The sequence below is a fragment of the Prolixibacter denitrificans genome (assembly GCF_003014495.1).
Classification (GTDB): Bacteria; Bacteroidota; Bacteroidia; order Bacteroidales; family Prolixibacteraceae; genus Prolixibacter; species Prolixibacter denitrificans.
This window is the reverse complement of record NZ_PYGC01000009.1, coordinates 115343-163743: the sequence shown is the minus strand read 5'-3', so window position 1 is coordinate 163743 and position 48401 is coordinate 115343. Positions and strand designations below refer to the sequence as shown.

The 48401-nt window shown below is 45.5% G+C and carries 37 protein-coding genes and 1 rRNA gene; 25 read left to right on the top strand and 13 right to left on the bottom strand.

Annotation, left to right across the window (positions count from 1 at the left end; genetic code table 11):
• The 3 genes from rrf to CLV93_RS15940 all read left to right on the top strand — a co-directional run.
• Nucleotides 1-92: ribosomal RNA gene (gene rrf / locus CLV93_RS15950) — 5S ribosomal RNA — on the top strand; the annotation flags it as partial.
• Nucleotides 93-392: 300 nt separating this feature from the next.
• Nucleotides 393-2420: a putative porin gene (locus tag CLV93_RS15945; protein WP_106543205.1), complete on the top strand. Its 2028-nt coding sequence runs from the start codon at nt 393-395 to the stop codon at nt 2418-2420.
• A gap of 48 nt (nt 2421-2468) precedes the next feature.
• Complete coding sequence (locus tag CLV93_RS15940; RefSeq protein ID WP_106543204.1) at nt 2469-3911, top strand: MltF family protein; 1443 nt, start codon at nt 2469-2471, stop codon at nt 3909-3911.
• Here CLV93_RS15940 and CLV93_RS15935 read toward each other — a convergent pair.
• Genes CLV93_RS15935 through CLV93_RS15925 form a run of 3 tightly spaced genes read right to left on the bottom strand, consistent with a single transcriptional unit; the run spans nt 3898 to nt 6875 of the window.
• Nucleotides 3898-4539, bottom strand: coding sequence for an NUDIX hydrolase (locus CLV93_RS15935; RefSeq protein WP_106543203.1), 642 nt, complete (start codon nt 4537-4539; stop codon nt 3898-3900). The two genes, CLV93_RS15940 and CLV93_RS15935, sit on opposite strands and share 14 nt — an antisense overlap.
• A gap of 39 nt (nt 4540-4578) precedes the next feature.
• A complete protein-coding gene (locus tag CLV93_RS15930) occupies nt 4579-5844 on the bottom strand; it encodes an ABC transporter permease (protein WP_211297875.1) in 1266 nt (421 codons plus the stop codon).
• A 44-nt stretch (nt 5845-5888) separates the two neighbouring features.
• Nucleotides 5889-6875: a lysylphosphatidylglycerol synthase transmembrane domain-containing protein gene (locus CLV93_RS15925; RefSeq protein WP_211297874.1), complete on the bottom strand. Its 987-nt coding sequence runs from the start codon at nt 6873-6875 to the stop codon at nt 5889-5891.
• A gap of 162 nt (nt 6876-7037) precedes the next feature.
• Between CLV93_RS15925 and rsmA the strand changes: the two genes are divergently transcribed.
• Nucleotides 7038-7823, top strand: a complete 786-nt coding sequence (rsmA, locus tag CLV93_RS15920; protein ID WP_106543201.1) for a 16S rRNA (adenine(1518)-N(6)/adenine(1519)-N(6))-dimethyltransferase RsmA — start codon at nt 7038-7040, stop codon at nt 7821-7823.
• Here the strand turns inward: rsmA and CLV93_RS15915 are convergent.
• Complete coding sequence (locus CLV93_RS15915) at nt 7820-9070, bottom strand: ABC transporter permease (RefSeq protein WP_106543200.1); 1251 nt, start codon at nt 9068-9070, stop codon at nt 7820-7822. The two genes, rsmA and CLV93_RS15915, sit on opposite strands and share 4 nt — an antisense overlap.
• A gap of 159 nt (nt 9071-9229) precedes the next feature.
• Here CLV93_RS15915 and purH point away from each other — a divergent pair, with 159 nt between their 5' ends.
• The 7 genes from purH (at nt 9230) to CLV93_RS15880 (ending at nt 18077) form a co-directional block, all read left to right on the top strand.
• Nucleotides 9230-10753 (top strand): bifunctional phosphoribosylaminoimidazolecarboxamide formyltransferase/IMP cyclohydrolase, encoded by a 1524-nt coding sequence (gene purH, locus CLV93_RS15910; RefSeq protein ID WP_106543199.1) that lies wholly within the window; start codon nt 9230-9232, stop codon nt 10751-10753.
• Between the two features lie 32 nt (nt 10754-10785).
• The gene (locus tag CLV93_RS15905; RefSeq protein ID WP_106543198.1) at nt 10786-11808 is read left to right on the top strand and encodes a rod shape-determining protein; all 1023 of its coding nucleotides are present in this window, start codon (nt 10786-10788) and stop codon (nt 11806-11808) included.
• 55 nt (nt 11809-11863) lie between these two features.
• Nucleotides 11864-12697: a rod shape-determining protein MreC gene (gene mreC, locus CLV93_RS15900; protein WP_106543197.1), complete on the top strand. Its 834-nt coding sequence runs from the start codon at nt 11864-11866 to the stop codon at nt 12695-12697.
• Nucleotides 12687-13193 carry a rod shape-determining protein MreD gene (gene mreD, locus CLV93_RS15895; protein ID WP_106543196.1) on the top strand — a complete coding sequence of 169 codons (507 nt, stop codon included), beginning with the start codon at nt 12687-12689 and terminating at the stop codon, nt 13191-13193. Before mreC ends, mreD begins: the two co-directional genes overlap by 11 nt.
• Nucleotides 13194-13214: 21 nt before the next feature.
• Nucleotides 13215-15176, top strand: coding sequence for a penicillin-binding protein 2 (gene mrdA, locus CLV93_RS15890; protein ID WP_246187202.1), 1962 nt, complete (start codon nt 13215-13217; stop codon nt 15174-15176).
• Complete coding sequence (gene rodA / locus CLV93_RS15885) at nt 15173-16597, top strand: rod shape-determining protein RodA (RefSeq protein ID WP_106543194.1); 1425 nt, start codon at nt 15173-15175, stop codon at nt 16595-16597. Before mrdA ends, rodA begins: the two co-directional genes overlap by 4 nt.
• A gap of 181 nt (nt 16598-16778) precedes the next feature.
• Entirely contained in the window at nt 16779-18077 is a 1299-nt protein-coding gene (locus tag CLV93_RS15880; RefSeq protein ID WP_174821582.1) for a KamA family radical SAM protein, read from the top strand.
• Between the two features lie 6 nt (nt 18078-18083).
• Here the strand turns inward: CLV93_RS15880 and CLV93_RS15875 are convergent, their stop codons facing one another.
• Nucleotides 18084-18695 (bottom strand): acyl carrier protein phosphodiesterase, encoded by a 612-nt coding sequence (locus tag CLV93_RS15875; protein WP_106543193.1) that lies wholly within the window; start codon nt 18693-18695, stop codon nt 18084-18086.
• 162 nt (nt 18696-18857) lie between these two features.
• Between CLV93_RS15875 and CLV93_RS15870 the strand changes: the two genes are divergently transcribed.
• Together CLV93_RS15870 and CLV93_RS15865 are read left to right on the top strand one after the other, a co-directional pair.
• Nucleotides 18858-20207 (top strand): cyclic 2,3-diphosphoglycerate synthase, encoded by a 1350-nt coding sequence (locus CLV93_RS15870; protein WP_106543192.1) that lies wholly within the window; start codon nt 18858-18860, stop codon nt 20205-20207.
• 104 nt (nt 20208-20311) lie between these two features.
• Nucleotides 20312-21214, top strand: coding sequence for a carbohydrate kinase family protein (locus CLV93_RS15865; RefSeq protein WP_106543191.1), 903 nt, complete (start codon nt 20312-20314; stop codon nt 21212-21214).
• Nucleotides 21215-21229: 15 nt separating this feature from the next.
• Here the strand turns inward: CLV93_RS15865 and CLV93_RS15860 are convergent, their stop codons facing one another.
• Nucleotides 21230-22186, bottom strand: a complete 957-nt coding sequence (locus CLV93_RS15860) for a DMT family transporter (RefSeq protein WP_106543190.1) — start codon at nt 22184-22186, stop codon at nt 21230-21232.
• 668 nt (nt 22187-22854) lie between these two features.
• Here CLV93_RS15860 and CLV93_RS15855 point away from each other — a divergent pair.
• Both CLV93_RS15855 and CLV93_RS15850 read left to right on the top strand, forming a co-directional pair.
• Nucleotides 22855-23403 (top strand): DUF1697 domain-containing protein, encoded by a 549-nt coding sequence (locus CLV93_RS15855; protein WP_106543189.1) that lies wholly within the window; start codon nt 22855-22857, stop codon nt 23401-23403.
• Nucleotides 23404-23875: 472 nt separating this feature from the next.
• Nucleotides 23876-24451 (top strand): superoxide dismutase family protein, encoded by a 576-nt coding sequence (locus CLV93_RS15850; RefSeq protein WP_106543188.1) that lies wholly within the window; start codon nt 23876-23878, stop codon nt 24449-24451.
• Between the two features lie 291 nt (nt 24452-24742).
• Here CLV93_RS15850 and CLV93_RS15845 read toward each other — a convergent pair whose 3' ends face one another.
• The 3 genes from CLV93_RS15845 to lysS are packed head-to-tail and all read right to left on the bottom strand — an operon-like array spanning nt 24743 to nt 28846.
• Nucleotides 24743-26086 (bottom strand): glucose-6-phosphate isomerase, encoded by a 1344-nt coding sequence (locus CLV93_RS15845; protein ID WP_106543187.1) that lies wholly within the window; start codon nt 26084-26086, stop codon nt 24743-24745.
• A gap of 22 nt (nt 26087-26108) precedes the next feature.
• Nucleotides 26109-27113, bottom strand: coding sequence for an NAD(P)H-dependent glycerol-3-phosphate dehydrogenase (locus CLV93_RS15840; RefSeq protein WP_106543186.1), 1005 nt, complete (start codon nt 27111-27113; stop codon nt 26109-26111).
• An 11-nt stretch (nt 27114-27124) separates the two neighbouring features.
• Nucleotides 27125-28846 carry a lysine--tRNA ligase gene (gene lysS / locus CLV93_RS15835; RefSeq protein WP_106543185.1) on the bottom strand — a complete coding sequence of 574 codons (1722 nt, stop codon included), beginning with the start codon at nt 28844-28846 and terminating at the stop codon, nt 27125-27127.
• 315 nt (nt 28847-29161) lie between these two features.
• Here lysS and recJ point away from each other — a divergent pair, with 315 nt between their 5' ends.
• Complete coding sequence (recJ, locus tag CLV93_RS15830; protein ID WP_106543184.1) at nt 29162-30898, top strand: single-stranded-DNA-specific exonuclease RecJ; 1737 nt, start codon at nt 29162-29164, stop codon at nt 30896-30898.
• A 31-nt stretch (nt 30899-30929) separates the two neighbouring features.
• The gene (locus CLV93_RS15825; protein ID WP_106543183.1) at nt 30930-32204 is read left to right on the top strand and encodes a uracil-xanthine permease family protein; all 1275 of its coding nucleotides are present in this window, start codon (nt 30930-30932) and stop codon (nt 32202-32204) included.
• A 124-nt stretch (nt 32205-32328) separates the two neighbouring features.
• On the opposite strand, the gene CLV93_RS15820 is transcribed toward CLV93_RS15825, so the two are convergent.
• The 4 genes from CLV93_RS15820 to CLV93_RS15805 all read right to left on the bottom strand — a co-directional run bounded on the left by CLV93_RS15820 (nt 32329) and on the right by CLV93_RS15805 (nt 38093).
• The gene (locus CLV93_RS15820) at nt 32329-32784 is read right to left on the bottom strand and encodes a hypothetical protein (RefSeq protein WP_106543182.1); all 456 of its coding nucleotides are present in this window, start codon (nt 32782-32784) and stop codon (nt 32329-32331) included.
• A 244-nt stretch (nt 32785-33028) separates the two neighbouring features.
• Nucleotides 33029-33535, bottom strand: a complete 507-nt coding sequence (locus CLV93_RS15815; RefSeq protein ID WP_106543212.1) for a shikimate kinase — start codon at nt 33533-33535, stop codon at nt 33029-33031.
• Between the two features lie 22 nt (nt 33536-33557).
• Nucleotides 33558-36197 (bottom strand): DNA gyrase/topoisomerase IV subunit A, encoded by a 2640-nt coding sequence (locus tag CLV93_RS15810; RefSeq protein WP_106543181.1) that lies wholly within the window; start codon nt 36195-36197, stop codon nt 33558-33560.
• Between the two features lie 51 nt (nt 36198-36248).
• The gene (locus CLV93_RS15805) at nt 36249-38093 is read right to left on the bottom strand and encodes a DNA topoisomerase IV subunit B (protein ID WP_106543180.1); all 1845 of its coding nucleotides are present in this window, start codon (nt 38091-38093) and stop codon (nt 36249-36251) included.
• A 327-nt stretch (nt 38094-38420) separates the two neighbouring features.
• Between CLV93_RS15805 and CLV93_RS15800 the strand changes: the two genes are divergently transcribed.
• The 8 genes from CLV93_RS15800 to CLV93_RS20375 all read left to right on the top strand — a co-directional run bounded on the left by CLV93_RS15800 (nt 38421) and on the right by CLV93_RS20375 (nt 47950).
• Complete coding sequence (locus tag CLV93_RS15800; protein ID WP_106543179.1) at nt 38421-38747, top strand: TfoX/Sxy family protein; 327 nt, start codon at nt 38421-38423, stop codon at nt 38745-38747.
• Between the two features lie 231 nt (nt 38748-38978).
• On the top strand, nt 38979-39743 hold the full coding sequence (locus CLV93_RS15795) for a LytR/AlgR family response regulator transcription factor (protein ID WP_106543178.1): 765 nt from the start codon (nt 38979-38981) through the stop codon (nt 39741-39743).
• A 99-nt stretch (nt 39744-39842) separates the two neighbouring features.
• Nucleotides 39843-40994, top strand: a complete 1152-nt coding sequence (locus CLV93_RS15790; RefSeq protein ID WP_170108975.1) for a serine hydrolase domain-containing protein — start codon at nt 39843-39845, stop codon at nt 40992-40994.
• Nucleotides 40995-40997: 3 nt separating this feature from the next.
• On the top strand, nt 40998-41714 hold the full coding sequence (locus CLV93_RS15785) for a hypothetical protein (protein ID WP_146142040.1): 717 nt from the start codon (nt 40998-41000) through the stop codon (nt 41712-41714).
• 245 nt (nt 41715-41959) lie between these two features.
• Entirely contained in the window at nt 41960-42814 is an 855-nt protein-coding gene (locus tag CLV93_RS15780; RefSeq protein ID WP_170108974.1) for a metallophosphoesterase, read from the top strand.
• 458 nt (nt 42815-43272) lie between these two features.
• Nucleotides 43273-46551 carry a glycosyl hydrolase gene (locus tag CLV93_RS15775; RefSeq protein WP_106543174.1) on the top strand — a complete coding sequence of 1093 codons (3279 nt, stop codon included), beginning with the start codon at nt 43273-43275 and terminating at the stop codon, nt 46549-46551.
• A 495-nt stretch (nt 46552-47046) separates the two neighbouring features.
• Nucleotides 47047-47487 (top strand): hypothetical protein, encoded by a 441-nt coding sequence (locus CLV93_RS15770; protein WP_106543173.1) that lies wholly within the window; start codon nt 47047-47049, stop codon nt 47485-47487.
• 76 nt (nt 47488-47563) lie between these two features.
• The gene (locus tag CLV93_RS20375; protein WP_106543172.1) at nt 47564-47950 is read left to right on the top strand and encodes a hypothetical protein; all 387 of its coding nucleotides are present in this window, start codon (nt 47564-47566) and stop codon (nt 47948-47950) included.
• Nucleotides 47951-48401 lie beyond the last annotated feature (451 nt).

Sequence of the window (48401 nt, the reverse complement as noted above, 5' to 3'; positions counted from 1 at the left end):
GGGTTCCACCTCTTCCCATTCCGAACAGAGAAGTTAAGCCCGTCAGCGCCGATGGTACTGCAGAGATGTGGGAGAGTAGGTCGCCGCTTATTTTATCAAAAGCCCGGTTCCTTTATTGGAGTCGGGCTTTTTTATGTAAAAAGCATGATATCACTCTATACCTTCAGTTCATTATTAACAATAATTAATAAGCTGACGATAGCAGTTTATCTTTGTTAAAGAATAAACTACCAATGAGTTAGTAAGTGGTTGGTTTAACGATAGTTTAATAAATCGGCAAAAACTTATATTAACTGGCATTGCAGAGGATTTGATATGAAACAGACCATATAACATATGATAAAATGGTCGCGAAGTAAGGTCACGACGCCGAAATAGCTATCTTTGCGCAGATGAATTTTCAGAGACAAATAGGACTCTTGTTTATCCTGCTGGCGTTGGCCGGCACGGTGAAGGCTCAACGTGGTATGCCCGAGAATGTGGGCAAGCAACGTCTGTCTGCCAATCCACAAAAGAAGGACTCAAAGGACTCCATCGTTTCGATCATTCATGTATTTAATATGGTGGACGGCTTGTCGCGTCCGCAGCGCGTACAGCTTGATACAGCCCTAACGGATTTTCAGGAGTACAAGCCCTATTACGAGAATAATATTTCGGTGCAAAACCTGGGAAACTTTGGGACGGCTTACCAAAGCAATCAATTCTTTAACCGTAAGCAATATTCGGATTTTATTTTTCTGAACAATCACGGTGCCTATGGTATTTGGCCCAGGACGACCGATTACTACAATACCACTACTCCTTATACCCTATTGCAATACGGACAGTGGTTCAATAACCGGCCCAATGGCGAAACCTGGCTGGATGTTTTGCACACGCAAAATGTATCGCCCGAGTTTAATTTTGGGATTCATTACGGCTCGATTGGTTCGCAGGGGCAATACCTCAATGCGGAAGCCAAAGACAATAACCTGAGTCTGTTTTTGAGTTACAATGGCCCGAAGTATGACCTCTGGTTTACCGTCGGGCACAACAGTTTTAAGAATCAGGAAAGTGGTGGATTGCTTCGCCCAACGGATGTTAAGAATCCGGATTTGAAGCCGGAGAACATGCCGGTTTGGCTCGATGGCGCCAACTCGAAAATGCAGAATCTGTACGCGAGTTTATCGCACCAGTTTAAAGTAGGAAGCTGGAAGGAGGTGAAAGAGGAGAATGAGATGTATCAAAAATTCGTTCCCCGTGTGGCTTTCATGCATACCATCGATTTTGCTAACAGTCAACGCGCATTCACTGAAACGGACCCGAATCCGTATTTTGTGTTCAGTAATCCGGTGGATACAGTTTACTTTTACGGGAATGGACACCAGCCATTGATAAATTCAAAAGTGGGGACCACATCCGATTTGGCTACCAACGATAAAGCTGGTGAAACGCGGGTTACCAATACTTTTCGGATGAAAGTCCTGGAGTCGGCTGACCGGAAGTATTCCTTCGGAAAGCAGGCATTCATCGGGAACGATTTGATTAAAGTTTACTACCCGATGAAAGGTGCGAACGATACCGTCGGGTTGACACAGTCGCATAACATCACGAACACGTATATCGGTGGTGCATTGTACCGTACCGAAGGAAAGTTCTGGAGTTGGAATGCTTTTGGAAAATACTACATACAAGGATATAAATTTGGTGATTTTGACATCAGCGGTTATGTCGAAAAGCCCATTCGTACCAAGCGTGATACGTCGGTGCTTCACATTTACGGAAGAATGCAAAACGAGACGCCGGATTATTTCCTGCAGCATTACTTCTCGAATCACTATAAATGGGATAATAGTTTCGACAGAACCTACAACTTATCAGTGGGCGGATATTACGACAATCCACACTGGCATCTGACCACTGGTGCTGATTATCGTATCGTTAATAACTATATTTATTTTAACGAGAACGCTGTGCCCGAGCAAGCAAGCTCGGAGTTCTCTGTCATGCAGGCTTATCTGGCCAAGGAGTTTGTGGCAGGAGGACTACATTTTTATAACAAGTTTGTTTATCAATGGACTACTACTGATAAATATCTTCATCTACCGGAGATCATGTTCCGGAACCGTACTTATTATCAAACGCTGGTTTCGCAAGTTTTGCATGTGCAAATCGGGTTTGATTTTCATTACGAATCCAGTTATTATGCCGATAATTATAATCCGGCAACTGGAGTATTTTATGTTCAGAATACCGAAAAAATCGGTAACTACCCTTGGCTCGATGCCTTTATCAATCTTAAACTTAAGCGTACCCGGTTCTATTTGAAATATTCGAACCTGGGTGAAAAGTTTATGAACGGGGGCTATTTTAGAACCCCAACTTATCCCGAACAGATTGCAACTATGTGCTTTGGCGTAGCCTGGTCGTTCTACAACTAGACCGGCCGGCATTTGGCACGTTTGCAATTATTCCCTTACATTTAGCTTATGAGAACCAGAAGATACATATTTCTTCTCTTCACTGTTTTCTCTATACTGGTCATTTCATGTGAGCGGGCGACGGCTCCAACACGTGTCGAGGATGACCATTTCCCAAAACAAACGAACGAATTGGACAAAGTCCTGAAGGACGGGAAACTGAAAGCAGTTGTAGATTATAACTCCACAAACTATTTCGTCTACCGTGGTCGTCCTATGGGATTTCAGTATGAATTGCTGAAAGCCCTGGCCAAACACATGGGAGTAACACTGGAAATCAATGTACGGAATAACCTGAAGGAGACATTTAATGATTTGAATGCCGGCCGGGTTGACCTTGTGGCCAAAAACCTGACGATAACGAAAGAGCGCAATCAGATTGTTTCGTTTACTTACCCATTGGGACAAACCCGTCAGGTACTGGTGCAGCGGAAACCCAAGAACTGGCGTCAAATGACCGAAGAGGAGATCAATCAACATTTGATCCGTAATCAGCTCGACCTTGCCGGGAAGACAATTTATGTGCAGAAGAATACCGCTTACGCGGAAAGGATGCGCAGTCTGTCCGACGAGATTGGAGCTGAAATCCACTTAAAAGAAGACTCGGTTTACGGCGTGGAACAGTTGGTAGCGATGGTCGCCGAAGGAAAAATCGATTACACCGTTTGCGACGAGAACGTTGGAAAAGTCAACGAAGGCTACTACCCCAACCTCGATGTGAAAACTCCGGTCAGTTTTCCTCAGTACCTGGCTTGGGCAGTTCGTAAAGATTCGCCTTCGCTGAAGCAATACATCGATGAGTGGATTAAGAATTTCCGCAAGTCGGACCAGTACCGGAAACTGTACAATAAGTATTTTCGTAATCCGCGCACTGCTTCTATCGTGCAGAGCAATTATCACTCGCTCAATGGGAACCATCTTTCGCGCTACGATTCTATCATTAAGAAAGATAGTAAGGAAATTCACTGGGACTGGCGTTTGGTGGCTTCAATCATTTACCAGGAATCGCGCTTCGATCCCCATGCCGAATCGTGGGCAGGAGCCGTTGGCTTGATGCAGTTAATGCCCGAAACGGCCGATTGGTTCAATGTAAACGATCTGTTCGATCCGAAACAGAATATTTATGGCGGAACACAGATGCTCTCGTGGCTCGACAATTATTTTTCCGACGATATTCCAGATAAGACTGAACGGTTGAAATTCGTACTGGCTGCTTACAATGTTGGATTGGGACACGTGCTCGATGCCCGTCGTTTGGCCCGGAAATACGGAAAAGATCCGAATATTTGGGATGGTAATGTCGATTACTTCCTGCTGCACAAATCAGTGGCGAAGTATTACAAGGATCCGCTAGTGAAGTGGGGATATTGTCGCGGAGAAGAACCTTACAACTACGTGAAAGAGGTTTGGGACCGGTACCTGCATTACCGCAACTTGTTTAAGGCGTCCTGACAGGCATCTGTTTCAGAACTTCCCGGAATTCGGAGAAAATCATTGCGGTAGCACCCCAGATAATATGACCGTTGAAGTGGAAACAGGGAACTTCCCTGGCACCGTTTCGCGTTTCAATCTGCGTGGTTTGGATGGCATTCGGGGCCAGTAATTCGTTGACCGGAACTAAAATCAAATCATCCACTTCGGTGTGATTGATCTGAAAATCCGGCTTTGAGTCGCTCCAGCCAACTACCGGCGAGATAAAGAAGTTGCTGACCGGCACGTATAACGGGCTCAGTCTCCCCAAAATATCGATGTTGGAAGGAATCACGCCGACTTCTTCCTGCGATTCCCGCAAGGCGGTAGCAATCAAATCGGGGTCCTGTTCTTCCTGTCTTCCTCCCGGGAAAGAAATTTGGCCGGCATGATTTTTCATGGTTTCCGGCCGCCGAATGAAGCAGGTGTAAAGTTCCTTATTGTCGGGGAACAATGTCAGCAAAACACCGCTTTGATTGACAGACAAATCACTGGTAACCGGCTTTAGTTTTCGCCCGACGGGAAGCAGCAAGCGATGTGCTTTTTCTCCCGGAAGGGAATGCGAAAGCGCAAACCGGAGATAGGATTGTATTTGATAAAAGTCTGTCATAAATGACTCTGAATTTACAAATTTCCGTTTTATGTTTTATCAATCGAACCGGATGGCTTTGTCCGGGGTGATGCGGGAAATATACCATGAAGGAATCACCAGCATCGACACGGTAATTACCAGCGTTCCGACATTCAACAGAACAAAGTGAAGCAGCTTAAGGTTGATGGGAACGGTGTTGACGTAGTATGAAGTTGGATCGAGTTTGATGATACCAAACTGTGCCTGTAGGAAACAAATAAGCAAACCAATGATGTTGCCCCACAGCATACCTTTCCCGATAAGGAAAGTAGACAGGTAAAGAAACACTTTCCGCACACTCAGATTTTCAGTTCCCAGCGCTTTCAAAATACCAATCATGTTGGTGCGTTCCAGGATCAGAATCAGCAGGCCGGATACCATGTTGAATCCTGCGACCATTAAAATCAGAGCCAGAATAACCCAGACGTTCATATCGAGGAGGTTCAGCCAATCGAAAATCTGCGGATACTTAAATTTGATACTCACGGTTCGCAAAACCGGCAGGTTTTTCTGATCCTCGTATCGAAGTGTGAGGTTACGAACCTCCTGCGTCATGTGATCTATCTCGTCGTAATTATTCAGCGCAACTTCAAATCCGCTTACCTGGTTATTCGTCCAGTTATTCAAACGCTGAATGTGCTTGATGTCGGCAAGAATGAACAACTTGTCAAACTCTTCGAGATTGGTTTTGTATATCCCGGTTATTTTAAAACGACGCATGCGCGGAGCACTCGAAGCATCGTTCAGGAAATACATGAACAGCGGATCGCCCAACTTCAGTTTCAACAAGTCTGACAGCTGCTGCGAGATGATGACGTCGTCGGTACGAAGCGAATCATTCACATGAAAGATTTTGCCCTCGACCATGTTTTTGCGGAAAAAGCTCCAGTCAAAATCGGGGCCGACTCCTTTCAGCACAACTCCCTGAATTTCTTTTTTTGTTTTGATGATACCGGGTTTGGTGGCAAACATTTCCACGTGCCTGACATCGGGCATGCCCCGCAGCGAGTCGAGCCACGGTTGTTGTTTTGGAATGGGCTTGGTTTCGTATGACGAATTGGAATCGTAGTTCACTATCTGAATATCGGAACCGAAACCAATCACTTTCTTGCGAATTTGCGACTTGAAACCGGTGACGATTGCCACGGAGAGAATCATCACGATGAGTCCCAAGGCTATTCCGATAATGGCGAATGAAACAATGGAACGCGAAAATCGCTTTTTCCCCTCGCGGGTGGAAAAAATCCTACGTGCTATATAGAGTTCTGTGTTGATTCGGGACACCTTGGTAATGATTTTGCGTAAAGGTAGCGAAAAATTCTCCGGTGCTAAGCCCGGCGACGGTTAATGAATGGCAATGCCCAAAGGGAAATCAAACCGACGATAAGCATCATGGACGTTTGAGCCGCATGCACCAAAAAGGCGAAAATAACGCCGTTACTCTTCGCCACTCCGTAAAGGGCCAAACCTTCGATGGTCATCACGTGCCAGGCGCCAATTCCTCCCTGAACAGGGGCAACCATCCCGTAGCTTCCCAGCACAAAAACAGTCATGCCGGCCAGAATAGGTAAGCCGCTGGTGAATCCAAAAGCCTGGAAGGAAACGTAGCTCATCAGGAAATACATAGCCCAGATAAAGACCGTATGGAAAACAAACGCCAGCTTATTATCCATGGTTTTGAATGAGCGGAACCCTTCTCCAAAATTGCTGAGTACTTCGTTGAATTTTTTAGCTGCCGGCAGATGGCCGTATTTCTTTCGGAAGATAATGAGGGCTGCAATTCCGAAAATTACAGCTCCAATTAGTACCGGCGAAGTGAGAACAGCAAGCACTTTGTCTTCAACTTCCGGGTTGTGATGCAGGAAGAGCAACATCTTGTCGAACTGTGTAACAAACACAAACAAGGTAAGCAGCAGGAGCATGATGACGTCGACAAAGCGTTCGAGTACCACGGTACCCAGCAATTTCGACATGGAAATATTTTCGTACTTCGACAGGGCGCCGCAACGCGAAACTTCGCCCAAACGCGGAAGGGCCAAATTCATTAAGTAGCCAATCATTACGGCAAAAAAAGTGTTGAGTTTGCGGGGCTTTTTTCCTAAAGGTTTGATAAGGATGACCCAGCGCAAGGTGCGACTGATATGACTTAGCAGGCCAAGAAACAGTGAAAACCAAATCCAGCGATAATTGACGTCATTTTTCAACACCGATTTAATGCGGTCGATATCCTGACCACGGTAAACCAGCCAGAAGAGAAATATGCCTAATGCCAAAAAAATTAGTGCCTTGGCTATATCGAGTATTTTTTTCTTCAAAACGATTCGGGTTTTTGGATTGGTAAATTACCAGGGCAATCTACTATCGTCTTCGGGCGAAAGCCACTGAATTTTTGTACTTTTGGACTTCTTTTAAGTTGAGCAAATTTAGCTTTTTTCGGGAAACACAACACATTTAGTCTAAGTCTTGATAACTCGGATATGACAGTAAGGGCAAAGAAAAACCTGGGACAGCATTTTCTAACGGACAAAAATATTGCCCGCAAGATTGTGGAGAGCCTGCAGAAGAAGGATATTAAACAAGTGCTGGAAGTTGGGCCGGGTATGGGCGTGTTAACGCAATTTCTGCTGGAAGAGAAGGACTTGCAAACGTATGTAGTTGAGATTGACCGGGAATCGGTTGCTTATTTGCACGAGCATTTCCCTGAACTTGGGGACCGCGTAATTTCGGGTGATTTTCTGAAGATGAATTTGTCGGAACGCCTTTCCGAACCTTTTGCTTTGATTGGAAACTTCCCTTATAATATCTCGTCCCAGATTTTTTTCAGGGTACTGGAATACCGTAATCATATTCCCGAAGTGGTGGGAATGATCCAGAAAGAGGTCGCTGAGCGTATCGCGGCCGGACCTGGAAGTAAAACCTACGGAATTCTGAGTGTGCTGCTGCAGACCTGGTACGATATCGAGTATCTATTTACAGTACACGAACACGTTTTCTCACCGCCACCGAAAGTAAAATCGGCTGTTATCCGGTTAACCCGAAACAAGGTGGAATCGTTGGAATGCGACGAGAAATTGTTATTCACTATCGTGAAGCAATCCTTTAATCAACGACGCAAAACGTTGCGAAACAGTTTGAAGGGACTGGTTCCGGAAATCGACGAACTCGATCCTGTCTGGTTGAAAAAACGTCCGGAGCAATTGTCTGTTCAGGAGTTTATTGAGTTGACCCGTGAAATAGAAAAGGTACGTTCGTCCGGAAATTAAACCGTATTGATCGCTTCTACCGGGTCGAGGCCGGATGCTTTTCGTGCCGGTAACATCCCGGCTACTACTCCGATGGTGGCCGAAATAAAAATTCCGGTGAGAATGTTTCCCAGCGTTAGCGAGATCTGGAAGGACGAAACGAGACTGACGAAAACGGCCCCTCCATATACGATCAATAGACCAATTAATCCTCCCATAACCGAAAGTACGACCGATTCGAAAAGGAATTCCAGCATGATGAAGTAATTTTTTGCGCCGAGCGATTTCTGGATACCGATTATTTTAGTACGTTCTCTCACCGAAACGAACATGATGTTGGCAATGCCGAAACCTCCCACAAGGATGGCAAATCCTCCGATGATCCATCCTGCCAGGTTGAAAATCCGGAAGAAATTATCGAGCTGGCCCGAAATCAGGCTCACTTCGTTCAGTGCAAAATCATTCTCTTCGCTGGGTTTAAGTCGCCGGATCGAACGCATTACTCCTTCCAAATCATCGTGAAGCCGCTGTGCCGATACGCCGTCTTTCCCTTTTACAATAATGCTTTGCCCCATATCGCTGCGGATATCGACCAGGCGGGCCGCAAATTTGATAGGAATCAGCACCCGCTTGTCCATGCTGGTACCGAACATATCTTCTCCCATTTTGGTGAAGACGCCGATGATATAAATCTTATATCCTTGTATTTTGATGGTTTTCCCAACCGGGTCTTCATTTGGGAAAAGTTGTGATGCGACATCGGCTCCCAGCATGCCGAGGTTTCGGGCTGAATTCATCTCAATTTCAGAGAATGACCTTCCGCGTGCTACATCCAGCGACCAGATGTGAATTAGTCCCGGCGAGGTTCCCACGATTTCCACATTCTCGGCTCTACTCTTACCTACCTGTACAGTGCGCCGGTAAAAAACGTTGAAAGAAGCCTCGCGCGTGAGTTGAGAGCGCCGCATGATATCTTCGGCTTCCTGTAGTTTGGGAACCGGGCGGTTCATGTATTTCCACCAGGGATATTCCGTTTCCCCTTCCGGCGGTGCCCAGGGCCATTTCTGAATATAAATTACATTAGTACCCAACGACTCCATACTGTTGCGAATGGCCCGTTCCAGCGAATCAATCACAGTTAAAACCGATATGATACAGAAAATGCCGATCGTAATTCCCAAAAGCGAAAGAAATGTTCGCAATTTGTTTACGATTAAAGCATTGTATGCAAAACGGAAACTTTCGAGTATGAGTTTGAGTAGAAGCATAGCGTTTAATGGTTGTTTAAAGGTAGGAAAAATAAAAAAAAGGGACCTTGGCTCGCTTTTGTTTTTATGTTTATTGAAAATATTATAAATCAATTTATAAAAGGCCTGAAAACTTACGGCTTTTTATTAACTTTGCGGGTAAAAGTTAAATAATTATAAATGAGCGGCTTAAAGAAGATAAAATCAGCGTTGATTTCTGTTTATCACAAAGATAAACTGGATCTCATTGTTCAAAAACTGAATGAGCTGGGGGTAACGATCTATTCGACCGGGGGCACACAAAAGTTTATAAGTGAATTGAATGTGCCGGTATCAGCAGTTGAAGATTTAACCACGTATCCTTCCATTTTAGGCGGACGAGTAAAGACGCTTCACCCGAAGGTGTTTGGTGGAATCCTCGCTCGCAGGGAGAATGAAGGAGATAAGGAACAGCTGAAACAGTACGAGATTCCTGAAATCGATTTGGTAATTGTCGACCTTTACCCCTTTGAGGAAACGGTTGCCACAGGAGCTTCGGAAGCTGATATTATTGAGAAAATTGATATTGGTGGAATTGCGCTGATTAGGGGAGCCGCCAAGAATTTTAATGATGTACTGATTGTTTCCCACCGCGGTCAGTACGAAGCGTTGCAGGCTTTGCTAGATGAAAAAGGAGGCGAAACTTCGCTGGACGATAGGAAAGCTTTCGCCGGAGAAGCCTTTGCAACTTCTTCGCATTACGATACTGCTATTTATAATTATTTTGCTGGCGAATGGCCGGAAAGTTTCCGTGCCAGCCAGAATGAGTCGAAGTCGTTGCGCTACGGCGAAAACCCTCATCAGAAAGGTGTTTTCTTCGGCAAGTTTGACGAAATGTTCGAGCAACTTCACGGCAAGGAGATTTCATACAACAATTTGCTGGATATCGATGCAGCCGTCAGTTTGATTGACGAGTATGACGACACGACTTTTGCTATCCTGAAACACAACAACGCCTGCGGATGTGCCAGCCGCGAGAATCTTGTAGAAGCATGGAAAGATGCATTGGCCGGTGATCCGGTATCTGCTTTTGGTGGAATTTTAATTACCAACCGGGAAGTAGATGCAGCTACCGCTGCCGAAGCGAATAAGATTTTCTTTGAGGTAATTATTGCTCCTTCATATTCAGCGGAAGCACTCGAAGTTTTGGAGAGTAAGAAGAACCGTATCATCCTGATAAGGAAAGATGCGAAGACGTCGGATGTACAGTTCCGGAGTGTGCTGAATGGAGTGATTGTGCAGGAAAAAGACAGGAAGCAGGAAGTAGCCGAAGAGCTGAAGCCGGTAACCAAAAAAGTACCTACAGCAGAACAGGTGGAAGATTTATTGTTTGCAAATCGCTTGGTTAAACAATCAAAATCGAATACGATCGTTCTAGCTAAGGGAAAACAACTGCTGGCGAGTGGCGTTGGCGAAACTTCCCGGGTGGATGCACTGAAGCATGCCATTGAAAAAGCAAAATCGTTTGGTTTTGATTTGAAGGGCGCTGTGATGTCATCTGATGCGTTCTTTCCATTTGCCGATTCGGTAGAAATTGCACATAACGAGGGGATCGATTGTGTGATTCAGCCGGGGGGATCAATCCGGGATAAAGACTCCATCGAATTCTGCGATGCGCATGATATGGCGATGGTCGTAACCGGAATCCGGCATTTTAAACATTGAGAAGTATTAACAATAAATGAACTAAGACACGTATGGGCCTATTCTCGTTTCTTACCCAGGAAATTGCCATCGACCTTGGTACGGCCAATACCATCATTATTCATAATGATAAAATTGTTGTTGATGAACCATCGATCGTGACCATCGATATGAAAACCGAAAAAATGGTCGCCATCGGGGAGAAGGCAAGGCAGATGCAGGGGAAAACACACGCGAATCTGAAAACCATCCGTCCGTTGCGCGACGGGGTGATTGCTGATTTTAACGCGGCTGAACAGATGATCAGAGGGATGATTAAAATGATTCATCCGAAAAGCCGTTTGTTTTCACCGGCATTAAAAATGGTAGTTTGTATCCCGTCCGGCTCAACTGAGGTGGAGATCAGGGCAGTACGCGACTCGTCGGAGCATGCCGGCGGCCGCGAAGTTTATATGATTTACGAACCGATGGCGGCAGCTATTGGTATCGGCCTCGATGTAGAAGCACCCGAGGGAAATATGATTGTCGATATCGGTGGTGGTACTACCGAGATTGCTGTTATTTCGCTTGGTGGAATTGTGACCAACAAGTCCATCCGTATCGCGGGTGACGACCTGACCGGCGACATCATGGAATACATGCGCCACCAGCACAATATCAAGATTGGTGAGCGTACAGCGGAGGAGATTAAAATCAACGTAGGTGCTGCATTGTCTGAGTTAGAGGACGCACCATCGGATTTTATCATCCAGGGACCGAACCAAATGACGGCATTGCCTATCGAAGTTCCGGTATCTTATCAGGAAATCGCGCATTGCCTGGAAAAATCGATTTCGAAGATTGAAACAGCTATATTGAGTGCATTGGAGCAAACTCCGCCGGAGTTGTATGCCGATATCGTGAACCGCGGTATCTGGCTGGCAGGTGGTGGTGCATTGCTGCGCGGGCTCGACAAACGCCTGTCCGATAAGATTAATATTCCGTTCCACATTGCTGAAGACCCGTTGCGGGCTGTGGCCAGAGGAACCGGAATTGCACTGAAGAATGTGGACAAATTCTCATTCCTTCTTCGTTAACATGAAATAATATTAACGCAGACCAGGGAGGAGTATATTCCTCCCTTTTTTGCCTATGAGGAATTTACTACGTTTTCTGGCTAAGTACCACGCCGTATTTTTATTTGTATTTCTGGAAGTGTTGTCCATCACGATGATCGTGAAGTACAATAATTATCAGCGTGTGAAATTTTTGAATTCCAGTAATCAGTTAACCGGAAGCATTTATGACGGTTATTGGGGGATTGCGCAGTATTTTTCCTTGAAACAGCTCAATGACGAACTGGCTGAAGAAAATGCCAAGTTGCGCTCGGAGTTGATGCGCGAAGAGCTTTCGAAGATAGGGAACGATGCTCCGCAACAAGATTCACTGTATCAGCAAAACTTTTTCTTCCTCACTGCCAAGGTGATTAATAATTCTGTGAACCGGGTTCATAATTATATTTTACTGAATAAAGGCTCGCGGCATGGAATAAAACCCGATATGGGAGTGGTTTCCAGCAATGGTGTGGTAGGTGTGGTAACGAACGTGTCGAAAAATTACTGTACCGTTATTTCGCTCCTGAACAACCGGTTGAAGATTAGCGCAAAGATCAAGCGTAACAATTATTTTGGTTCGCTTACGTGGAATGGCGACGATTATCGCAAGGCCGAACTCGATGAAATTCCGTTTCATGTAGATGTGGCCAAAGGCGATACTATTGTAACCAGCGGTTATTCGGCCATCTTCCCGGAAGGATTGATGTTGGGAACCGTTTCTGATTATTCACTCCAGGGAGGTAGCAATTTTTACAAAATCACGGTAGACCTTTCGGTCGATTTCAAGAACCTGGTGTATGTAGATGTCATTCAGAACAAAACACGCGACGAAATACTGAAGCTCGAATCAACGGACGAAAATGATCAATGATATTCTGAAATACGGCATTATGTATGTTGTGCTGGTCCTGGTTCAGGTCCTGCTCATCAACAATGTGCAATTGGGGGGAATGTATTCTCCATTCATCTATATTCTTTTCATTCTATTGCTGCCGTTCGATACGCCCCGTTATCTGTTGCTGATACTCGGATTTTTACTGGGATTGACAATCGACATTTTCTCCAATACGCCGGGAATTCATGCCTCAGCTACGGTATTCACAGCTTTTTTACGGCCCGGAGTTTTGATGTTGATCTCTTCCAGGGACACGTATGAACCGGGAAGCGCACCGCGAATTAGTACATACGGTTTCGAGTGGTTCCTGAAGTACGCTGTTATCCTGGTGTTGGCGCACAACCTGTTTCTCTTTTTCGTGGAAGCATTTACCCTGCACGGGTTATTTCATACGTTGCTTAAAGCAATCATCAACGCCTTTTTATCGATAATTTTAATAGTTTTGAGCCAGTATCTGGTATTCCGGAAATAGCACGGTTCGAAATTAATAGTGGTGGATTCCAACGCAAAACGTACATATCTTATTGCAGCCATATTTTTAGTGGTAGCTGTGATGTATTTAATTCGCCTGTTTACGCTGCAGGTGGTTGATACATCGTACAAACTTTCAGCTACCAACAACGTGGTGCGCCGTATTGTGAATTACCCGGCGAGAGGATTGGTTTACGATAGGAAGGGGACACTGTTGGTGTACAATCAGGCTGCTTACGATGTGCTGGTTACACCTCGCGAATTGCAGCCTTTCGATACCCTGAATTTCTGCAATATTACCGGTGTAACGAAAGAAGAGCTGAAGGAGCAACTGCAAAAAGCAAAGGATTACTCTTACTTTAAACCTTCCGTAATCATCAAGCAGTTGTCGGCTCAGCGATATGCCATTCTGCAGGAACAGTTGTACAAATTTTCCGGTTTCTTCGTGCAAACACGTACGCTTCGGGAATATCCGCAGAAGATCGCATCGCACGTGCTGGGCTACGTTGGCGAAGTGAACCAGCAGATGATTAAAAAGGATCCGTATTACGAAACGGGTGATTATGCTGGTATTACCGGACTCGAAAAATCATACGAGAAGGAGCTTCGAGGTAAAAAGGGAGTCAACTACCTGATGGTGGATGTACACAACCGGATAAAAGGCTCTTTCCAGAACGGGCGTTATGATACAACCGCAGTGATTGGGGAGAATGTTGTGACTTCGCTGGACGCCGATTTGCAACGGTACGGCGAAAAGCTGATGCAGGGAAAAGCCGGAAGTATTGTAGCCATCGAACCTTCGACAGGTGAGGTGCTGACATTGGTCAGTTCGCCGACCTACGATCCCAATTTGTTGGTCGGTCGTGATCGGGGTGAACATTACCTGGCGCTGGCACGTGATACGTTGAACCCTTTGTTCAACCGCGCACTTATGGCGCAATATCCGCCGGGCTCGACTTTTAAAATGGTGAATGCCCTGATTGGACTGCAGGAAGGAGTCCTAACACCCTATACTCGTTATGCCTGTCATTATGGTTATACAGTTGGTAATTATCATATGGGGTGCCATCACGATACCGTTTTTACATTAAGTGGTTCTATTGCCGAATCCTGTAACGCATACTATGCCCAGGAGTTTCGCAGTATACTGGAGAATCCCAAATACCCGGATGTTCGACAGGCCTATGATACCTGGCGGAAATACGTAATGAGTTTTGGTTTTGGCCGTACGCTGGGAACCGATTTCCCAAATGAGCTGAAAGGATTTGTACCTTCTTCCAATTTTTATGAGAAGTACGTGTTTAAAGGGTCCCGTTGGCGGGCTTTGCCGATTATTTCGCTGGCCATTGGGCAGGGCGAGCTGGGAATTACTCCTTTGCAGCTGGCTAATTATGCGGCAACATTGGCAAACCGGGGCTATTATTATATTCCTCATATAGTAAAGAAAATTCAGAATGAAAATATTCCCACGCGGTTTACAGAGCGGCATTATACTGATATCGACACTACTCAGTTCCCGAAAATTATTGAAGGAATGGAGGAAGTGCTAAAGCCCGGTGGAACCGCGGCAATGTCCCGGATTCCAGGGATTACGATGTGTGGAAAAACCGGAACGGCACAGAACCCTCATGGGGCCGATCACTCGGTTTTCATGGCATTTGCTCCGGCTGATCATCCGAAGATTGCCATTTCTGTTTATGTAGAGAATGGAGTCTGGGGTGCCCGGTATGCTGCACCGATTGCCAGTTTGATGATTGAAAAATACCTGACGGATTCGATTTCTTCCGGAAGGAAATGGCTGGAGAAACGCATGATGGAAGCCAATTTGCTGGAACCGAAAAAGCCTAAAAAGAAGGCTCCGGCAGAAACGGAAACAACCGTCAGCAGCACGACAAATAAAACTCCCGAAAGGGATACGGTACCTCCTAAAGAGATAGCGGTAAAAAGAGATTCACTGGTTATACAAGAAGATACAATCAACTGATACGCAGGAATAACATATGGTATAATCTCGATTGGATCACGGTCCTACTTTACGTGATTTTGGTGTTCATGGGGTGGCTGAATATTTACGCCGCCGTGTACAACGAAGACCACCAGAGCATCATGGACATGACCCAACGCTATGGTAAACAGCTGATTTGGATCTTAATGGCTTCGTTTATTGCCATTACCGTGCTGATTATCGATAGTAAATTTTATGTGGCGTTTGCCTATGTTTTTTATGCTGTGGTTATTGTGCTGCTTGTTGCAGTCCTATTCTTCGGAAAGGAGGTGAACGGTGCGCGTGCCTGGTTCGAGATTGGTGGCTTTGCTTTGCAGCCCGCTGAACTCGGGAAGTTTGTTACGAACCTGGCGGTAGCCAAGTATATCAGTCAGTACAATTTCAAGATGCACCGGTTTAAATCGCTGGCGGTGTTGGGGATGTTAATCGGTATTCCCGCACTGCTGATTATCGCTCAGAACGATACCGGTTCGGCGTTGGTTTATGCCGTATTCATTCTGGTTTTCTACCGCGAAGGCTTGTCCGGGATGTTCCTGTTCTGGGGATTTGCTGCGGCGGTATTGTTTGTTCTCACACTCATTTGGAATGAAGTTCGTTTGGTCGGATTCCTCATATTTGCGTCGATACTGGCATATGGAATTGTTCGCCAAAAAATGAAGGAGGTCGTTAAGATAGTCGTCATTTTTGCGGCTATCCTGGGTGTTGTGTACTTGTTTAGTCACATGGTTCGTCCCGGATGGTCGACGGCTATGATTTTATATGTTGCAACAGGAATTTCGATTTTCATTTTCATTATTTACGGTATCCGGAAAAGAATTCAGCCAGTGTTTTGGGTCGTGTTGTTCTTTGTGAGCTCACTGGCACTCAGCCGTTCTGTTTCATTTGTGTATGAGGACGTGTTGGTTGCTCACCAGCGCGACCGGATTGATGAGGTACTGGGCATTCGTTCCGATCCGTTGGGCGTAGGTTACAATGTGAATCAATCGAAAATTGCCATTGGTTCGGGGGGCGTTACGGGAAAAGGTTTCCTGAAAGGAACCCAAACAAAGTTCAACTTTGTGCCCGAGCAGAGTACCGACTTTATCTTCTGTACGGTAGGCGAAGAGTGGGGCTTTCTTGGGACTTCGACAGTGATTATCCTATTCATGATATTGTTGATACGCTTGTTGTTCCTTGCCGAACGACAGCGCTCCCGGTTTAGTCGGGTATATGGATATGGTGTGGCCGGAATTCTATTTTTTCACTTCGCTATTAATATCGGTATGACTATCGGTCTGGTGCCGGTGATTGGTATTCCACTTCCGTTCTTCAGCTATGGCGGGTCATCGCTGTGGTCGTTCACATTCCTGTTGTTTATCTTTTTGCGCCTCGATGCTAGTCGCATGGAAATCCTTAGATAATAGCACGATAGCATTCCGATTTGATAAATAACCTTTATTTTACTACCTTTAGGAGCCAATAAAATGAAGCTTCCGCCTAACACGCTGTATGATAGGTAAATATATGCCTTCCTGAAAACGGCTTCATTATCCTTGTTTGGCATCAATTTTATTTTGGGGTTATTTTTAATTTTTCTAGGGTATGATGAAGTATCGTTCTTATTCTTTGTCCAATTTTCGTTCGATTCCGCAAATCGATCTACTTTCTGAGGAACAAAAATTTACTATCGAAGTGGTAGGCACAGTCTTGCCATTCAAGGTCAGTAACTATGTTATTGATGAGCTGATTGACTGGGACCATTTCGAGCATGATCCGTTTTTTATTCTCACCTTCCCGCAAAGGGGAATGTTATCAGACGAACATTTTAATGAAGTAGCTGATTTATTGCGATCAGATGCTGAAAAATCCGAAGTCAAACAGGTGGCTGACCGTATCCGTTTGCAGTTGAATCCCAATCCTGCCGGACAGGAACACAACGTGCCGGTTTTTAATGGGGAACGTTTGGCCGGTATTCAGCATAAGTACCGCGAAACCATGTTGTTTTTCCCCAGCCAGGGACAAACCTGTCATGCTTATTGCACATTCTGTTTCCGGTGGTCGCAGTTCGCCTTGCAGGATACAAAATTCGCCATGAAAGAAGCCGATTTGATGGTGAGGTATCTCAGGGCTCATCCCGAGATATCGGATGTGTTGTTTACCGGCGGCGATCCGGCAGTGATGAAAACCAAGTTTTTCAGGCATTACCTGGAAGCTATTATCGATGCAGATCTTCCCGGTGTTAAAACTATTCGAATCGGAACCAAAGCATTAACCTACTGGCCTTATCGTTTTACCACGGACGATGATGCGGACGAATTGATGGATTTATTCCGCAAGGTGATTGACAGTGGAATCAACCTCAGTATCATGGCTCATTTCAACCATCCGAGAGCGCTGGAAACAGAGGCTGTTCAGGATGCAATTGCTAATATTCTTTCTACCGGAGCTCAGATTCGCTCGCAGTCGCCGTTGATGAAGCACATCAACGATCATCCGTTTTTGTGGTCAAAAATGTGGCGCAAACAGGTCGATTTGGGTGTTATTCCATATTACATGTTTATTGCTCGCGATACCGGCGCACAGGATTATTTCGCGGTAACGCTGGACAATGCCTGGACGATTTTCCGCAAGGCTTATCAGCAGGTGAGTGGTGTATGTCGCACCGTTCGAGGTCCGAGTATGTCGAGCGAGCCGGGTAAAATACGCATTGTGGGCGTGTCGGAAATTAATGGTGAGAAAGTGTTCGTGTTAAACTTCATTCAGGGGCGGAACCCCGATTGGACCAACCGGCCGTTCTTCGCCAAATACGATCCGGATGCTATCTGGATAAATGATTTAAAACCGGCTTTCGATGAAGAAGAGTTTTTCTTCGAAGAGGAGTTGGTTTCAATGAGTGATTAAAAATATTCAGCCCCGCTTCAGTCGGGGCATTTTTATTTCTACGCCGGCCTCTTCTATTGCAAACTGAATGATTTCCGGAAAGAAACGGGCAAAGGCCTCGTCGAACTGTGCATATTCTTCCGTCAGTGTTTTCATCGCAAAAGGAGTTTCCTCAGGAAGCGAAGTACGGCGGCTTAAAATGCTCAGCGACTCCTCGATTCCTTTGAATTGGGCATATGATTCCAGGCGTTTATGCTGAATGAGAAACGGTGTAAATAGCTTGACGCGGGCAGGTAATATTCTGTAATTGGACATTAGGATGCCATGAAAACGGCGGGTGGCATTCTTCAACGAATGATTCGAATAGCGTTGCCAGTTGGCAGCTAGAAAATGGTCGAAGAAAATATCGGTCACTACCCCTGCATATTTCCGGTAACCCGGACGAAGCAGTTGGTTACAGGCCCGCACAGCTTCGTGGCGATCGGTGAATTCGTCGATTTTGCGGTGTAGCAAAATTCCTCTTTCCACTTCCGTAGGAAAATCACGGTGCTGCTTCCCTTTCACGTAGTCACCGATAAAATTTCCCAGCATCAATTCTTCCGACTCTCCCGATAAGTATATGTGCGCAAGATAGTTCATTCCATCCCTCCTAATCTGGCGGCAAAGTGCTATTTATTCCGGTAATATCCAAATCGGACGTTTTCATCCGTTGATGAGGTGAGAAAATTCATGTTCTGGACGTATTGTTTTGGTTAACTTAAAAGAATCGTTTAAACCTCTCACATCTAAATCATTTCAACTATGGCACGCCGTAATGTTCTTATCATCGGGGCTGCTGGCCGCGATTTTCACAACTTTAACACCTTTTTCAGGGACAATCCCGATTACCGGGTTGTTGCATTTACAGCCACCCAAATTCCCGACATCGACGGGAGAAAGTATCCGCCGGAACTGGCCGGAGCCAATCTTTATCCGGATGGCATTCCGGTTTACGAGCAAAACGATTTGGCGAAGCTGATTCGGGAGTTGGAAGTGCAGGATTGTTTCTTCTCGTATAGCGATGTAGCATACAAAAAAGTGATGAGTTTAGCTTCCGTTGTGCAGGCCGCCGGAGCCAACTTCATGTTGCTCGGTCCCGGGGAAACCATGCTGCGAAGTACCAAGCCGCTTATCTCGGTGACCGCTACCCGAACCGGATGTGGAAAAAGCCAGACTTCCCGGAAGGTGGTTGAACTGCTGACCCAAATGGGATTGAAAGTGGTGGCTATCCGGCACCCCATGCCTTACGGCGACCTGAACGCGCAAAAAGTGCAGCGATTTGCCGAGATCGCTGATTTGAAAAAACACAAATGTACCATCGAGGAGATGGAAGAATATGAACCGCACATTGTTCGCGGAAACGTGATTTACGCCGGCGTAGACTACGAAGCCATTCTGCGCGCCGCGGAAAATGACCCCAATGGTTGTGATGTCATTCTCTGGGATGGCGGGAACAACGATATGTCGTTCTACCATTCTGATTTGTCGATTGTGGTGGCCGACCCGCACCGCGCGGGAGCGGAAGGAAATTACTATCCGAGCGAAGTGAATGTACGCCTGGCCGATGTAGTTATCATTAACAAGATCGATACCTCGGAGCCCGAAAAAATTCAGGCCGTTCGTGATAACATTGCCCGCATTAACCCGAAAGCGGTGATTGTAGAGGGCGCTTCTCCCGTAAGGGTGGAAGATCCGGAATTGATTCGCGGTAAGCGAATTCTGGCTGTTGAAGACGGTCCAACCCTGACGCACGGAGAAATGAAAATCGGGGCAGCTATTGTGGCGGCTCAGAAATTAGGAGCGAGCGAAATTGTCGATCCACGTCCGTGGCTGGCTGGCAAGCTTGAAGAGACTTTCCGGATTTATCCGAACATCGGTACGTTGTTGCCGGCAATGGGTTACGGAGACGAGCAGGTGAAAGACCTGGAAAAAACCATCAACAAGGTCGATTGTGACGCGGTGATCGTGGGAACGCCGATCGATTTGCGCCGAGTGGTGAAAATTAAAAAACCGTCGACCCGGGTATATTACGATCTGGAAGAGATTGGGGAGCCCAAACTGACGGGTATACTGGATGAATTCGTTAAAAAACATCTTCCCGGAAGGGTATAAGAACAGGAAAGCGGCTTCGGTCGCTTTTTTTTATTTTATATAAACATTACCTTCACGTGAAACTTGATGGCAACGGTTGGTTGCTCCAAAATTTTACTTCGTACATGACATATAATATCATCGCATTTGGGGAGTTGTTATGGGATTTGTTGCCTGAAGGCAAGGCATTGGGAGGCGCTCCGGCGAACTTCATATTTCGGGTGAACCACTTTGGAAATAACGGTCGGCTGATTACCCGCCTGGGAAACGACGAGCTGGGTAAAGAGGCTATGGAACGCGTGAAGGAAATCGGCTTGCCGACAGGATATGTGCAGGTGGATGAAAACGTTCCGACCGGAACAGTGGATGTGTTTCTGGACAAACAGGGAATTCCCGATTTTACCATCAATACCGGTGTAGCGTTTGACGAGATTGAATTTACTTCCGACATAAAGGAACTGGCTTCCGAAGCGCACTGCATTTATTACGGAACGTTGGTTCAAAGAGGTGATAAATCCCGTGAATCGCTTTTCAAATTGATCGATGCGGCACCCAAGGCGTTGAAATTTTGCGATATCAATTTACGGAAAGACTGTTATACACCTGAAACTTTGCACGAATCGCTTCAACGAGCCGATGTGGTCAAGATCAATGATGACGAGATCATGGAACTCGGGAAAATTTTTACGCTCATTGGTACCGATCCTCGAAGTTATGGCGAGGATTTGATGATGCGTTACGATCTCGGTATCCTGTTGGTGACCATGGGCCCCAAAGGAGCTTTGTGTATCACGCAGGACGGCGAATTCTTTTACGATTCAGGGTACGAAGTGAAGGTGAAAGATACGGTGGGCTCCGGAGATGCCTTTTCGGCCGGATTTATCCACATTCTGCTCAAAACCGGAGATGTGCACCATGCGCTGAACTTCGGTAACGCATTGGGCGCTTTAGCTGCAACAACAGCCGGTGCGACGGTTCCTATCAGCGAATCGGAAGTGATGGCCTTTATGCGAAAATATTACGTTTGATTTAACGAAACGAAATCACCTTACGGTTGATATATTCTTCTGCCCGGAATTATTTTTCCGGGCTTTTTTATTCCGGTACTGTTCCGGCAACTTCGCTACAGCGATTATAATCACACCGGCAATGGAGAGCAAACCGCCAAAAATCTGGTAGCCCTGTGGCAGTTGTCCGAAGTAAATCAGCACGCCTCCCATTACGAACAATCCTTTCAATGCCTGAATAATGGACGAACGCGAAGCTTCGATGTGCTCAAAGCTCTTGTAGAGGAGAAGCACCGCCAGGAATGGCCCGAAGAAAGCGCCCAGTCCGGTATTTAGTAGCGCCCTTCCGGGAACATTCAATGAATCGCCCGAAACAAGAATCCAACCAATGGAAAACAGGAAGAGCCAGAAAGTGCGGTTGAAGTTGAGCAGCTCTGGCGGAAAGTCTTTCACCTTCACTTTCACCAGGATGGTGGTGGTCGACGCAAACAGCGCATTTAGCACCACGATTCCCGTACCCGGAATGAAAAAATCGGCAAGTTTGGCTGAGCCGGAATAGCTGGTGATAAAAGCTCCTACTAAAACAACCACAATGCCCACCGTTTCGAGCCGGGTAAAGCGTTCTTTTAGCAGCATGACCCCCATCAATGTCACAAAGAGCGGAAACAGGTTGCCCAGGAAACTCGTCACGGCCGGGTTTTCGATGACTTTAATGGACGCGAAAAACAGGGTGGTGGTGGCTATTTCCATGGCACCCAAAGTGGGTAATACCCATCGAGACTTTTTCGGGATATTTCGTAACACCGACAACTTGCCGCGAAAGAGCACAACCGACAGGTTCAGACTGAAAGCAATCAGGAACCAGTAAAACCAGAACTGCGACATGCTCATGTCGTTCATGGCTGCTTTGCTGAAGATGTACACGTTGCTGAACGAAATGGTGGCCAGCACCGTGTAAATGTAGCCGCGCGGGCGGTTAGCCTGTGTTGTCATACGGTTGGTATTTGGATGCAAAGATAGTCGTTTGGAAAAAAGTTTTAAGTGTTAAGTTTTAAGAAGAAGGACAGAGGTGAAGGAACTGAAAGTGCAGACTGAAATATGCTTCGTCATTTCGATACGGGCTTGTAGAGTCAGGACATGTCGTGACCCTACCCACCCATGGACATACTCTTTTCTTAAAACTTATTACCTAACACTTAACACTTAACACTTTTGGGAAAAACTTATCAACCACTTCATATTATGTGTAGTAGTGGCGAACGTTCGATTTTTAATGGTGAACGTGCAAAAATCTGTGGCGAATGACACACTGTACGAAAAAGTACACCCGGATGGACGCAGTTATGAACAATAAGCGGACGAGGCGTTTTAGGTTTCTTCTTTCTAATCGATTAATTTAGAGACTGTAGTTCAGTATGAATAATGATTGCTGAGATGTTACAACTGAGTGAGACAAGACAAAAACAAGCAATAAAGATTTTCCAGATAATCCTTTTTCGACCCGGGGCACGGGTAATTTAGATCAATACGCTTTTAATGGTTTAGAAGGAAAGCTCCGGTAACCTTACATTTTCCACCAAAGGTACCGGGGCTTCATTTTGTCTTTGAACCTTCCGTCTCTGTCAATGGTTTCATGAACCATAACCAACTCATCCTTATAAATGAACCAATACATCGCTATTCTTCGTGGCATCAACGTGGGCGGCAACCGGAAAATCAAGATGGCCGACCTGAAAGAGCTGTTTGCCGGTATGAGCTTCACGGAGATTTCAGCCTACATACAAAGCGGTAATGTCCTGTTTTCTTCCGCGAAAGAAGAGGATAGCGTAGCATTGGGTGATAAACTGGAGCAAGCCATTGCCGATACGTTTGGCTTCGCTGTGCCGGTGATTGTCCGCACCGTTGAAGAACTGCAACAAGCTATTGCTACCAACCCGTTTTACGCTTCGCCCGACTCCGATATCGAACGATTGCACCTCACCTTTCTGAAAACAGCACCGGCACCTGCTCAATTGGCTGTCATTAACCAAATCAACCACTTACCCGACAAATTCAACATCATCGGTAACCATGCATTTGTTTATTGCTCGGGTCGATACAGCGAATCAAAGCTCACCAACTCTTTCTTTGAAAAGAAGCTAAAAGTGCCGGCTACTACGCGAAACTGGAAAACGGTGCTGAAGCTGGTGGACCTTTCTTTGGGAAAATGAGAGGGGGAGAAATGGCGAATAGGCGATAGGGAGTGTCATTTTCGGATTAAACTGCCTTTTCAGGGCGAAGGTATTTTTGTGACGGACCCGAAATCCCAAGGCGTTGCCGTTGGGCTGAAGTAAGCTGTCTCTTCAAGACGAAAAGCACATGAAATATTTCGAGGTGAGATTCCAATGCTATGATTTTCGGGCTGCAGGCCCGGTTTAATTTAGCCCAACGGCAACGCCTTGGGGTTGAAAAGCAACAAATTTGTTATCGCCCTGAAAGGCAACTTACCACCGATTTTTCATGTTAATATTTGGTTATGAGGGAGAACTTCTTTATCGAAATTTGAACAAGATACCACTTTGGTTAGTTTTATGTAGTTAAAGACTAATAGGATAGAGGTATCCTGCCGGGCCGGCTAACCAGACAGCTAATCCGCCAAACGAATGAAACAAGATGAATGACTAACTTAAAAATGAAAGTGCTATGAGGAAGAGAATTTTTGCATGGAACGGTATGCTGGCAATTATTTTGTTGATTGTTACACAGTCTTGCGCTCCTAAATCAGGACAACAGAACAATACAGGAATGGAGAAATCAGCCACTCCGGAGGTAACGAAAGCGGTGTGCGTCCTTCAACCAACAGAGGGGAATCACGTCACCGGAACGGTTACCTTCACCAAAGTGGATGGCGGCGTTCAGGTGGTAGCCGACTTGGAAGGTCTGGCACCGGGGAAACACGGTTTCCATGTGCATCAGTATGGTGATATCTCGGCAGCGGATGGTACCTCGACCGGCGGACACTTTAATCCGGAAAATGTGAATCATGGTGGACCGGACGCGGATGTTCGTCACGTAGGTGATCTGGGGAATATTGTTGCCGCGGCCGATAGTACCGGTCATTATCAGCGGATAGACAAAATGGTGAAACTGAACGGACCACACTCTGTCATCGGCCGTGCCATCATCGTGCACGCCGGTGAGGATGACCTGACATCGCAACCAACGGGAGCTGCCGGCTCACGCGTGGCTGAAGGGGTGATTGGCATTGCCAAACCTTGATGGAATAAATTGATTGATTAGATAAAGAAAGGGATTTCACCTGATGGGTGGAGTCCCTTTTTTGTATTGAAAGGTTATCAATGCAGTGTTTCGTAGGGACACGACATGTCGTGTCTCTTGTATAAGTCCTTCAGTCCTTTTAACGGAAACATCCTGACAGGTTTCAAAAACCTGACAGGATTGGCATCGTGAGCCAAACCACCGACAGGGTTTTCAACCACTGTCGGGGTCAAACGAAAAAAGCTGCCCAAATGAGCAGCTTTTGTATTCTTGTTGCAACCTGTAAATGGCTTACAGGCGCGATTTGATTTGCTTGGTTTCCTCTTCGAAGCCGGGTTTTTCGAGCAGGGCGAACATGTTCTTTTTGTACGCTTCTACTCCGGGCTGATCGAATGGATTCACCTCGAGAGCATAACCGCTCATTCCGCAGGCAATCTCGAAGAAGTAAATCAACTGTCCGATGTTGTATTCGTCAAGTTTTGGAACTTCCACGCGGATGTTGGGAACACCACCGTCCATGTGTGCCAGGGCGGTTCCCAGTTCGGCCATTTTGTTTACCTCATCGACACGTTTGCCGGCCAGGTAATTCAGCTTGTCGAGGTTATCCTTGTCTTCCGGGATACGAACCTCATAATCGGGTGTATTGACAGAAATAACGGTTTCGAACAGGATACGTTCGCCTTCCTGGATGTACTGTCCCATGGAGTGCAGGTCGGAAGTGAAATCGACGCTGGCCGGGTAAATTCCTTTGCCCTCTTTTCCTTCACTTTCGCCGTACAGCTGTTTCCACCATTCTGAGAAGTAGTGCAGTTTTGGGGTGAAATTGACCAGGATTTCGATTTTCTTACCTGATTTATACAGGCTGTTACGAACAGCGGCGTACTGTGCTGCCAGGTTGTCTTCGAACGGAACGTTCACATCGCTGGCTTTTTCCATGTCGCGGGCACCCTGTACAAGCGCACGAACATCGAATCCGGCAACAGCAATCGGTACCAAACCCACCGGAGTCAGTACAGAGTAACGTCCACCGACATCATCAGGAATGACATAAGTTTTGTAACCTTCCGCGTCAGCGAGAGTACGCAGGGCACCTTTGCTTTCGTCGGTGATGGCAACAATACGCTGACGGGCTTCTTCTACGCCATATTTATCTTCAATATCCTGACGAAGCAGACGGAAAGCGAGAGCCGGCTCGGTAGTCGTTCCCGATTTGGAAATAACCGCCATCGCGTACTCTTTGCCTTTCAGCAGTTCGCGCAGTTCGTGCAGGTAATCTTCACCGATGTTCTGTCCGGCAAAGAGAATATGCGGTGCATCGCTTCCTTTCAGGTGAGCGAATGAATCAGACAATGCATCCACCACAGCTTTGGCGCCGAGGTAGGAGCCACCGATTCCGATGACCACAAAAATGTCGAGTTTCTTGCTTCTGAGGCGGGCTGCTGTTTCTTCCACATCACTTAAATGCTCTTCAGTGATAGCGTTTGGAAGGTTCACCCAACCCAAAAAATCGTTTCCTTTTCCGGTTTTTTCGTGGAGAGCTACATTGTTCTTTTCCATCGTTTCCTTCCACGCGAATACTTCGTCGCGGGAAACAAAGGAAAAGGCTTTCTCCATATCCAGCTTGATATTGTTCATGATAGCGAGATTAAAATATGATTTATCGAAGATGTTCTGTTAAAATCCTCAGTTCAATGGCCGGTGAGATGTTCTCGTAAAGTATATTGTAAACAGCGTCGGTGATGGGCATGTTCACGTTGTACCGGCTATTTATTTCCCGAATACACTTCGTAGCGAAGTAACCCTCTGCAATCATGTGCATTTCGAGCATGGCGGTACGTACTGTATAGCCTTTACCAATCATGGTTCCGAACGTCCGGTTACGGGAATATTGCGAATAACCGGTCACCAGCAGGTCGCCCAGGTAGGCGCTCGACTTAATGTCGCGGGTAATGGGATGCACCGTGTCGACAAACCGTTTGATTTCCTGGATGGCATTCGACATCAGCACAGCCTGGAAGTTATCGCCGTAGCGCAATCCATGCGAAATACCGGCCGCAATCGCCATGATATTTTTGAGAACGGAAGAATACTCGGTTCCCCAGATATCGTCGGAAATATGAGTCCGGATATAAGGACTTTCGAGAAGGAACGCAAACTGCCGGGCTCTTTTTACATCCGGACTGGCAATGGTGAGGTACGACAACAGTTCGCGCGCTACCTCTTCGGCGTGACACGGGCCGGCAATGACGCCCACCTGATCGTACTCCACATTGTAATATTCGTGAAAAAACTGTCCGACCACCAGGTTATCGTCGGGGACAATCCCTTTGATGGCAGATACCACAAACTTCTGACTGATATCGACGGTCAGGTTCTTCAGCGCATCTTTCAGGAAAGCTGAAGGAATAGCAAAGACCAGGATATCCGACTGCTCGGCAATTTCGTTGATGTCGGAATAAAAATGAATCCGGTTGACATCAAATTCCACCGCTTGCAAGTAGTTGGGATTATGGTGAAATCTCCGGAACAGATCAATGGTTTCTTCCTTGCGGAAATACCAGTTGAGTTCCGGCACATTATTCATAAACATCTTGGCAAGAGCTGTAGCCCAGCTCCCGCTTCCGATGATGGCAAGTCGTAATTTCTCGCTTATTTCAGACATTCAATGAAAGTCTAGTTTACCCACTGCTTGACCTCATCCGCCGAGGGATTGGTCAAACCCAGTTTGTTTTTCTTATTATACCCGCAGAGGTCGTTAAATAACTTACCGGGTTTAATCTCTTTGAGTTGCTCTACTTTGGTGAACCCCATTTTACGAATGACACCTACCCAATCGGTCGGGATACCCAGCTCTTCGAATTTACCGTCACTGTCGCCTTCCGATTTCTTCTCTGGTTTCATTTGCGGGAAGAGCAGTACATCCTGGATCGACAGGTTGTCGGTCATCAACATGGTAAGGCGGTCGATACCGATTCCCATTCCAGATGTAGGAGGCATGGCGTATTCGAGCGAGCGCACAAAGTCCATATCGATGTACATCGCTTCGTCATCTCCTTTTTCCGAAAGCTTGAGCTGTTCCTGGAAACGCTCCAGCTGATCAATCGGATCGTTCAGCTCGGAATAAGCGTTACACAACTCTTTGCCGTTCACCATGAGCTCAAAACGCTCGGTCAAATCCGGATTGTTGCGGTGCTTTTTACACAGCGGCGACATCTCTTTTGGATAATCGATGATGAAGGTTGGCTGAATGTAGTTGCCTTCGCACTTCTCGCCGAAAATCTCGTCGATGAGTTTGCCTTTTCCCATGGTCGGGTCAACCTCGATATCGAGGTCCTTGCAAACTCCGCGAAGTTGTTCTTCATCCATGCCGGAAATATCGATGCCGGTGTATTCCTGGATGGCATCATACATGGTAACCCGTTTGAACGGGCGTTTGAAATCAATTTCCTTATCGCCCAGTTGTACCTTGGTGGTGCCATGCAGGGCCAGCGCGACGCGTTCGATCATCTCCTCAGTGAAATCCATCATCCAGTGGTAGTCTTTGTAGGCTACATAGATTTCCATCACCGTGAATTCCGGATTGTGCGTTCGGTCCATTCCCTCGTTACGGAAGTCCTTGGCAAACTCGTACACACCATCAAAGCCGCCGACGATCAGTCTTTTCAGATAAAGCTCGTTAGCGATACGCAGATACAGCGGAATGTTCAACGCGTTGTGATGTGTGGTGAACGGACGGGCGGCTGCTCCACCCGGAATGGGTTGCAGAATCGGGGTTTCAACCTCGAGGTAGCCGCGTTCGTTAAACAGTTCGCGCATGGTGTTGATAATCTTCGTGCGGTTCACGAAAACATCCTTAACCTGCGGATTCACAATCAGGTCGACATATCGTTGGCGATAACGTTGTTCGGGATCGGTGAAAGCGTCGAATACTTTCCCGTCTTTTTCTTTTACCACCGGCAGCGGGCGAATGGATTTGCTCAACACAGTGAGCTCTTTCACATGAATGGATATTTCGCCCATTTGGGTGACAAACACGAAGCCTTTCACTCCGATGATGTCGCCGATATCGAGTAATTTCTTAAATACTTCGTTGTAAAGGGTCTTGTCTTCACCCGGACAGATTTCGTCGCGGTTGACATATATCTGGATGCGTCCGGTGCTATCCTGTAATCCGGCAAACGAGGCCTTACCCATGATTCGCCGACTCATGATGCGACCGGCAAAAGTCACGTCCTGAAAGTTTCCTTTTTCGGAATCGAACTGTTCCTTTATCTCTTTCGCGGTAGCATTGACGTTGTACATTTCGGCAGGATAGGGATTAATGCCCAATTCCCGTAGCCGATTCAGCGAATTTCGGCGGATAATTTCCTGTTCACTCAGCTCTATGTTACTCATTTTTAAACGTTATCCAGTTCTACGTTCGAGAAAATTACCTGCAAAGATAACAAAGAAATCTTATTTGTGTTTCGATGTTTGGTCGACAAAGCATTTTATAACCAAAGGATTATCTTTCTGTGGCCTTGAAAAAAGAGGCAATGGTCAGAGTGACGGGGAAATAACCACGCTGTGCCGGCAACTTTATTTTCTCCTTAATGTTTTGTTAACAAAACCTGACGAATGTTAGATTTTTGTTTTTGCTCCGTCCCGGCATTTTGTATCTTTGGGAGATTTATAAATTAAGCAGAAAAGCGAGTTAGGAGACCATAGGGTATGCAGAAAATATGGAACTTAAAACAGCCGGCCGACATGAATGAGGTGAAGCACTTATCGGCAGCCTTGAATGTTGACATGGCGATTGCAAACCTACTGGTTCAGCGCGACATCAAAACCTACCAGGATGCGCGCTCTTTTTTTCGTCCCCGGCTAACCGATTTACACGACCCGTTTTTGATGAAGGACATGGACAAGGCGGTGAAACGTCTGGTTGAGGCCATTCAAAGCGACGAAAAGGTGTTGGTGTACGGCGACTACGATGTGGACGGAACCACCTCCGTTGCGCTCATGTATTCCTTCCTGCAGAATAAGCTGACGAATGTGGATTACTACATTCCCGACCGGTACATGGAAGGTTATGGTATTTCGAAGCGGGGAATTGAATATGCCGCCGAGAATGAGTATTCGCTGGTAGTGGTGCTCGACTGCGGTATTAAGGCGATTGATAAGATTGCCCAGGCCAAAGAAATGGGCCTCGATTTTATCATCTGCGATCACCATAATCCCGACGACGAAATTCCGGATGCTGTAGCGGTACTCGATCCGAAACAACCGGATTGCAACTATCCTTACAAAGAGCTATCCGGGTGTGGTGTTGGATTCAAATTTCTGCAGGCTTTTTGTCGTGATCAGGGTATCCCCGAAGATGTAATTTATGAGCTGCTTGATTTAGTTGTGGTGAGTATTGCCTCGGATATCGTTCCGCTGACCGGTGAGAACCGCGTGCTGGCTTACTACGGTCTGCGCAAATTGAATTCCAATCCTTCGGTCGGCCTGAAGACCCTCATCAAATATGCGGGAATGCAAGGCGAGATTCGCGTGAATGACATTGTTTTCAGGATCGGCCCGCGATTGAATGCTTCGGGACGTATTGAGCATGGAAAGAAATCGGTGGCCATTTTGATGGCACAGGACGAAGAAGAGGCGGAAGCACTGGGCTCGGAAATCAATTCTTACAACGAAATACGCAAAACACTCGACCAAAATATTACCCAGGAAGCGCTGGAGATGATTCAGCAAAACGATGGCTGGGAAAAGCTAAATTCGACGGTGCTTTATAACCGCGACTGGCACAAAGGTGTCGTGGGAATTGTCGCGTCGAGGTTGACTGAGCACTATTACCGTCCGACGGTTATTCTGACCGAATCAAACGGGATGGCTACGGGATCGGCACGTTCGGTAGGAGAATTCGATCTCTATGAAGCTATTGGCGCCTGCTCTGATTTGCTGGAGTCTTACGGAGGGCACATGTATGCCGCCGGTATGTCGATGAAAATAGAAAATGTCCCGGAATTCCGTCGTCGCTTTGAAGAGATAGTGACGGAATCGGTAAAGAAGGTAAAACTGGTCCCGACGATTGACATTGATGCGAAGGTGAGCCTTTCGGATTTGAATCCGAAATTTCTTCGTGTACTGAACCAGTTTGAACCATTCGGTCCGCATAACATGATGCCGGTATTCCTTACGGAGGATGTGATGGATTACGGAACCAGCCGGTTGGTGGGGCGGGGAAGCGAGCACATCAAACTCGATTTGATTGAGGCGAATCGTTCGTCTTCTGTTTTCTCGGGAATCGCCTTTTCACAGGCGCATCATTACGAGATGATCAAACAGTCGCTGCCGTTCGATATCTGCTATTCGGTTACCGAAAATGAATACAGGGGAAAAGTGTATATGCAGTTGAATGTGCGGGATATGCGCTCCCGATTGTCGGAAAATAATGACAACGCTTAATCATATATTCTAAACACAAAACACCTGATCAATGACTTCAAACAATTTGCACCAGCAATTAACTGGCTGGAAAAGGACTGTACTGGGGATTCAGTTCCTTTTTGTCGCTTTTGGTGCCACTGTACTGGTTCCACTTCTCGTAGGAATTGACCCGGCTGTCGCGCTTTTTACTGCCGGAGTAGGTACCCTCATCTTTCACCTTATCACCCGGGGAGTCGTTCCTGTTTTTCTGGGGAGTAGCTTCGCTTTCATTGCGCCGATTATTGCCTCTTCCGAAATGTACGGCATGGCCGGAACACTTGGAGGATTGATGGCTGTCGGATTGGTTTACGCCGGTATGTCCGCGCTGATAAAACTGAGGGGAGTTCGCTTCATCGAGCGTCTGTTTCCTTCGGTAGTTGTCGGCCCGGTAATCATTGTTATCGGGCTTTCTCTTGCGCCAACGGCTATCAATATGATACAATCGCCAAGTGCTGAAATTCTGCAAACCACGTCTTTTGGCTTACGTTGGCTGGTCGCTGCAGTGGTCCTGGGAACGGCCATCCTGATTGTTACCTTTGGCAAGGGGATGATGAAACTGATTCCGATTTTTATCGGAATGGCAGTTGGTTATTTTCTCTCTGTTATGCTGGGGATTGTCGATTACTCCGCCGTACTGGCAGCCGATTGGTTTTCGTTGCCTGAATTTACCCGGCCCGAGTTTAGCTGGGGAGCCATATTGTTCATGATTCCGGTGGCCGTTGCACCTATCATTGAGCATGTGGGCGATATGTATGCCATTGGAGGAGTCGTAAACAAAAACTTCATCGAGAAACCCGGCTTGCACCGGACATTGCTGGGAGATGGTATCGCCACTTTCTTCGCCGGCGTTATGGGAGGACCGCCCAACACAACTTACTCAGAGGTAACGGGTGCGGTTTCGTTAACCAAAGTGGGTGATCCTAAGGTGCTGCGTATTGCCGCTATTACCGCGATCGTTTTCTCACTTGTAGGTAAAATTTCCAGATTCCTGAAAACCATTCCAGAGCCAGTTTTGGGGGGCATCATGCTGCTCTTGTTCGGAATGATTGCATCAGTGGGTATTAAAACCTTAATCGATTCGAAAACCAACATGAACATTACCCGTAACCAGGTGATCGTTTCGGTCGTGCTTACATTGGGCGTGGGCGGTGCGACCCTGCAGTGGGGTAGCTTCTCGCTGGCCGGAATTGGCCTGGCATCTGTGGTAGGTGTTGTGCTGAATCTGATTTTGCCCGGGCACTCACTTCGTGTTCAGGAGAGCAAAGAAGATGATATAGTTATATAAGCTTTCGCTGAAAGGCAAACAAATAAAAGGCTGCACCGACGGTGCAGCCTTTCTTATGAAAAAACTTTGCGTAATGTAATTTAACTAAACCTAACTATGAATTATTTGCGTTGGAAATTTCTTGTTATTTCATTCCCCAGTATTCGTTGGAAGTCATCCAGCTTTCGATAGCCAGATTGTCGTCTTTTTCCTGTTGTCCACCGGTCCAGTAGCTATCGGATGACATCCAGTTTTCGACGGTCAGCGGACTGTCTGAGAAATTAGCTTGTTCTTTTACGCCCCAGTAATTTTCGCTGCTCATCCAATCTTCTACCTCGAGTTGTTCATCTTGCTCACTTACTCTCCAGTAGTTATCGTTGCTCATCCAGTCTTCTACTTTCAATTCGTCGTCGTTCAGTTCTTCGTTGACCAAGACCGCCATCTTTTCAACTGTTGTACTGTTCATTGCGTTTACGGGTGAAAGCATGGCTACAAAGCCAGAGATTCCCTGAGCGTTGGCGATGTTCATTACACTTACTGTCAGAACTATCATGAAGGTTACCATGACCTTTTTTGCTGAGTTGTTTGCTTGTGTTTTCATGACGTTATCTCCTATTTTTTAATCTTTTTGTTTTTTGTCCGTTCGACCAGCTTATAACAGGAAATGTGCCAAAAAATGTATTGTGTTGTGGTATAGTTAGTTGTTGGGTGTGTTTTGGTTTTTATGAAGAGGGGGAGGTCAAAAAAATGAACGCTAAAGAACAACGTGTGTTCGATTTCGTACAATAAAAAAGGCTGCCCCGTTTGAGGCAACCTTTTATTTTGGATTCTTGATGTCAAGCTTGTTATTGTTTCTCGAGGAGCCGAAGCACATCATCTACTTCCAGATTGCGCTTATCCCGGATGATGAGTGAGGCTTTTTCGTAAAATGGCGCTCTTTTTTGCAGGTTCTCATCAATGAAGCGGGTGAGTTCCTCGCGTGATTTTCCTTTAATCAACGGGCGTTCATTTTTCGATTTCAGCAATCGTTCAACCAGAATCTCTGTTGGTGGAGCGATGTAGATCGTGGCACCTGTCCGGTTCATCAATTCCATGTTTTCGAAAAAGCAGGGAGCTCCACCACCAGTGGCTACCACCAGGTTTTCAAAATCGGCAATCTCCTCCAGAGCCTTTTTCTCACACAAACGAAAACCTTCTTCCCCTTCCTCGGCAAATATGGTGGGAATCGTCCGGAAGTTCCGCTCTTCAATGTATTTATCCAGATCGATAAAACAGAGATTCAGACGCTGAGCCAGTTTCCGACCCATGGTCGATTTTCCGCATCCCATATATCCGATCAGGTAAATTTTCACAGGCAAACTCCGGTTTTCCGTATTATTTGTCGAATGATATATCTAATTGGTTTTCGTCGTCTTCATCGTCATCCGGCCGGTTGATTTCCATCGGAACATCATCGTCATCTTCCGCTTCGTGTTCATCCTCATCCTTGATGACGGGTTCAATCTCTTTGATATTCGATACCGTGAAATTGGTCAGACGTTTTCCTTTTGCCTTGAACGATTTTACGCCAATGAATTCGGCTACTTCGATGATTTCGTCATCCCGTTCCTTACTGTCGCCGCCAAATTTTAATTCCAGCCGTGGGTACGTAACCCAGGTGATACTGACCAGCTTATTTTCCGGGTTATCACCAATAAAACGGCATTGCTTGTTGCTGCTGTCATCGATTTCGAACCGCTTCACATAGTAGTAATTCTGGTCGGCGTCCCAGTAAACCACCGAGGCTACTTTGCCTTCATGGTATTTTTCGATGGACAGAATATTGTTCTCGAAGTGATTGGTTAAATCGTAAGAATAAAGCTGGAAATAACCTTCTTTGGAAATTACCAGAATCTTGTCCTCTCCGCTGAATTCGCCCAGATATTTTCCGCGTCCGTCAGCATTCAAACGAAGTACATCGCTATCGAACCAGATTTTCCGTCCGCCCAGCGTTGAAGTGCCTTTTTCCTTCAGGCTGACCTTGTGAATGTCGTGCTTGGTGACCAGGTTACCCATGGCGCTCCGCCCTTTGATAGCCAGTTCGCCCATGTCGATTTCCAGCGTCAGCTTCTTCAAACGGGGCCTTGGCTTGAGCATTACTTTCAATACCTCCGCTTCGCCGTTTGGATTGGCGCTGAAATACAGGATTCGGGTGCCGGCTGTTCCTTTGGTCATGTTGTATTCTTTGTCGCGGGTCACCCCGGTAACGAAGAAACGTTTCATGTAGGTGTTGCCGGCCCGGCCATCGCGGTATACCAGGTTGTAAATGGTCCGTTTGTCGTTTTTCTTGAAAACGGCCAGGTGCAGGATATCTTTCCCGATGAATGCTTTTTCCGAAACACGGGTGATATAATAGCTACCGTCGCGGCGGAAGATAATGACATCATCGAGGTCGGAGCAGTCGCAAACATATTCTGCCTTTTTCAAGCCGGTTCCCAGGAAACCTTCTTCGCGGTCAATGTATAGCTTTTCGTTAGCAACGACCACTTTCGAGGCTTCGATATTTTCGAAGCTGCGGATTTCGGTCCGGCGCTCCCGTCCTTTTCCGTACTTGGTCTTCAGTCGCTTGAACCAGTCGACGGTGTAATCGACGATGTGTTCGATGTTGTTAACTACCTTGGCAATTTCTTCTTCGATGGAAAGCAGGTGATCGTTTGCCTTGTCGGAATTGAATTTCAGAATGCGGGCCATCCGGATTTCCATCAGCTTGAGGATATCGTCGCGTGTAATGTCCCTTTTGAGCTTCGGCTTCCACGGATCCAACCGTTTGTCGATGTGCTTCACGGCTACATCCATCGACGAAGCTTCCTCGAACTCTTTATCCTTGTAAATTCGTTCTTCGATGAAAATCTTTTCCAGCGAGGCAAAATGCCACTGCTCTTCCAGCTCGCCCTTCTTGATTTCGAGTTCCCGTTTCAACAACTCGAGGGTTGAGTTGGCCGAACGTTGCAGAATGTCAGTAACCGTCAGGAATTCCGGCTTGTCATCGTGGATGATGCAGGCATTCGGCGAGATGGAAATCTCACAATCGGTAAAGGCATACAGGGCATCGATGGTCTTATCGGAACTGATTCCGGAAGCCAGATGGACGAGAATTTCCACGCGATCGGCGGTGTTGTCGTCAATCTTCTTGATTTTAATCTTGCCCTTGTCGTTGGCTTTGATGATCGATTCGATGACCGATGTGGTCGTTTTCCCGTAAGGAATTTCGGTAATCACCAGGGTCCGGCTATCCTGTTTCTCAATCTTCGCCCGAATCCGGACAGCACCTCCGCGCAAGCCATCGTTGTAACGCGATGTGTCCATGTAGCCGCCCGATGGGAAATCGGGGTACAGCTCAAACTCTTTGCCGCGCAGGTAAGCAATGGAAGCATCGAGCAGTTCCACAAAGTTGTGGGGTAATATTTTCGAGGCGAGTCCCACGGCAATTCCTTCTACGCCCTGTGCCAGCAGCAAAGGGAATTTCACCGGAAGGGTAACGGGTTCGCGGTTACGACCGTCATATGACAATTGCCAGTTGGTGGTTTTGGGATTGAAAAGTACCTCGAGGGCGAATTTCGACAGGCGCGCCTCGATGTAACGCGGGGCAGCGGCGCCGTCGCCTGTGAGCGTGTTTCCCCAGTTTCCCTGGGTGTCAATCAACAAATCCTTTTGTCCGAGCTGTACCAGCGCATCACCAATCGAAGCATCACCGTGCGGGTGGTACATCATGGTTTGCCCGATGATGTTCGCTACCTTGTTGTAACGGCCGTCATCCATCTGGCGCATGGCATGCAAAATACGGCGCTGCACGGGTTTCAGCCCGTCATCGACGTACGGCACAGCCCTTTCCAAAATCACATACGAAGCATAATCGAGGAACCAGTTTTCGTACATCCCCGACAAATACTTGACATGGTGTATATCTTTTTTGGAATCTTTTGCGCTGTCATCTTCCGGCTCACCGGTTGGCAACTTATCTTCCTCTATACTCATCTATGGTCTAAATCGTTTAGGGTTGAATTAATTGTCCGTTTTGCTTCTACGTTAAACTTCTACTTCTATCTCGTCCTTTTCAACATAGAGGTTGTCGATGATGAACTCCTGTCGTTCGGGCGTGTTTTTCCCCATGTAGAAAGAAAGCATGTCGGAAATCGATTCGTGTTTGTTTAGTATCACCGGTTCAAGGCGAATGTCGTCGCCGATAAAGTTCTTGAACTCATCCGGCGAAATCTCACCTAAACCTTTGAAGCGGGTGATTTCCGCTGTATTTTTTAGCTTCTTAATCGCAGCTTCTCTCTCCTGGTCCGAGTAGCAATAATACGTAACTTTTTTATTCCGTACCCGGAAAAGGGGTGTTTGCAGAATATACAAGTGTCCTTTCTTAATCAACTCCGGGAAGAATTGCAGGAAGAAGGTAATCAGCAACAGCCGGATGTGCATTCCGTCCACGTCGGCATCTGTTGCGATGATGACCTTGTTGTAACGCAGTTCATCAATTCCCTCTTCAATATTCAGTGCTGCCTGCAGTAGGTTGAACTCCTCGTTTTCGTATACCACTTTTTTGGTTAACCCGAATGAGTTGAGAGGTTTTCCGCGTAAGCTGAAGACCGCCTGCGTATTCACATCGCGCGATTTGGTGATGGAACCACTGGCCGAATCACCCTCCGTAATGAAGATGGAGGTCTCGTTCTTCCGATCGTCGTTCGAGTTATAATGAATGCGACAGTCGCGCAGCTTCTTGTTATGGAGGCTCGCTTTCTTCGCCCGTTGCTTGGCCAGCTTCTTCACGCCCGAAATGGCTTTTCGCTCCCGCTCCGACTCCTGGATGCGGCGAAGCAATACCTCGGCTGTCTCTGAGTTTTTATGGAGATAATTGTCCAGCTCCTTCTGAACGAAATTCATGATAAAGTTCCGCACCGAAGGTCCGTTCGGGCCAATGTCTTTCGAACCCAGTTTGGTTTTCGTTTGCGATTCGAAAACCGGTTCCTCTACCTTGATGCTGATGGCTGCCACAATGGAGGCGCGTATATCGGAGGCGTCAAAATCTTTTTTGTAAAAATCACGAACGGTCTTCACGATGGATTCCCGGAAGGCAGCCAAATGCGTTCCGCCCTGCGTGGTATGTTGTCCGTTCACAAAAGAGTAATAATCTTCGCCGTACTGGTTTCCGTGCGTGATCGCCAGTTCGATGTCTTCATCCTTCAGGTGAATGATGGGATAAAGCGACGGCTGATCGAGGTTCTCCTCCAACAGGTCGAGCAATCCGTTTTTGGAAAGGTATTTCTCGCCATTGAAGTTAATGGTCAGGCCGGCATTGAGGAAGACGTAGTTCTTGAGCATGCTGATGACGAAGTCTTCAATGAAATGGAATTCCTTGAAGATAGTTCCGTCCGGCACAAAGCTCGTTAGTGTACCGTTGGGCTCGTCGGTCGAAGCGATGTCAATCTCTTCGACTAACTCTCCCTTTTCAAAAACAACCTGTTTTCCTTTTCCGTCGCGGAAAGCGCTGATGGTAAAGTTGGTTGCCAGCGCGTTTACTGCCTTGATACCGACTCCATTCAATCCGACCGATTTCTTGAATACTTTGGAGTCGTACTTGGCACCAGTGTTCATTTTGGAAGCCACTTCCACCAGTTTTCCCAACGGAATCCCGCGTCCGAAGTCTCGCACGGAAACAAGCTCGTCACTTACTTCCACGTCGATTTTCTTTCCAAAACCCATCATGAACTCATCGATGGAGTTATCGATGACTTCCTTCAAAAGCACATAAATCCCGTCATCGGGAGATGAGCCGTCGCCCAGCTTCCCGATATACATCCCTGGTCGTTTGCGGATGTGCTCTTTCCAGTCCAGTGTACGGATGGAATCTTCTGAATACGTTGGTGTCATTTTCGATCGATTTTGGACAAATATAACGAAATTAAGGTGCGATTAAGAAACTCCGATTCGCTTGAAATAAACAATCTGTGGTTAATAAACGGTTTATATCCGCTTTTTTTTATGATGATTTCAAACAGATATTCAGCCCGATAGGAATCGATTGGCAGGACTGTTAATATTATGTTTTAAGAGGATTCTTCTCCGGTTTGCCAGGGTGCGGTATCGGTAGGGTCAGGACATGTCCTGATCGGCTACGTTTTAATTAACGATAAAAAGCACTAATTTCAGTGGCGGGAAGGCAGGAAATCAGAAGTGAACACCTAACAATTCAACACGATGGCAACCAAACAGGAATTTGTGGATTTCGTCATTGACCAGATGGAGAAGGCCGGAGAAATAAAGGCCCGGAAAATGTTTGGCGAATACGGCATTTACGCCGATGGAAAATTCTTCGGCGTAATCTGCGATAATAAGCTATTCATCAAACCGACCAACGCAGGGCGCGAATTTATTGGCAATGTGGTGGAAGCTCCACCCTACGAGGGCGCAAAGCCGAGTTTCCTGATTGAAGATAAACTTGAGGACCGGGAATGGCTGAGCGAATTGGTTCGAGTCACGGTAAAGGAATTACCTATGCCCAAACCAAAAAAGAAGAAGAAATAGACTTATCACCTGAAATCAATTTTACCTCAATGTTTGCTGCAATAGTTGTAGTGTTATTCTAAGCACACAATACATTCTATTACGGGCAGATAATAGTTGTTGGTGTATGCTGGTTGAAGACATTCCCCGCTACACCTGTAGGATTGAATTTTGTTGCTGGAAATGAATTGCAGAAAATCATACTATTTTGATTGAAAAATTCAGATAATATTGATTTGACGATTTTTGGGGATGCTACTGAATAGAAACACGTTTAAAAAATTTTCGGCTGTCTTGCTGAGCTTGGTTTCAGGCTTCTCGGTTTTCTATTTTCTCTATTTCTTTGGTGCGTATGGCATTCAACAAGGAATGTCATATTCAGGGCATTCTCATCTTTTTAGGAGCATCAGTTTTGGGGTATTAACTTTCACTTACCTATTGGTTTTTGAATCCTGGGTGAAGCCAAAGCTGAAAATTAAAGGAATTAAGCGTTCCATTTTGTGGTATATGGCTTTGGTCTTGTTGGGTAACCAACTCATATTTCTTCTGTTTAACTTTTTCTGGAATTGGCAGGAATGGAATATCGAAGCCTGGGCACTGATACAAAAGGAATTTCCTTTGATAATGATATTCCCATTGTTTTTTTATCTGTCCATCATGGCAGTACTGAAGCAGAAGGTTCAGGAAGTTGATTATCTGTTATTTCAATCTGACAACGGGAAAGATCGATTGAAAATCAAACTGAAAGACTTTCTGTATGCCAGTTCTTCAGAGAATTATGTCTCGATTACATACATCTCAGGTCATCAGAACAGACAGCATCTCATCCGAAAAACCCTAAAAAACCTGGAAGGGGAGTTGAAAACACATCCAGAAATTGTCAGAATCCACAGAAGTTATTTGGTGAACAGAGCCCATGTTCAAAATATAAAACAAACCAAGGGGAAAGTTTTCATTGAAATTGGCACCGCCAGCTTACCAGTTTCAAAGAATTATCAAAACGACTTTCTCAACTGAAAATCATTTCGTCCCTCATCGCTGAATTTCGTCACAAACCCACTTTCTGATTGGTTAGTCGGGCATTTTTGCTTTGATATTTGCAAAAACGCTATGCCTATGAAAAAGACAAAGAATCGGTTGTTAGGGGTATTGATCTTATTCTTGTTAGCAGGATGTCTGCCTAAGGAAAACCGAACGACTCAGGACACTCATCTCCAGGTTGGAAAAATTGATTCACTGTTTACGAGTCGTTATCAGCAAGACCTCTTTCATGGGGGAGTTGTCATCAGTCATAATGGCAAGGTTATTTATGAAAACTACCTGGGAATTGCCGACAGGAGTTGGAATATTCCGGTTACAAAAGACGTGAAGTTTGATATTGCTTCCCTGAATAAATCAATGATATCGGCGTTGGTTTTAAAAGCGGTGGAAGAAGGAAAACTCAGTTTGAACGACAAACTGTTCGATTTACTGAAAGACTTTTCATACGAAGGGATTTTTGATCCTAAAATCACACTAAGCAACATGCTCAGTCACACTTCCGGGCTGCCCGATTATGACCAGATACCGGAAGAGTTGCGAAGGAATCAGTTCCGGAAGTTTAAGCGGATGAGATTTACCAATGAAGAATATGTCAATTTCATCAGTAAAATAAAGCCTGTCAATGAGCCGGGGAAGCAATTCTATTACAGCAATTTTGCCTACCATTTAGTGGCAATCATTCTGGAAGAAACCTATCATATGCCTTTTTCTCAAATCTTAAAAGAAAAACTGACGCGCCCACTGGGTTTGAAACATGCGGTTTCGGTAAGCAAAAACGATCAAATCATAAAGCATCTGGCGAAAGGGTATAACTATGATGAGAAAACCGGGAAATGGCTTCAGAACCCGTTTATCGATCTAAGTCTGGGGAGGAGAATATTTTCAACAGCTTCCGATTTAAACCGATGGGCCCAGGTAATGGATAATCCCGGTTATTTAAACAAGCATTCTCTGGAACTGATGAAAACCAATCACCTGGTGGGCATTTCAAAACACGTCAGCTATGGATACGGATGGGTAGTTGTCGACGCGGATAACAAAAGCGAAATGGGTAATCTGGGAATTGAAAAGCCTTACATTATTCATGGCGGAAGTACGGATGGTTACAGAGCAATGCTCATTAACATCAATCGCGGAGAATATGTCATCAGCTTTTTAAGTAACGTGGGAGACAGAACCGGGGAAATGGAATTGGCAAAACAAATTGTAAACCTATTAACAAAATAAACTATGAGACTTTCAATTCAATCACTAATGGCAATCATGCTATTGCTTTTCTCTTCAAATATTTATGCTCAGAAAAGCAAGATTACAGGTTTTTGGGCAATTGAAACGGTATCGGTCGGAAACCAAAATATGACCCCTGTAGCCAAATGGACCAAAATAAATGCGGACGGTTCCTTCCAATCGGGAAACGGATGGCTGCAAAATTCCCAGGGTAGCTGGAGTTATGATGCAGAAAACAAGATTTTCACAGCAGTTGACCCGTTAGGCATCAAAGATGAGTTCGGGGGTTTTACCGTGTCCTTCGACAATGAAAAGATGTACTGGCAAAGAGAGGAAGAAGGTATGCCGGTAAAGGTTACACTTAGCCCTATACAGAAACTCCCCATGGCTCCGGCGGATTATTTGGTTGGTCTTTGGGATTTGACAGAGATTACAAAAGATCATCAATCCATATTAAAAGAATTCGATAGTGGGAATAAGCACAGGCTATTCATCAGATGGGATAGAAGGTATATCAACTTCAGCCCGCAAGGCAAAAAGTTAACCGGATACTGGCATATGAACGCTCACAAACCGGAACTCACTTTTCTGCCCCATCAGGAAGGAGAAAAACCTGAAAGCTGGCGTATTGAAGTCAACAAGAACGAGCTCGTGATGACCGGTATTTCTGATAGTAACAGGGGTATTGAACGAAAATATATGAGAAGGAATGCATTTTGAAAATATCATACGGATTTCCAAATTATGTTCTTATCCGTTTGCTGAGGAGCAATACAATGCGGCAGACAACTCCGAATCGTATTTTTTTTAGTTTTTATTGGATTTTAACACTTTAACTTGCCGGAAACATCTATTTTCGCAGGCAGATTTTGCGTCGTACGGTGTTCAGGAAGAGTGAGGAAGCGCGTACCGCAATGGAATAAAATGAGAAGAGGAGAATGCTGGGTTCGGTTTTGTTATACCAAATGAGCTTTTTTGTAGCCGCTATTCCGGTGGCGTCCGTTCTGTACGGAGTAACCAAGGGAAAATTCAAGTACAAGGTTATACACGAAAAAATTCGTTTTAAGAATCTTCCGGAATCGTTTCGGGGATTGAAGATTGTCCAGATATCGGATATGCACCTGGGGAGTTTCCGCCGGAAATACGAGCAAATTACCAAGGCGGTTGAAATGATTAATGAGCAGGAGCCCGATCTGATTTTCTTCACCGGCGATTTGGTTAACAACTTTGCCGAAGAAACCGATGGCTGGGCACCTGTGCTGGCTAAAATGAAAGCCAAATACGGTAAATATTCCGTTTTGGGTAACCACGATTACGGCGACTACTCCGAATGGGAAACCCCCGCGGCCAAAGAGAAAAACCTGAACTCCATCAAGAATTTCCATAAGAAAATTGGTTTCCGGCTATTGCTGAACGAGTCCGAAAACCTGACCATCAATGACGAAGAAATCGCGTTGGTTGGTGTCGAAAACTGGGGCAAACCTCCATTCCCTCAGCATGGCGATCTGAACAAGGCGCTGGCGAACGTTGCTCCGGAACAGTTTAAGATGTTGTTGAGCCATGACCCGTCACACTGGGACGAAGAGGTGCTGACCGGCACCGATATCGACATCACTTTCGCGGGACATACCCACGGAATGCAGTTTGGCATCGAGCGGGCCGGCATCAAATGGAGCCCGATACAGTACAAGTATCCTCGCTGGGGCGGACTGTACCGTCACAATAAGCAATACCTGTATGTCAACCGCGGATTTGGCTACCACGGCTTCCCGGGTCGCATCGGCATGCCCCCCGAAATCACCGTGATAGAGCTGGCATAAACTCAAATCCCCTTTCCGGGAATAATCCCCATCTGCCGCATCAGGAAAGTGGCTACGTAAAAATCACAATACTTTTTGTGCGCCCCCTAAATCCCCCATCCGGGGGACTTTAAGCCGCTAACTTTATTTGACGCTCCGGCTCAACACCTCTCACCAATTTGGGGAGAGGCTGGGTGTGGGGCTAAAAATGCCCACCTTTTGATGAACGATAAAAACTGCTGAACGTATTTTTGCCACACGTCCTGAAACGGTGAGACTGTTTCTGTAGTTGGGACGACTAGCTTTATAAATAGTCACAAGTAATATAACCGTAAATCATTTTCGTATATATTAGCGTTGAATTGGTGAGTTGGTTGTACTTGATCAAAACTTTTGTTCTATTTACACCACCGGCGGGAATATCAAAGAGGTTTTCCATAGACCGTTTTTGATATCGCCTTTACCCAAAAATACTTCGTATGAAAAGAATTAAAATTTCCCTTCTTATTGCATCCATTTTGCTTATTTCCGGAAATCTCCCGGCTAAAAATATAAAGACAGAATCAAACCAGGACTCGCTTAAAAATCTTTCGTTAAGCGGACTATCCTTCAGAAGTATCGGACCGGCCATAACAGGAGGCCGTGTGGTAGCCCTCGCCGTAAATCCTTTCAATCATAGCGAATATTTTGTGGGGGCCGGTCATGGATCATTGTGGAAAACAACCAATAACGGAATCACTTTCACCCCGGTATTTGATCATCAAAAATCGTACGCAATAGGTGCTGTAACCATTGATCCGACGAATCCTAACACGATATGGGTTGGAACAGGCGAAAATAACAATCAGAATAATGTTATTTACGGCGATGGAGTTTATAAAAGTGAAGATGGCGGACAAAGCTGGAAAAACATGGGGCTTAAAAATTCCTATCACATCGGAGGAATTGTTGTTGACCCGAAAGATCCGAATACCGTCTATGTCGCTGCTTACGGATCGTTGAGAAAAGCAAATGATGAGCGGGGAATATTCAAAACTACGGACGGCGGAAAAACCTGGAAAAAGGTTTTGTTTATCAGTAAATATACCGGTTGCTATGAGATTCACATGGACCCCAGACATACCAATATTCTGTACGCCGTGGCACACCAGAGAATGAGAAAACTATTTACCGGGGTCTCCGGCGGACCGGAAAGCGGAATATACCGAAGTACCGACAGCGGAAAAACCTGGACGAAAATGACCGAGGGGCTTCCAACGGGGGATGTCGGAAGAATCGGAATCGCTATTTCTCCGGTAAATCCGGATGTCTTGTTTGCCATTGTTGAGGCCAAAAAAGGCGGAGGTGTATACCGAAGTACAGACCGCGGAATTAGCTGGGAAAAACGGAGTAGTTATGTTTCTTCTTATCCGTTCTATTTCCAGAAAATTTACTGCGATACCAAAAATGTCGATCGGGTCTATAGCATGGATGTATTTATGAAGGTAAGCATCGATGGAGGCAAAACATGGAATAATTTAGGCGAAGCTAAAAAGCACGTCGATAATCATGTGTTGTGGATTGATCCATCGAACAACAAACACCTGATTGACGGGTGTGACGGTGGTGTTTACGAAACGTATGATGAGGGGAAAAACTGGGGCTTCAAATCGAATATCCCAATCGCTGAAATCTATAAAGTAACAACCGATAACGCAAAGCCATTTTATAATGTCTACGCTGGCTCGCAGGACAACAACAGCTTTGGAGGTCCTTCCAGAACTATCAATTCCAGTGGCATTACCAACCGCGATTGGTTTTTTACAACCAGCGGTGATGGTTTTCAATCGCAGGTGGACTGGAAAGATCCGAACATCGTTTACGCAGAGTCGCAAAATGGCGGTCTGGTTCGGTATGATAAAAAAACGGGTGAACAATTATTCATTAAACCGTATGACTTTGCTGATACGGCCTATCGGTTCGACTGGGATGCTGCCTTATTAATTTCCAAATTCGATCATAAAAGATTGTATTTCGGGGCCAACAAATTATTCCGGACCAACGATATGGGAAGCACCTGGGATGTAATCAGTCCTGATTTGACCCGCGGTGTGCCGAATGAAATGCAAAACCTGATGGATCGGAGCTGGAGCGTTGACGAACTGGTCAGAAAGGGTTCGATGGGACAAATAAGTGCAATTGCCGAGTCACCAATCGATGAGAATCTGCTATTCACGGGTTCCGGTGACGGATTGATTTATTATACAACCGATGGAGGGAAAAACTGGAATAAATCTTCAACACCCGGATTGCCAAAATATGCAAGAATCTCTCAAATAATCGGGTCACACTTCGACAAAAACGTGGCTTACGCTGCCTGCGAAAATTTTCTTGATGGTGATTTCAAACCTTACCTTTTCAAAACAACGGATGGCGGAAAATCGTGGTTCCTGTTCAACGGAAATCTACCGGAAAAGGGAAGCACTTACACCATTGCAGAAGATGATAAGGACAAAAGTCTTCTTTTTGTTGGAACGCAATTTGGCGTCTTCTTTACAAATGACGGCGGACATGAATGGGTTCAGTTAAAAAACGGAATTCCTACCGAGTGTGTCAAGAGCCTTGTTTTACAGCGAAGAGAACACGATCTGGTGGTATCAACATTTGGTCGCGGAATTTACATTCTTGATAATTATACCCCGTTGAGAAAGTTAAGTCCTGAAACACTGAAAAAGAAAGCTTACATTTTCCCGATTAAGGATGCAAAAATGTTTGTTCAGGCAAATCCGCTTGGATTCAAAGGCGTAGGGTTTCAGGGAGCAAGCTTTTATAGCGCACCCAATCCGCCTGTTGGAGCAGTGTTTACCTATTATCTGAAAGATGATATCAAATCGCTGAAAGAGCAACGAAGAGACGAAGAAAAAGCCAAGCAGAAGAAAAACGAAGAGGTGAAATTTCCCACCTACGACAGGTTGCATGAAGAAAAGGAAGAACCAACAGCCTATTTGCTTTTTACCATCACCGATGAAAATGGAAACGTCATCCGGAAAATTAAGACGTCACCCAAAAAGGGAGTGAACCGGATTACCTGGAATTTCAGGTATAATCCATTTACACCTGTTTCAATAAAGCCGGTTGATACTTCTGTACCATGGTATTCGCCTGATGTAGGCTATATGGTTGTCCCCGGAAAATACAAAGTCTCGCTTTCAAAATTTGTCGATGGAAAATTTACTCAATTGGTACCACCGCAGGATTTTGTCTGTGAACCGCTAAATACTACCACGCTTGCTGCTGATGAAAGACTTGCTCTTGATCAATTCAATAAAAAAGTGGCTTCATTGACCCGGGCAATTTCCGGGGCAGATGCCTACCGAAAATCACTCGTTAATAAAATTGCCTATCTCGAAAAGGCCGTGATTGATGGAGCGAATGTTCCTGACAGCATTTACAACTCCATTTTATCCATTAAACAGGAGCTCGATGAGTTGAACGAAGAACTGAACGGAGACCGATTGAAAGCCGATTACGAAGGTGCTTCACCCACTTCCGTGAAAGAAAGAGTCGATTTAATTACCGGCGCACTGTGGACGACAACGGCAGCTCCAACGACCACATTTAAGCAGTCATACGATGCTGCCGCCAGTAAATTTGGAGACTTATTGACGAAACTAAAATCGATCGATAGTGAAATAAAATCGGTTGAATCAAAACTGGAAAAGTATGGTGCCCCATACACGCCCGGGAGATTCCCTGAATGGAACGAAGGTAGCAAGTAAAGACTATCAATGAAATAGATAAATTCAATTACCGTCTCTGGAATGATTCCCATCTCCTGCATCCGAACAGCTTGGATGCAGGAGATGAAATTGGATTTAATTGGAAGGTGTCCGAAAAGTACCAGGGCAAAATTTAAAATTGACAAATTGTAATTGGCGTTCCGTTTTTACCCCTCCCTCCGAAGTCTCGGAGCTCCCCTAAAGGGGCAGCTCCAAGTCCCCTTTAGGGGATTTAGGGGTGAATAACTTGTCGAGAATGCACCTGATTTCCCAACTTTTGATTAACGATAAAAAACGCTAATTTCATTGGCGTGAAGCTCTTCGTGGAAGAAACTTCGAAATTAAAACCCATTACTGCTTACTTCTTGATGCAACATAGTAGGTACACAATACATCCCCATATGCAGGTATAAGCACAAGTTGTATACCGATTAAGAAAAATAAGAACAATGCACATACACACTAGTTGTGTGTGATTTAAATCCCTGATAAAGAATGTACTTAGGAGAACCCAAAAAAGGATTAGAGTTTTACAAATTACTTAACGAGTCAGAAGAATTTACCTCAGAATTGGGGAGAGTTACATTAGCATCAGGTAAGCTCGAAGCCGAATTAATTATCCTCTTAAAGAACCATAATGTAAAAGGTAAATTCAATAGAGCGACATTAGGTTCATTAATTGATCTTGCTGAGACCAATCACATTCTGAGTAAAAATACGATAATGATACTCAAAGATATTTCCAGGCAGAGAAATTATATAACTCATAATATATATGCTCTTTTTGTTGATCTATTAGATGAAACGATTTTAGAGAAAAATAATCTTATGGATACAGATGTTCTTCTTTATATCGAAAGAGCGTGGCAGTTAACTGAAAATATTGACGGACTAGCAGACATCATTAGAAAAGAAAATAATAAACTAAAAAAGTAGAAACAACACACAACCGTTTGGAATAATAAGTATTGGGATAAAATATGGAGAAGAACAACAAGAAGAGACCTAGGTTATGAAAAAATTTGCTTCGCTATTAGCTTCTTTGGGGTTTGCAATTTGTCTTATGGGATTTTTATTACTTGAGGATTTGAATTCGTCGAACCCACTACTGTATGGAGGAATAATTCTTATAGGAATTATATCGCTTGTTTCCCTAATTATTTTGATAGTTAATTACAAGGTTGAGGGTGTGGAATTGTTTTCTAAGACTTTAGGTAAAATTTACATAGCAATAGTGTTGACGTTTGTAGTCTTTTATATAGCATTCAGCATTTATAAAGCAAGGACGGGGTATAAGACGAAAAAAGAGATTATGATTGAAAACTACAATAGATTAATTGAACAAAATATTAGATCTGAAAACAGTGACAGTACTATGGTAAGTGATACTATTAGATAATTGCGCTTACCAATATTTTGTATAACGCGGGGCTATGCTTTGATACGATGAATATGAACGCAAGTTGCTTTTCTGCCTATTGCTGGGCAATTAAAGTGTGGTGCTAAGTCTCGATATCATTTGGTACTTTTCCCCTATTCCACCTCCCGCATACCCAAACAACCATCCCTGCCAAGAAAACGACCATCCAATCCCGGCAATCAAGAAAACACGATAAACTTTGTAGTAACGAGAGTAAGTTAACTAACAAGAACGAGCAGAGGAATAATAAGAACGGGTAGCAATACAATAAGCACGTATGGAAATCATAGAAGAACGAAGGAAAATGTAAGATACACGGTAGGTTGAAAAAGATACGCGAGAAGTAAAGTCATAAAAATGAATAGCAGAACAGAAAGAAGTGTTTTATTTTTTTAATAAGCGGTAAATCGCCTAACTTGTGTAGGTTATT

Excerpts from the sequence above, each read along its gene's own strand:
- CLV93_RS15840 (WP_106543186.1), bottom strand. The coding sequence starts at position 27,113 with ATGTCTGAAATAAGCGAGAAATTACGACTTGCCATCATCGGAAGCGGG.
- CLV93_RS15825 (WP_106543183.1), top strand. The coding sequence starts at position 30,930 with ATGACTTCAAACAATTTGCACCAGCAATTAACTGGCTGGAAAAGGACT.
- CLV93_RS15865 (WP_106543191.1), top strand. The coding sequence starts at position 20,312 with ATGACATATAATATCATCGCATTTGGGGAGTTGTTATGGGATTTGTTG.
- CLV93_RS15820 (WP_106543182.1), bottom strand. The coding sequence starts at position 32,784 with ATGAAAACACAAGCAAACAACTCAGCAAAAAAGGTCATGGTAACCTTC.
- CLV93_RS15880 (WP_174821582.1), top strand. The coding sequence starts at position 16,779 with ATGATGAAGTATCGTTCTTATTCTTTGTCCAATTTTCGTTCGATTCCG.
- CLV93_RS15870 (WP_106543192.1), top strand. The coding sequence starts at position 18,858 with ATGGCACGCCGTAATGTTCTTATCATCGGGGCTGCTGGCCGCGATTTT.
- CLV93_RS15855 (WP_106543189.1), top strand. The coding sequence starts at position 22,855 with ATGAACCAATACATCGCTATTCTTCGTGGCATCAACGTGGGCGGCAAC.
- CLV93_RS15790 (WP_170108975.1), top strand. The coding sequence starts at position 39,843 with ATGAAAAAGACAAAGAATCGGTTGTTAGGGGTATTGATCTTATTCTTG.
- CLV93_RS15770 (WP_106543173.1), top strand. The coding sequence starts at position 47,047 with ATGTACTTAGGAGAACCCAAAAAAGGATTAGAGTTTTACAAATTACTT.
- purH (WP_106543199.1), top strand. The coding sequence starts at position 9,230 with ATGAGCGGCTTAAAGAAGATAAAATCAGCGTTGATTTCTGTTTATCAC.
- CLV93_RS15915 (WP_106543200.1), bottom strand. The coding sequence starts at position 9,070 with ATGCTTCTACTCAAACTCATACTCGAAAGTTTCCGTTTTGCATACAAT.
- CLV93_RS15935 (WP_106543203.1), bottom strand. The coding sequence starts at position 4,539 with ATGACAGACTTTTATCAAATACAATCCTATCTCCGGTTTGCGCTTTCG.
- CLV93_RS15860 (WP_106543190.1), bottom strand. The coding sequence starts at position 22,186 with ATGACAACACAGGCTAACCGCCCGCGCGGCTACATTTACACGGTGCTG.
- CLV93_RS15810 (WP_106543181.1), bottom strand. The coding sequence starts at position 36,197 with ATGAGTATAGAGGAAGATAAGTTGCCAACCGGTGAGCCGGAAGATGAC.
- mreC (WP_106543197.1), top strand. The coding sequence starts at position 11,864 with ATGAGGAATTTACTACGTTTTCTGGCTAAGTACCACGCCGTATTTTTA.
- CLV93_RS15850 (WP_106543188.1), top strand. The coding sequence starts at position 23,876 with ATGAGGAAGAGAATTTTTGCATGGAACGGTATGCTGGCAATTATTTTG.
- CLV93_RS15945 (WP_106543205.1), top strand. The coding sequence starts at position 393 with ATGAATTTTCAGAGACAAATAGGACTCTTGTTTATCCTGCTGGCGTTG.
- CLV93_RS15940 (WP_106543204.1), top strand. The coding sequence starts at position 2,469 with ATGAGAACCAGAAGATACATATTTCTTCTCTTCACTGTTTTCTCTATA.
- CLV93_RS15800 (WP_106543179.1), top strand. The coding sequence starts at position 38,421 with ATGGCAACCAAACAGGAATTTGTGGATTTCGTCATTGACCAGATGGAG.
- CLV93_RS15905 (WP_106543198.1), top strand. The coding sequence starts at position 10,786 with ATGGGCCTATTCTCGTTTCTTACCCAGGAAATTGCCATCGACCTTGGT.
- CLV93_RS15775 (WP_106543174.1), top strand. The coding sequence starts at position 43,273 with ATGAAAAGAATTAAAATTTCCCTTCTTATTGCATCCATTTTGCTTATT.
- CLV93_RS20375 (WP_106543172.1), top strand. The coding sequence starts at position 47,564 with ATGAAAAAATTTGCTTCGCTATTAGCTTCTTTGGGGTTTGCAATTTGT.
- rsmA (WP_106543201.1), top strand. The coding sequence starts at position 7,038 with ATGACAGTAAGGGCAAAGAAAAACCTGGGACAGCATTTTCTAACGGAC.
- CLV93_RS15795 (WP_106543178.1), top strand. The coding sequence starts at position 38,979 with ATGCTACTGAATAGAAACACGTTTAAAAAATTTTCGGCTGTCTTGCTG.
- CLV93_RS15845 (WP_106543187.1), bottom strand. The coding sequence starts at position 26,086 with ATGAACAATATCAAGCTGGATATGGAGAAAGCCTTTTCCTTTGTTTCC.
- lysS (WP_106543185.1), bottom strand. The coding sequence starts at position 28,846 with ATGAGTAACATAGAGCTGAGTGAACAGGAAATTATCCGCCGAAATTCG.
- CLV93_RS15785 (WP_146142040.1), top strand. The coding sequence starts at position 40,998 with ATGAGACTTTCAATTCAATCACTAATGGCAATCATGCTATTGCTTTTC.
- mreD (WP_106543196.1), top strand. The coding sequence starts at position 12,687 with ATGATCAATGATATTCTGAAATACGGCATTATGTATGTTGTGCTGGTC.
- CLV93_RS15875 (WP_106543193.1), bottom strand. The coding sequence starts at position 18,695 with ATGAACTATCTTGCGCACATATACTTATCGGGAGAGTCGGAAGAATTG.
- CLV93_RS15805 (WP_106543180.1), bottom strand. The coding sequence starts at position 38,093 with ATGACACCAACGTATTCAGAAGATTCCATCCGTACACTGGACTGGAAA.
- recJ (WP_106543184.1), top strand. The coding sequence starts at position 29,162 with ATGCAGAAAATATGGAACTTAAAACAGCCGGCCGACATGAATGAGGTG.
- CLV93_RS15780 (WP_170108974.1), top strand. The coding sequence starts at position 41,960 with ATGAGCTTTTTTGTAGCCGCTATTCCGGTGGCGTCCGTTCTGTACGGA.